The sequence below is a fragment of the Mesorhizobium sp. M0590 genome, assembly GCF_040320905.1.
GTDB lineage: Bacteria > Pseudomonadota > Alphaproteobacteria > Rhizobiales > Rhizobiaceae > Mesorhizobium.
This window is the reverse complement of the sequence record NZ_JAMYQN010000010.1, coordinates 110,002-165,414: the sequence shown is the minus strand read 5'-3', so window position 1 is coordinate 165,414 and position 55,413 is coordinate 110,002. Positions and strand designations below refer to the sequence as shown.

Annotated in this window: 56 protein-coding genes, 1 tRNA gene, 2 pseudogenes and 1 CRISPR repeat array (2 of these 60 cut by a window edge); of the genes and pseudogenes, 21 read left to right on the top strand and 38 right to left on the bottom strand. The window is 61.0% G+C overall.

Annotation, left to right across the window (positions count from 1 at the left end; all coding sequences use genetic code 11):
- Together NKI52_RS18505 and NKI52_RS18500 are read left to right on the top strand one after the other, a co-directional pair.
- Nucleotides 1-1,862: the final stretch of an eCIS core domain-containing protein gene (locus tag NKI52_RS18505; protein WP_352698940.1), read on the top strand. Its footprint begins 2,086 nt before the window's first position; the window shows 1,862 of its 3,948 coding nt (coding positions 2,087-3,948); the start codon falls outside the window, past its left edge; its stop codon occupies nt 1,860-1,862.
- A 4-nt stretch (nt 1,863-1,866) separates the two neighbouring features.
- Nucleotides 1,867-2,484, top strand: coding sequence for a DUF4241 domain-containing protein (locus NKI52_RS18500; RefSeq protein WP_352698938.1), 618 nt, complete (start codon nt 1,867-1,869; stop codon nt 2,482-2,484).
- Between the two features lie 18 nt (nt 2,485-2,502).
- Here the strand turns inward: NKI52_RS18500 and NKI52_RS18495 are convergent, their stop codons facing one another.
- On the bottom strand, nt 2,503-3,141 hold the full coding sequence (locus tag NKI52_RS18495; protein ID WP_352698936.1) for a LuxR C-terminal-related transcriptional regulator: 639 nt from the start codon (nt 3,139-3,141) through the stop codon (nt 2,503-2,505).
- A gap of 710 nt (nt 3,142-3,851) precedes the next feature.
- Here NKI52_RS18495 and NKI52_RS18490 point away from each other — a divergent pair.
- Nucleotides 3,852-5,063 (top strand): hypothetical protein, encoded by a 1,212-nt coding sequence (locus NKI52_RS18490; RefSeq protein WP_352698934.1) that lies wholly within the window; start codon nt 3,852-3,854, stop codon nt 5,061-5,063.
- A gap of 547 nt (nt 5,064-5,610) precedes the next feature.
- Here NKI52_RS18490 and NKI52_RS18485 read toward each other — a convergent pair.
- From NKI52_RS18485 to NKI52_RS18435, 11 genes are all read right to left on the bottom strand, one after another.
- Nucleotides 5,611-5,871: a pyocin activator PrtN family protein gene (locus tag NKI52_RS18485; protein ID WP_352698932.1), complete on the bottom strand. Its 261-nt coding sequence runs from the start codon at nt 5,869-5,871 to the stop codon at nt 5,611-5,613.
- Nucleotides 5,872-6,220: 349 nt separating this feature from the next.
- Nucleotides 6,221-6,496 (bottom strand): hypothetical protein, encoded by a 276-nt coding sequence (locus NKI52_RS18480; RefSeq protein WP_352698930.1) that lies wholly within the window; start codon nt 6,494-6,496, stop codon nt 6,221-6,223.
- A gap of 524 nt (nt 6,497-7,020) precedes the next feature.
- Nucleotides 7,021-8,768: direct repeats of the CRISPR family, unit length 32 nt; unit sequence GTTTCGATCCACGCCCCCGCGAGAGGGGCGAC.
- Nucleotides 8,769-8,971: 203 nt separating this feature from the next.
- Nucleotides 8,972-9,262 carry a CRISPR-associated endonuclease Cas2 gene (gene cas2 / locus NKI52_RS18475; protein ID WP_352699031.1) on the bottom strand — a complete coding sequence of 97 codons (291 nt, stop codon included), beginning with the start codon at nt 9,260-9,262 and terminating at the stop codon, nt 8,972-8,974.
- Between the two features lie 42 nt (nt 9,263-9,304).
- Nucleotides 9,305-10,303, bottom strand: coding sequence for a type I-C CRISPR-associated endonuclease Cas1c (gene cas1c / locus NKI52_RS18470; protein WP_352698928.1), 999 nt, complete (start codon nt 10,301-10,303; stop codon nt 9,305-9,307).
- Complete coding sequence (gene cas4, locus NKI52_RS18465) at nt 10,300-10,986, bottom strand: CRISPR-associated protein Cas4 (protein WP_352698926.1); 687 nt, start codon at nt 10,984-10,986, stop codon at nt 10,300-10,302. The genes cas1c and cas4 overlap by 4 nt, the downstream gene beginning before the upstream one ends.
- 2 nt (nt 10,987-10,988) lie before the next feature.
- Complete coding sequence (gene cas7c, locus NKI52_RS18460; protein WP_352698924.1) at nt 10,989-11,945, bottom strand: type I-C CRISPR-associated protein Cas7/Csd2; 957 nt, start codon at nt 11,943-11,945, stop codon at nt 10,989-10,991.
- Entirely contained in the window at nt 11,942-13,693 is a 1,752-nt protein-coding gene (gene cas8c / locus NKI52_RS18455; protein WP_352698922.1) for a type I-C CRISPR-associated protein Cas8c/Csd1, read from the bottom strand. Before cas8c ends, cas7c begins: the two co-directional genes overlap by 4 nt.
- Nucleotides 13,690-14,358 carry a type I-C CRISPR-associated protein Cas5c gene (gene cas5c, locus NKI52_RS18450; protein ID WP_352698920.1) on the bottom strand — a complete coding sequence of 223 codons (669 nt, stop codon included), beginning with the start codon at nt 14,356-14,358 and terminating at the stop codon, nt 13,690-13,692. The genes cas8c and cas5c overlap by 4 nt, the downstream gene beginning before the upstream one ends.
- A gap of 46 nt (nt 14,359-14,404) precedes the next feature.
- Nucleotides 14,405-16,657, bottom strand: coding sequence for a CRISPR-associated helicase Cas3' (cas3, locus tag NKI52_RS18445; protein WP_352698918.1), 2,253 nt, complete (start codon nt 16,655-16,657; stop codon nt 14,405-14,407).
- A 317-nt stretch (nt 16,658-16,974) separates the two neighbouring features.
- Entirely contained in the window at nt 16,975-17,346 is a 372-nt protein-coding gene (locus NKI52_RS18440) for a hypothetical protein (RefSeq protein ID WP_352698916.1), read from the bottom strand.
- Between the two features lie 168 nt (nt 17,347-17,514).
- A complete protein-coding gene (locus NKI52_RS18435) occupies nt 17,515-17,679 on the bottom strand; it encodes a hypothetical protein (protein WP_352698914.1) in 165 nt (54 codons plus the stop codon).
- A 671-nt stretch (nt 17,680-18,350) separates the two neighbouring features.
- On the opposite strand from NKI52_RS18435, the gene NKI52_RS18430 reads away from it, so the two are divergent.
- Nucleotides 18,351-20,462 carry a DUF3363 domain-containing protein gene (locus tag NKI52_RS18430; protein WP_352698913.1) on the top strand — a complete coding sequence of 704 codons (2,112 nt, stop codon included), beginning with the start codon at nt 18,351-18,353 and terminating at the stop codon, nt 20,460-20,462.
- A 78-nt stretch (nt 20,463-20,540) separates the two neighbouring features.
- Here the strand turns inward: NKI52_RS18430 and NKI52_RS18425 are convergent, their stop codons facing one another.
- Complete coding sequence (locus NKI52_RS18425; protein ID WP_352699029.1) at nt 20,541-20,726, bottom strand: helix-turn-helix transcriptional regulator; 186 nt, start codon at nt 20,724-20,726, stop codon at nt 20,541-20,543.
- Nucleotides 20,727-20,890: 164 nt separating this feature from the next.
- On the opposite strand from NKI52_RS18425, the gene NKI52_RS18420 reads away from it, so the two are divergent.
- On the top strand, nt 20,891-21,610 hold the full coding sequence (locus tag NKI52_RS18420) for a hypothetical protein (protein ID WP_352698911.1): 720 nt from the start codon (nt 20,891-20,893) through the stop codon (nt 21,608-21,610).
- 118 nt (nt 21,611-21,728) lie between these two features.
- On the opposite strand, the gene NKI52_RS18415 is transcribed toward NKI52_RS18420, so the two are convergent.
- On the bottom strand, nt 21,729-22,838 hold the full coding sequence (locus NKI52_RS18415; protein WP_352698909.1) for an integrase: 1,110 nt from the start codon (nt 22,836-22,838) through the stop codon (nt 21,729-21,731).
- A gap of 148 nt (nt 22,839-22,986) precedes the next feature.
- On the opposite strand from NKI52_RS18415, the gene dusA reads away from it, so the two are divergent.
- The gene (gene dusA / locus NKI52_RS18410) at nt 22,987-23,982 is read left to right on the top strand and encodes a tRNA dihydrouridine(20/20a) synthase DusA (protein WP_352698907.1); all 996 of its coding nucleotides are present in this window, start codon (nt 22,987-22,989) and stop codon (nt 23,980-23,982) included.
- 8 nt (nt 23,983-23,990) lie between these two features.
- Here the strand turns inward: dusA and NKI52_RS18405 are convergent, their stop codons facing one another.
- Nucleotides 23,991-24,695 (bottom strand): TIGR02281 family clan AA aspartic protease, encoded by a 705-nt coding sequence (locus NKI52_RS18405; RefSeq protein WP_352698905.1) that lies wholly within the window; start codon nt 24,693-24,695, stop codon nt 23,991-23,993.
- Between the two features lie 13 nt (nt 24,696-24,708).
- Nucleotides 24,709-24,942 (bottom strand): DUF1289 domain-containing protein, encoded by a 234-nt coding sequence (locus NKI52_RS18400; protein WP_031193575.1) that lies wholly within the window; start codon nt 24,940-24,942, stop codon nt 24,709-24,711.
- Nucleotides 24,943-25,139: 197 nt separating this feature from the next.
- Between NKI52_RS18400 and NKI52_RS18395 the strand changes: the two genes are divergently transcribed.
- Complete coding sequence (locus NKI52_RS18395; protein WP_023675001.1) at nt 25,140-26,138, top strand: nicotinate-nucleotide--dimethylbenzimidazole phosphoribosyltransferase; 999 nt, start codon at nt 25,140-25,142, stop codon at nt 26,136-26,138.
- Nucleotides 26,139-26,142: 4 nt separating this feature from the next.
- On the opposite strand, the gene NKI52_RS18390 is transcribed toward NKI52_RS18395, so the two are convergent.
- Nucleotides 26,143-27,657: a sensor histidine kinase gene (locus NKI52_RS18390; protein WP_352698903.1), complete on the bottom strand. Its 1,515-nt coding sequence runs from the start codon at nt 27,655-27,657 to the stop codon at nt 26,143-26,145.
- 75 nt (nt 27,658-27,732) lie between these two features.
- On the opposite strand from NKI52_RS18390, the gene NKI52_RS18385 reads away from it, so the two are divergent.
- From NKI52_RS18385 to NKI52_RS18370, 4 genes are all read left to right on the top strand, one after another.
- Nucleotides 27,733-28,356: a thermonuclease family protein gene (locus NKI52_RS18385; protein WP_352698901.1), complete on the top strand. Its 624-nt coding sequence runs from the start codon at nt 27,733-27,735 to the stop codon at nt 28,354-28,356.
- A 41-nt stretch (nt 28,357-28,397) separates the two neighbouring features.
- A complete protein-coding gene (locus tag NKI52_RS18380; RefSeq protein ID WP_352698899.1) occupies nt 28,398-29,009 on the top strand; it encodes a glutathione S-transferase in 612 nt (203 codons plus the stop codon).
- 13 nt (nt 29,010-29,022) lie between these two features.
- On the top strand, nt 29,023-29,640 hold the full coding sequence (locus NKI52_RS18375) for a uracil-DNA glycosylase family protein (protein ID WP_502894617.1): 618 nt from the start codon (nt 29,023-29,025) through the stop codon (nt 29,638-29,640).
- Between the two features lie 201 nt (nt 29,641-29,841).
- A complete protein-coding gene (locus NKI52_RS18370) occupies nt 29,842-30,333 on the top strand; it encodes an Lrp/AsnC family transcriptional regulator (RefSeq protein WP_023675006.1) in 492 nt (163 codons plus the stop codon).
- 11 nt (nt 30,334-30,344) lie between these two features.
- Here the strand turns inward: NKI52_RS18370 and NKI52_RS18365 are convergent, their stop codons facing one another.
- From NKI52_RS18365 to NKI52_RS18315, 11 genes and pseudogenes are all read right to left on the bottom strand, one after another.
- Complete coding sequence (locus tag NKI52_RS18365) at nt 30,345-30,917, bottom strand: DUF3299 domain-containing protein (protein ID WP_352568651.1); 573 nt, start codon at nt 30,915-30,917, stop codon at nt 30,345-30,347.
- Nucleotides 30,918-30,985: 68 nt separating this feature from the next.
- Nucleotides 30,986-31,567: a GNAT family N-acetyltransferase gene (locus NKI52_RS18360; RefSeq protein WP_352568650.1), complete on the bottom strand. Its 582-nt coding sequence runs from the start codon at nt 31,565-31,567 to the stop codon at nt 30,986-30,988.
- Complete coding sequence (locus NKI52_RS18355; protein ID WP_254817259.1) at nt 31,527-32,231, bottom strand: DNA alkylation repair protein; 705 nt, start codon at nt 32,229-32,231, stop codon at nt 31,527-31,529. Before NKI52_RS18355 ends, NKI52_RS18360 begins: the two co-directional genes overlap by 41 nt.
- Nucleotides 32,232-32,240: 9 nt before the next feature.
- A pseudogene (locus NKI52_RS18350) lies at nt 32,241-33,116 on the bottom strand (NAD(P)-dependent oxidoreductase); the annotation flags it as partial.
- A gap of 58 nt (nt 33,117-33,174) precedes the next feature.
- Nucleotides 33,175-34,002: an ABC transporter permease gene (locus NKI52_RS18345; protein ID WP_023675012.1), complete on the bottom strand. Its 828-nt coding sequence runs from the start codon at nt 34,000-34,002 to the stop codon at nt 33,175-33,177.
- Nucleotides 33,999-34,712: an ABC transporter permease gene (locus tag NKI52_RS18340; protein ID WP_352568649.1), complete on the bottom strand. Its 714-nt coding sequence runs from the start codon at nt 34,710-34,712 to the stop codon at nt 33,999-34,001. Before NKI52_RS18340 ends, NKI52_RS18345 begins: the two co-directional genes overlap by 4 nt.
- Before the next feature lie 118 nt (nt 34,713-34,830).
- Complete coding sequence (locus tag NKI52_RS18335; protein ID WP_023717637.1) at nt 34,831-35,613, bottom strand: ABC transporter substrate-binding protein; 783 nt, start codon at nt 35,611-35,613, stop codon at nt 34,831-34,833.
- Between the two features lie 213 nt (nt 35,614-35,826).
- A complete protein-coding gene (gene mobB / locus NKI52_RS18330) occupies nt 35,827-36,336 on the bottom strand; it encodes a molybdopterin-guanine dinucleotide biosynthesis protein B (protein ID WP_023675015.1) in 510 nt (169 codons plus the stop codon).
- Nucleotides 36,333-36,962, bottom strand: a complete 630-nt coding sequence (gene mobA, locus NKI52_RS18325) for a molybdenum cofactor guanylyltransferase MobA (protein WP_023675016.1) — start codon at nt 36,960-36,962, stop codon at nt 36,333-36,335. The genes mobB and mobA overlap by 4 nt, the downstream gene beginning before the upstream one ends.
- A 58-nt stretch (nt 36,963-37,020) precedes the next feature.
- On the bottom strand, nt 37,021-37,941 hold the full coding sequence (locus NKI52_RS18320) for a DMT family transporter (RefSeq protein ID WP_352698895.1): 921 nt from the start codon (nt 37,939-37,941) through the stop codon (nt 37,021-37,023).
- Nucleotides 37,942-38,063: 122 nt separating this feature from the next.
- Nucleotides 38,064-38,421 (bottom strand): annotated as a pseudogene (locus tag NKI52_RS18315) (hypothetical protein).
- 198 nt (nt 38,422-38,619) lie between these two features.
- Between NKI52_RS18315 and NKI52_RS18310 the strand changes: the two are divergent.
- Complete coding sequence (locus NKI52_RS18310; protein ID WP_198023531.1) at nt 38,620-39,348, top strand: DUF1579 family protein; 729 nt, start codon at nt 38,620-38,622, stop codon at nt 39,346-39,348.
- A 51-nt stretch (nt 39,349-39,399) separates the two neighbouring features.
- Here NKI52_RS18310 and NKI52_RS18305 read toward each other — a convergent pair whose 3' ends face one another.
- Both NKI52_RS18305 and moaA read right to left on the bottom strand, forming a co-directional pair.
- On the bottom strand, nt 39,400-39,873 hold the full coding sequence (locus tag NKI52_RS18305) for a hypothetical protein (RefSeq protein WP_023675020.1): 474 nt from the start codon (nt 39,871-39,873) through the stop codon (nt 39,400-39,402).
- A gap of 55 nt (nt 39,874-39,928) precedes the next feature.
- Complete coding sequence (moaA, locus tag NKI52_RS18300; protein ID WP_031211306.1) at nt 39,929-40,924, bottom strand: GTP 3',8-cyclase MoaA; 996 nt, start codon at nt 40,922-40,924, stop codon at nt 39,929-39,931.
- 199 nt (nt 40,925-41,123) lie between these two features.
- Between moaA and NKI52_RS18295 the strand changes: the two genes are divergently transcribed.
- The gene (locus NKI52_RS18295) at nt 41,124-41,477 is read left to right on the top strand and encodes a gamma-butyrobetaine hydroxylase family protein (protein ID WP_352456745.1); all 354 of its coding nucleotides are present in this window, start codon (nt 41,124-41,126) and stop codon (nt 41,475-41,477) included.
- A 24-nt stretch (nt 41,478-41,501) separates the two neighbouring features.
- Here NKI52_RS18295 and NKI52_RS18290 read toward each other — a convergent pair whose 3' ends face one another.
- Entirely contained in the window at nt 41,502-41,930 is a 429-nt protein-coding gene (locus tag NKI52_RS18290; protein ID WP_352698893.1) for a nuclear transport factor 2 family protein, read from the bottom strand.
- Between the two features lie 159 nt (nt 41,931-42,089).
- On the opposite strand from NKI52_RS18290, the gene NKI52_RS18285 reads away from it, so the two are divergent.
- Complete coding sequence (locus NKI52_RS18285) at nt 42,090-42,701, top strand: pyridoxamine 5'-phosphate oxidase family protein (protein WP_023675024.1); 612 nt, start codon at nt 42,090-42,092, stop codon at nt 42,699-42,701.
- 27 nt (nt 42,702-42,728) lie between these two features.
- Here NKI52_RS18285 and NKI52_RS18280 read toward each other — a convergent pair whose 3' ends face one another.
- On the bottom strand, nt 42,729-43,181 hold the full coding sequence (locus NKI52_RS18280; RefSeq protein ID WP_352698891.1) for a MarR family winged helix-turn-helix transcriptional regulator: 453 nt from the start codon (nt 43,179-43,181) through the stop codon (nt 42,729-42,731).
- Between the two features lie 47 nt (nt 43,182-43,228).
- On the opposite strand from NKI52_RS18280, the gene NKI52_RS18275 reads away from it, so the two are divergent.
- A complete protein-coding gene (locus NKI52_RS18275; RefSeq protein WP_352568641.1) occupies nt 43,229-44,137 on the top strand; it encodes an alpha/beta hydrolase in 909 nt (302 codons plus the stop codon).
- A 34-nt stretch (nt 44,138-44,171) separates the two neighbouring features.
- On the opposite strand, the gene NKI52_RS18270 is transcribed toward NKI52_RS18275, so the two are convergent.
- Nucleotides 44,172-44,786: a TetR/AcrR family transcriptional regulator gene (locus tag NKI52_RS18270; protein WP_352568640.1), complete on the bottom strand. Its 615-nt coding sequence runs from the start codon at nt 44,784-44,786 to the stop codon at nt 44,172-44,174.
- Nucleotides 44,787-44,884: 98 nt separating this feature from the next.
- On the opposite strand from NKI52_RS18270, the gene NKI52_RS18265 reads away from it, so the two are divergent.
- Nucleotides 44,885-45,631 carry a 3-oxoacyl-ACP reductase family protein gene (locus tag NKI52_RS18265; protein WP_352698888.1) on the top strand — a complete coding sequence of 249 codons (747 nt, stop codon included), beginning with the start codon at nt 44,885-44,887 and terminating at the stop codon, nt 45,629-45,631.
- Between the two features lie 220 nt (nt 45,632-45,851).
- Nucleotides 45,852-47,756, top strand: coding sequence for a L,D-transpeptidase family protein (locus NKI52_RS18260; RefSeq protein ID WP_352698886.1), 1,905 nt, complete (start codon nt 45,852-45,854; stop codon nt 47,754-47,756).
- An 11-nt stretch (nt 47,757-47,767) separates the two neighbouring features.
- Here the strand turns inward: NKI52_RS18260 and NKI52_RS18255 are convergent, their stop codons facing one another.
- Together NKI52_RS18255 and NKI52_RS18250 are read right to left on the bottom strand one after the other, a co-directional pair.
- Nucleotides 47,768-48,244, bottom strand: a complete 477-nt coding sequence (locus NKI52_RS18255; protein WP_352568637.1) for a hypothetical protein — start codon at nt 48,242-48,244, stop codon at nt 47,768-47,770.
- Nucleotides 48,245-48,369: 125 nt separating this feature from the next.
- Complete coding sequence (locus tag NKI52_RS18250) at nt 48,370-48,621, bottom strand: PepSY domain-containing protein (RefSeq protein WP_023675031.1); 252 nt, start codon at nt 48,619-48,621, stop codon at nt 48,370-48,372.
- Between the two features lie 643 nt (nt 48,622-49,264).
- Between NKI52_RS18250 and NKI52_RS18245 the strand changes: the two genes are divergently transcribed.
- Nucleotides 49,265-49,930 (top strand): hypothetical protein, encoded by a 666-nt coding sequence (locus tag NKI52_RS18245; RefSeq protein WP_156948025.1) that lies wholly within the window; start codon nt 49,265-49,267, stop codon nt 49,928-49,930.
- A gap of 277 nt (nt 49,931-50,207) precedes the next feature.
- On the opposite strand, the gene NKI52_RS18240 is transcribed toward NKI52_RS18245, so the two are convergent.
- Nucleotides 50,208-50,282, bottom strand: a tRNA-Val gene (locus tag NKI52_RS18240).
- 100 nt (nt 50,283-50,382) lie between these two features.
- On the bottom strand, nt 50,383-51,066 hold the full coding sequence (locus NKI52_RS18235) for a phosphoglycolate phosphatase (RefSeq protein WP_352568636.1): 684 nt from the start codon (nt 51,064-51,066) through the stop codon (nt 50,383-50,385).
- A gap of 144 nt (nt 51,067-51,210) precedes the next feature.
- Between NKI52_RS18235 and rpiA the strand changes: the two genes are divergently transcribed.
- The 3 genes from rpiA to gor all read left to right on the top strand — a co-directional run bounded on the left by rpiA (nt 51,211) and on the right by gor (nt 54,013).
- Nucleotides 51,211-51,942 carry a ribose-5-phosphate isomerase RpiA gene (gene rpiA, locus NKI52_RS18230; RefSeq protein WP_352456755.1) on the top strand — a complete coding sequence of 244 codons (732 nt, stop codon included), beginning with the start codon at nt 51,211-51,213 and terminating at the stop codon, nt 51,940-51,942.
- Entirely contained in the window at nt 51,929-52,507 is a 579-nt protein-coding gene (locus NKI52_RS18225; RefSeq protein WP_352568635.1) for a DUF2059 domain-containing protein, read from the top strand. The genes rpiA and NKI52_RS18225 overlap by 14 nt, the downstream gene beginning before the upstream one ends.
- 117 nt (nt 52,508-52,624) lie before the next feature.
- A complete protein-coding gene (gor, locus tag NKI52_RS18220) occupies nt 52,625-54,013 on the top strand; it encodes a glutathione-disulfide reductase (protein WP_352698883.1) in 1,389 nt (462 codons plus the stop codon).
- A 57-nt stretch (nt 54,014-54,070) separates the two neighbouring features.
- Here the strand turns inward: gor and mgtE are convergent, their stop codons facing one another.
- Nucleotides 54,071-55,413, bottom strand: the 3' portion of a protein-coding gene (gene mgtE / locus NKI52_RS18215) for a magnesium transporter (protein ID WP_023675037.1). Its footprint extends 22 nt past the window's final position; 1,343 of the gene's 1,365 nt are visible here — the last part of the coding sequence; the start codon falls outside the window, past its right edge; it ends in the stop codon at nt 54,071-54,073.

Below are 55,413 nucleotides of genomic sequence, written 5' to 3'. Positions count from 1 at the left end.
ACCTGATGGGGGCGGTGAAGGCGACGTTCTTCCTGATCCTGCGGGTCTTCAATCTGCCGCCGGATCTCCTGTTGACGGTCGCCAACAAGGCGGTTGCCGCCTGGGATATCGTTGTCAAGAAGCCGCTCGACTTCATCAAGAACGTCATTCGCTCGGTCGGCCACGGTTTCAGGATGCTCTGGGACAACAAGATCGAGAACCTGAAGATTGGCCTGCAAGGCTGGCTGCTCGGCGAGATCAAGGAAAAGAATATCGTCATTCCGACCAACTGGAGCGAACCGCGCCAGCTTTTCGACTTTGCTCTCAGCGTGCTCGGCATCTCCTCCGATCACATCTTCGAGCTGATGAAGAAGCGTTTCCCTGACCAGACCATCGACAAGATACGTGCCGCCGTGGGTAAGATCGCGGGCGTCGTTGCCTGGGTCGACAAGGCGATCGACACAACCAAGTCGCCCGCCGAGAACGCGCGCGGCATGATCAACCAGGCCAAGGAATTCGGCGTCACCATCCTGACCGGACTTGCCGAATGGGTCGCTGCGAAGGTCGCCGAGGAGATCGCTATCATGCTCGCCGCGGCGGCGGCTTCAGCTGGGCTTTCCGAGATCGTCGACATCGCGCGCCGCATCTATCGTGCCATTCTCACGGCGGTGCGCTGGGCACGTCGTATCCTGGACATGGCAAACCAGGCGCTCGACAATGTGCTTGATATCGCCAACGGCGCGGTCGAGAAGGTCGGCGCGACTTTTTACAAGATCATGCAGGGCGGCCTGCCAGTGGTCGTCGGGTTCCTGGCCGATCAGGTCGGCCTCGGTGGCGTCGGTGCCGCGATCCGCGGCATTATCGACAAACTGCGCGAGAAGGTCGACAACGCCATCCTCTGGGTGATCGACAAGATCAAGCTCGCGCTAGAAAGGCTGGTCGGGGCTGTCAAGGCGGGCGTGGCGGCGGTCACGGAATGGTGGACAGAGAGTGTCTCTTTCCGTGACCAGAAAGGCCAACCGCACCGTCTTTTCTATTCCGGAACCCAAGACAATGCTCGTCTCAAGATCGCCAGCAAGGAAGTCTTCACGGACGAATTCATTGTGAGGGTCGAGACGGCAATACGGGCAAGCCCGCAGCTCCGCGACTTTGCTCAGTCGAAGCTGTCCTCGTGCCGGACGTCGATGACGAATTTGGCACGCTTGAAACAGCAGCTCGCATTTGCAACTCGAACGAAGGATCCATCCCTGCAGCGGCTTGAACGCGACCACAAAGAAGAGATGATGCGACTGTCGACATTTGTCGGCTTCCTAATGGATGTTCTTCCCGAGAACGCCGTCGCGTTGGCAATGAAGGCGGGCGACAAGGTCACTATTCCGTACAAGGGAACCGAGCGTATGGGCCAAATCATCGTCATCAGCGCGGACCGGGTGCATTATTCTGTCGACGCCATTGCCGGACAGCTTCAGATGCCGACTAAGGAATTCCAAGAAAAATGGGCCGCCGGCATCATTCGCGAATACGTCGAAGAGGGCCTACGCGAAAAGTATCTTGGCAGTACGCCCAGCAAGGCCGACAAGACGGGCCGCGATCTCATCGAGTTCAAATACAAAGGCAAAATTGAAATGCGCGGCGGTGTTGCCTTTGTCGAATGGAAAAAGGGTAGCTGGCATCCACTCGCCGACTGCGACATGAGCCACGAGCCGTTGGATGCCGTCGATTACTGGAACAACATCGGTCGGGATACCGGTCCTCCGGCACCAAAATCGGGCGCCGTAAGAGGCTGGATGCTAGACTATAGAAACTACATTCTCGAGCCATCCGCAGTGAACAGGAGCAGGGGATCGCGGGCCAACAGCAAATACTTGCCCCCAAGGAGATAAATGGATGAGCGTTTGCCTGAACTGGGCGAAGGGCGGATACCAGCGTAACCGATTGATCAAGGAAATCGACATGGGGAGACTTTACCTTCCCACGGGTCGGCTGGTGTGCTGCGATCCGTTTTCCGTAGGGGAAGCCGGACCATTGGACCTGGAATTGACGCCGGGACACTACGCAGTTCGACTGGTGCAGGCGCCCATGGACATATGGGGCGAGCGTGTTGCTCTTGCGGCAGTTATCTTCAACGAGGACGAACCGGATAGCGCCACACCGGCGCAGCGGCAGAACACGACCGACAAGGCCGGAATACACGTGGAGTCGGGTTTGGCTTGCTTCACCGACGAAGATACCAGACGGTTGTTCGCCAACAGGCTGATGGCTTTTCAGCATGAGCGTAAGGACACCAGCTATTATGAAGCAGTGCTGGAAAAAGAATTTGCAGCCAGCGCCAGTCCCGACGGCCTACAGACCGGAAACCGGAATATGCATTTCCCTGTCAGGGGTGATCAACGCAATATCGCGATGTTTGCGAGTGGACTCGGCGATGGAATGTATCAAGCCGAATGGCTGATGGCAGGGACTTCGCCATGCCGGCTCGTAGTCGACTTCGGGGTGTTGAAATAGACGATAGGATCACGGTTCCTACGACGCTATCCACGGGCGCTCGCGCACCCTGCGCATGGCGTGGGCGCGACGCGGCAGTTTGAGTTTCTCAAGCACGTTGTGGACATGGTGCTTCACCGTTGCGACGCTGAGATTGAGTTCGCGCGCAATCTCCTTGTTGGTGAGACCGCGGCCGATGAGCTGCAGGACATTGCCCTCGCGATTGGTCAGCGGGGTGTCCTCGTCCGGATCGACGGAACGAACCTCGGCTCGAAACAGCGCCCGGAGCAGCCCGCTCGATATTTCCGCCGGGCATGCCAGGCGCCCCGATATGGCGTCTCGCATTGCCTTGGCAACGGCTTCTACGCTCGCGTCGCGCGCGACGTATGCCGAGAAACCGGCCCTGCCGCAGCGGATTACATCTTGGCGCTGCTCTTTCAATCCGAGCGCGATCAACACCACTTCCGGCGCCGAGACGGCGAGGGCGCGGACATCATCGAGATCCATGTTTTGCGTCATATCGATCAATATTATGTCGACAGCTTGAGAAGCTAATATTTCATTCAATTGAGATATTTCGCCTGTGACCGAGACAACAGAAATATCCACGGTATCCCTCAGGCACCGAGCCAAACTATCCCCAAGCAATTTTATTGCGGTGAGAATAACCGCTTGCATGAGCGCTGCCCCCTCAAGGCGCTGCCAAGCTTATATGTAAGCACGTTCTTTGATGCTAACACAGTGTTTTTTTGATCCAACAGAACCGGTGAGTCAGACATGCTATCGATAGGCACAAGCATTCCTTGAGGTGTCGGCAACCAGAAGCCTGACAAAAGAATAAGCCTTGCCAAGTGCATATGGCCATTTCTGAGTGAAGAAAGGCACCTGTTAATTTATCGCTCTCGTCCTGATCAGCCCCTGATGCGAAACATCCGTTCCACGGTGGCAGCCGTAGCCAAAGCATCCATGCTTCCCGGCCGGGGCGAGCAATGCCATTGCGATTGTGGACGCCATCACGTTTCTACACGACTCCTCAAGATCAGATAGCTGTTGCCCCAATTACGCGGGCCGCGTAGTTTAATTAAGTGAATCGTGGCGGGCTATTCCAAACAAAGTCGAGATCGATGGGATGACTACGCCGTCCTGGACGGATCACGAGTGTGCCCGTCGGCGGGCTCAACTTGTCGATGTTCGAGATTTTGCCGGCCATGTCTCAAAGACTGAAATCCTCGTCTTTCTGTCGAGGTGCGCAGCAATTTGCGAAACAGACCGAATGAGTCTTCGATGAACGCAATCGTCACGCCCAATCAACGACGTCAAACCCAAGCAGGTCGACATCGATAGCGTCATCTACGCCGTACGAGCCGTCTGACCAAGGAGGAGAAGTAATGAAGCCGGCTCTGTACTATCCCTACATCCATATCAGAGACGTTGACTGGCTAAAGGGCGCTCTCCTGATCTTTCCAAAGGTCTATCGCTTCGTGCCGCCAGGTTTCCAACGTTGGGATGATCCCGCGTCTTCCGAGTTCGCTTACAAAGGAGGGGAAGAGGGGCCTCTGCTCGATAGAGCATTCACTTCTGAACCGCCGGTGGAGAGGGCCGCTCAAGCGCTTCTCGCAAGGCTGAAGGAGGACTCCGGCGATCCTAAATTCCTGAAGAGCTTACGCAAGTCCAGTGCCTTGAAGCAGCGTGAAAAGCGTCGCCAGCGGCTTGAAACTATCCGGCCCGGCCTTGGCGATTCAGACGACACGGTGGTCTACGGCGCCCAGCTCCATCGCGAGAAGTTTTGTGAGGACCTGATGCGGTTTCTCGAGAGTAACGAGCTTTGCTGGAAACCGAATAAGGCTGAGCCAGACGATCCGGACCTGTATATTGAGGTGCACGAACATCTCGCCGAAGTCATCATGTCGACCGTATCGATTGCTTTCGCACAATATCGCGGAGCCGATATCGTCTCGGACGACAAGAACGAACGTCTGCATCGCTTCCTCGTCGAAAAGCGGTACCAAGACCTCTACAACGCGTGGCTGCATCCCGAATGGCCCGTCGGCCCGCAACCGCAAACTGGTCGCCGCGCCTTTGAATTCATGCTTGAATGGCAAGGCGATGTAAGATCCCTCACTGCGGACAAGATCATCGAGCTTGGTGAAGAAAAGGCGGCAATTACAGACCTACTCGCCGATCTCGACAGGCGCGCCGCCAAAATCCAAGCCGATGATCCGCGGACCATCGACGACCAGATGAAGCAGATGATCAGCGAAGTGCTTGGCAAATGGGATGCAGGCAAACCGCTAGGATCGCGATGGTGGAAGGAATTCGCTGGAGCAGAGGCGGTTCCTTTGGGAGCCGATTTTCTCAAAAGCATCGGCGAAAAAGCGGCTACGCCTGCCGCCGCGGGCCTCGCCGCCGGTGCATATGCCGGAAGTCTTGACGCCGGCGGTTTGATCGTCGCGGGAATTGGACTTGCGATAGGCGTCGTGGCTCACGGAGTCACATCGCTGAGAAAAGCTATGGGGGCAGGCGTCACGGATCCGCACCGGTATCTCACGTCCTTGACCAAGGCAGGCATTAAAATCAATGTTCCATGCAAAACATCCTGAAACCGCGACGTGAACTAATGACAAATCATGCAGCGATAGCGCTGGCCCAAGTTGACTTTCGACTGCATTAAGTGGCCGTAGAGAACTCAATCACGCCAAGACACCAGTCGTTCCCAAGGTATTGGGCAGACTGAGGCGGAAAAAAGATAATGAAATGAATAAGATAGAGCGACATCTTGCTATTGCACCTATGATGGATGGAAGGGACTGAGACGAAAAAGACAAGAAATTTCAAAGCTTAGGATAAAGTCTCTTGGGTCATGCTGTACCGAATGCCGTACCGTGCAGGCGATCAATTGGCGAACTTAGAAATTTAACCTGGCCGCTATTGCTTCGAACCGGAAGATTTTGACACATCGGTGACATCCACAGTCCGCGCTGCGAATGACCGCATTGCGCCCCATTGTCGCCGCCCAGCCATCAGTTCGCGTCTTTGTTGAAGTCGTGCCGTACCGAACGCATTACCGGAAACTCTCACAAGATTCATCGGGTTGGAAAGTCCGGGCGGCTTTCTGCGGGCGCGATCGAAACTCTTCACCTTTGCTACCTACTCCGTGAGCCCCTTCATCTCTTTTCTTGCGGCCTCTGTACGGAACTCCAGGTATTTGGCTAGGTCGGCGAGATGAACGCCCTTCGCACACTTCTGGCTGTTCTCGATCCGCACCAGCGGAATGGCAATTTCACCGGTGGAAATCTTTCGGACCAGCTTCGTTGGCGTCAGGTGAGAGAAATAGTCTCGGCAGACGTCATCGATCGGGATGATGGCCTTGCCTCCATACTGAGCCATCAAAAGCAGTGCCGTGTTCATTCCAGGTTGCTATCCCGTGTTAGGAGCTTAGGAGACTAGCAAGCCGCCCAACGGGTTCAACGGCCGGGCAGGGGCGCGCGTGCAAAAGGGTGGGCGCGACCTAAGCAACGGTCGGGGGTTCAAGTCGCCAGAGGGATACCGCCAATATAGTGCGGCCACTGAATTCGTTTGCTAACTCGACTCCTTTGCAAGTTATAGGGCGGTGTGCAGCCTTAAATCGTGTCCCCGCAACCACTTCTGTCATAGTACGCTAACCGTCTCGGTCTAACCGAGGCGGTTTTTGCGTTCGTGGATTCGGAAACGTCAGGATCGCGCCAAAACGGCAACCATTCGGCCAGAGCAGCGCTGGCTACGATTTCGGGCGACGGTTTTCTGCGGTGGGTTTCGGCGGTGCGTGACCCGCAGCCCTGCGCTCGTCTGCGATATGCCGAAGGTTGTCGATGCCGTCTTCGGTGAAGACGACGATAGTTTCGCTTAATTCGGTCGCGGGATAGTCGTCGTAGGCGCTCAGGCAACCGTCTTCAGAGAACATCTCGATCAAGCAATCACGCAGCAACTCTTCTTCCTCGCCGAGCATCTCGGCGACATATTTGAGAGTGTAAAGAGCGGAGTTGCGATATCCCATCTGACGGCCTCACCCACGCCCCTGCGAGAGAGGCGACGCGCTCTCCTGCCCCGCCAGGATGATCGCCTCTCTGGTTTCGATCCACGCCCCCCGCGATAGGGGCGACGCACGTTTTTCAGCGCGGCCGAGAGCGCGGTCTTGTTTCGATCCACGCCCCCGCGAGAGGGCGACCCGAATACTGGCACGAATTCTACTGGCAGGCATGGGTTTCGATCCACGCCCCCCCCGCGAGGGGGGCGACTGTATCGGAGCGGGCCGATCGGCACACCCTCGTAGTTTCGATCCACGCGCCCGCCCGACCGCTCCGGTGTGCTTTTGGTAATAGCGCCAGTTTCGATTCACGCCCCCCGCGAGAGGGGCGACCATACGCCGCGGCCGCCCGGGCCGGGCGAGAAGGAGTTTCGATCCACGCCGCCGCGAGAGGGGCGACCTTGGCGGCGATGATGCAACGCGCCAGTTCCCGGTTCCACGCCCCCGCGATAGGGGCGACGGGAGGGCGCGCACCCTGACATACTCGAGTTCGAGTTTCGATCCACGCCCCCGCGAGAGGGGCGACCTCCCCAAGGCACCGATAGACGCGGGGGTGGCGGTTTCGATCCACGCCCCCGCGAGAGGGGCGACTCGGTTTGTGCGCGATGCCGCCGATCAGGCAGATGTTTCGATCCACGCCCCCGCGAGAGGGGCGACGGCCAGCCAGCGCGCGTTACAGCCATCATTCGAGAGTTTCGATCCACGCCCCCGCGAGAGGGGCGACACGTAAGCGTTTCCCATCAACGGTGTGTCGCCGGGGTTTCGATCCACGCCCCCGCGAGAGGGGCGACTGCCGAAGTTGGCCTTTCCAGTCGTCTCAGTGTCGTTTCGATCCACGCCCCCGCGAGAGGGGCGACCCTACACCGGATCCAACAATAATCACTGGTATGGTTTCGATCCACGCCCCCGCGAGAGGGGCGACTTACCGCCTGATCGAAGTCGGGAACGATATGCTTGTTTCGATCCACGCCCCCGCGAGAGGGGCGACACAAACCTGACGCGCAGGCTGTTGCGTTTTGGGAGTTTCGATCCACGCCCCCGCGAGAGGGGCGACCCTATACGAATTTCAAAAACTACTGCCTTGCGCGGTTTCGATCCACGCCCCCGCGAGAGGGGCGACAGCGGCCTTTTCGGTGGGGACGCTGGCCGCCGCAGTTTCGATCCACGCCCCCGCGAGAGGGGCGACAGCCATGAGAATGGCTTTGTCGTAGGGTGCGGGGGTTTCGATCCACGCCCCCGCGAGAGGGGCGACGCTGAAACCACTGGCTGAACGACTGTCCGCTCTGGTTTCGATCCACGCCCCCGCGAGAGGGGCGACCGCGACATGGAACGCCCGTTGCGGCGATCTATGCCGTTTCGATCCACGCCCCCGCGAGAGGGGCGACTTGCCGCAGCACTGCAATGCACGACTGCCGAACTGTTTCGATCCACGCCCCCGCGAGAGGGGCGACAAGGGCTGTATCCGATGGAGCGGCCGCTGTGGTGTTTCGATCCACGCCCCCGCGAGAGGGGCGACTGGACACCATGCCGGATGTGCGCGGCAAGGACCTGTTTCGATCCACGCCCCCGCGAGAGGGGCGACTCCTCGTCGAAGGGCGCAGCCGGGTCCGGATTGTAGTTTCGATCCACGCCCCCGCGAGAGGGGCGACCCGTTCAGTGTCGCGGGCAAGCAAAAAGGGTTTGTTTCGATCCACGCCCCCGCGAGAGGGGCGACCAGTCGGTTGCGTCGGAGGCGCGCAGATCAAGGCGTTTCGATCCACGCCCGCGCGAGAGGGGCGACTCTGGCAGCATGGGCGGTCTTTGTGCCGCTAGGGTTTCGATCCACGCCCCCGCGAGAGGGGCGACTTTTGCGGCATGACCGACTGCATGAGTTGAACCATGTTTCGATCCACGCCCCCGCGAGAGGGGCGACCTGAGACGGATACCCCGCTCAGTGTTGCGATATGCGTTTCGATCCACGCCCCCGCGAGAGGGGCGACGCATTTGTTGCGAGGCGTAGCGTTCCGACATCAAGTTTCGATCCACGCCCCCGCGAGAGGGGCGACTTCCGGGTCGAGAGTATCGCGCAGGTAGTGCGGGTTTCGATCCACGCCCCCGCGAGAGGGGCGACTGGTGCCCAGCGCATTGTCTCAACAAGGCCTCCGTTTCGATCCACGCCCCCGCGAGAGGGGCGACGATCCGAACACTCCGGACGCCGTAAGGGCCAAGGCGTTTCGATCCACGCCCCCGCGAGAGGGGCGACAGTGCATCAGCTAACAGATTGCGAAAATTGAGGAAAGACGAGTTAAAAGGCGAACATAATCCTTCAGCCGACGGAGGGTCGACCGACAACCCAGCTTGGCGTAGATAGTTTCACGATTTCAAAGAACTAGCGCCGGTGCGAACCCGTCGGGATTTTCCGGCACGCTTTATGTTCGCGCTGTCTCGCGCTGTCATACAATGGATTCAGACGATGAGGGCACCGCCGAGGTCGACCGCAGGCTTAGCGCCGACATGCTCCACCCGCCGCTGCCAACTGGCGCCCAGATAATAGTAGCGCAGGCTGTCGTGCTGACGATCGATAATTCGCTCCAGCCTGGCCTTCACCTTGGTCCACTGGGCAGGGTCGACCTCGATCTCGAACACTGAAAACTGAACTCTCTGACCGAAATCCTGGCACGCTTTGGCTACTCTGCGGAGCCTGCGGGCACCGTCGCCTTCCATAGTTTTCACATCATAGGTCACTAGTACCATCATCATACGAACTACTTCCAGAACCAAGGCGGATAGGCGTCAAGGTCACCGTAGATGACGGGCCAGAAGCTGCGCTTGAAGGTGTGGCACCAGGCCAAGCGGAGCATTTTCCTCGATGAATGGATGATGGCGTCCCTGTTTCTTGCGTTCCTGCCAGGCAGCAAGCACGGTCTTGCGGCCATCGTCGGTAAGCCAGACCGCGCCGCCGTCGCGGACCTCGAAGTCGGCGGCGCGTAGCTGGCGCCGGTTGATCAACGACAAGGCAAGACGATCAGCCAAGACCGGGCGCAATTCTTCCATCAGATCGAGTGCCAGGCTCGGCCGCCCTGGCCTATCACGGTGTAAGAACCCGACTGCAGGGTCGAGGCCGACACCTTCTGCCGCACTACGGCAGTCGTGAGTCAGAAGTGTGTAAAGGAATGAGAGCAGCGCATTGACTGGGTCGAGCGGCGGTCGGCGCGAGCGGCCGCGAAAACGCATTTGCGCATCAGGCGAACGGATCAGAGTATCGAAAACGCTGAAATAGTGCGCGGCAGCTTCGCCTTCGGCACCGCGCAACTGATCCAGGTCGAGCCCGGCGAGGCTTACCCTGCGCAAAATATGCACCTGACGCCTCGTTGCATCAGCGACACGGTCGCGCTCTCCCGGTGCCAGCTCCTCGCCATAATCGCGAAGCCCGCGCATCAGCACCGCCCGCTGGTTGGATATCTTGCCGGCGACCATGCCGCGCACAATATCTTCCGGCGCCTCAGACGCGCGATACTGCGCCCGCCGCAACAGCACATTGCCGGCCACAGGTCCGTCGACCCTGGCTTGAAACCGGCCGGCACGGTCGAGCATCACCAATGTGATGCCAGCGCCGGCACAGGCGCCAATGAGCGCCGGCGAGACGTAGATCGCCCCGAAGACAACGACGGAGCCGAGCATGTGCAACGGAACGCGGGCGCGTTCGACACCCTCGATCTCGGCCACCAGATTCTCGCCGTCCTTCTTCAGGCCGGCGCCTTCCGACGTGACATACACCGTGTTGAGAAATTTTTTCACGACGCGGCGTCTTCCTCCAAAAGCAAAACCAGCGTTCGGTTGCGCCAGTCACGCGCCGATTTCGCCATGGTCTTTGGACGGCAGAGATCGATGAGTGAGCAGGCTCGGCAGCGGTCGGCACGGTAGATCGCCTTCGGCGTCTGGCGCGTCGTGAAGATTTCGCGCAACCGGGCGACTGTTTCCTCCGTGAGCAGACGCAGTTCCGCATCGAACGGCACCGTGACCCTGCGCTTTGTCTCGCCATAGAACAGCGCACCCTCCGGCACCCGCCTTCCGGTCATCTCCTCGAGGCAGAGCCCTTGAGCGCAGAGCTGCACCTCGTCGGCGCGGTGCAGCTTCGGCTTTCCTCGCTTGAACTCGACAGGGTAAGGCGTTTCGCCATTGATGCCCGTATGAAATTCCACCACGTCTGCGACGCCGGCAATGCCGAGACGTTTCGACGCAATCGAAAGCGCAGATTCGCGACGCACGCCGCGCACGCGCCGCATGCCCGGCCTGTCGGCGGCGATGTGCAGGACATGGCCTTCCGCCGTAAACCGGTTCTCTTCCCACATTCGCTCGATGTGGATGAGTGCGGCCTGCCGCAGACAATAGACAGCGTGCTGCAGCGCCGAGAGCGGAATGGGATCGGCATCCCGTTCGTCGGGCTGGACGGCCAGAGTTTCGCCCGCGCCCGTCGCCATGGTCACAGACGCTCGATGATCTCCACGCCGTCAGGTAGCCCTTCACGATCGATCTCGATTTTATAATCGCTGAATTTCCGGGCCGGCGGATAGTTGTCGATGCCCGAATCGTCGACATCGCGGAACGCACCGTCAATGTTGCGGCCAACCCTTACGCGATCAAAGAGCGCATGGGCCGGTGCGTTGCCGAGCGTATTGGCGTGTTTGAAGACGACGAGCTTGCGGCTTGCCATTTCTCCGCGCGCGGCGGACCGGTCGTGCTCGAACATCGTTGACAAGGCCTCGAAGAGTAAGTCCAGGTCCGTATCGGAAAAGCCTGTGCGTTCGGCGAGTTTCGCCGAGACGAAACCGTGGGCGCGGTAAAGACCATAGGGCACGATGTGCTTGCGGCCCATGGTGCGGTTGTCGACGCGGTCGTTACCTTCCTCACTGCCTTCTACCCGTTGCTTCTTCTCGGCATCGTTGGTTGCCGCCATGCGGGTGATGGAGATTTCCTGGGGCACGATCGGCTCGATGGAGCCCGCGAAGGTCATCTGCACCGGTCCGCGCACCTGACCCGCATTGATGCCGGTCGACATGACCGCGCCGAAGGTACGAACGTCGAAGAAATTCGCACACATGAACTTTGTGAGCGCCCGCGCCTCATCGTCGCTCTTAGGATTGAGCTTGGCGTCCTTGGCGACTTTCCCGTCATCTGGGCGCAGCGCGACGTAGGCCTTGCGATGCTGCTCGTTCAGGATCGCGCCTTCCTTGACGTAGATGTTGTAGCTCTGATGTTCGCCTTTGGCGAACTCGACATAGTTGCGCACCTTGCGCTTGAGGCTGACGTCCGAAACCAGACCATGATTGGTCTCGGGATCGAGCCGCGGCATGTTGCCGGCATCCGGGTCGCCGTTCGGGTTGCCCTTGGATACATCAAACAGCAGGACGAAATCATAGCGGTTGGAAAGGGCGTTCATGATGCGGCATCCTGTGTGTCGACGGTTTCGGGTTTGCGGAAGAATTCGCCGCGCTGATGGTAGTAGCCGAGGCCGAACAGTGCCTGCTCTTGGGCGGAAAGGGAGGCCGGGAAGGGATCGCTGTCGGGCGACATGCGTTCGAGGATAGCGCCGATGGTCTTTTCGAGATTGATCCTGTGTCCAGGCCTTTGCTTGCCGACCTTCGAAAGATGGTTGGCTGATCCCCGGTCGAGCAGGGCGAACACCTTGCGAGGTTGGGCGGATGCCGAACCGTAGAATTTGTCCTTGATGGTGGCGTTGACGTTGCGACCGAGCGCGGCCGTTTGTATTTGTTCATAGGCAGCAAACAGCCGCCCGAGCAGATAGCCCTTGTTTCTATTCTCCGGTTCGAACGACACGGGAGCCTCCCCATTTGTTTTGTTGAAATTTCGAACGAGCAGTGCTTTCAGGATGCCAACCCTAAGAGCGCTTACCTCTCCGTCCGCTCGAATGCGCATCAGCACAGTCGAGAGCAACGTCAGCGGATAGCGGGTGCCGGTCAGGATCGACCGCATCCATTCGCCGGCGAGATTCGGCGGCACGTTTTCGCGCTTGCCCAGCACCGCGGTTTCGGCGAGATATTTCCATAGCGCTGGGTGCGCGTCGCGCGGCGGCGGATCGATGTCCATTTCGGCAACGAAGCGCTGGTAGTTTTTCGCCAGCACGCCGAAATCGTTTTCGAACCAGAACCGGATCGAAAGCCGCGCGGCATTCGGAGCAAGACCAAGGACATAGAAGCGGACGCCGTTTTCAAGTTCGGGGGCTATCTCCTTGAGTGGCAGACCGTTGCGAATACGAGCTAGGATATCGCCGACCTTGCCGGCTTGGGTGACTTCATCGACGTCCGAAAACATCGCACCGAAGGTGCCTTCGGCGGTGCGCGCCACTTCGGCGTCGGACGCATCAGCCCAGAAAACGGTGGAGGTGTCGCCGACCTGGATGCGGTTGGTCTTGCCAGCAAGGAATGTGTTGAGCGCGGTGGAATATTTGAAGGCGGCAGCTTCCGAGACAGGAGCATTGTCGCCCTGCTCGTGCTCATAGGACGTGAAGGCATCGAGATTGAACGATACGATGGAAGCGCCGGAGGATTGCGCACCCCACACGCCTTTGATTGCCGGATGAAGGCGCGCGACCGCTCCATTCGAGCCGGTGACGAGGCAGAGCGACACGGCATCCCCGCCACCGCCGCTTCGGTCCGCCCACAAAGCCTTGGCGGCTGGCCGATCGTGAAGATAGCCACCTTGCCGCCGCTCTGTTTCGAGCGCAAATACGACGTTCTGGTCCTTCAAATCCGACGGCCATCCTGATGTTTCAAATTGCTCAGGAACCCATTTTTCAATGAAGGATCGAAGTGCCAACAATCCAAAATCGTTCGTTTCGGCAAGGCTGGCCAAATGCGTGTCTCGGAAAACTTGCCAGCGTGACAAAGCGTCCTTGCCGTCCGTTGCAGTGACGCCAAGTGCAAACGCCGAATTATCCCAGAGGAAAAATGGTTTAGGGTTTATCCCAGGCCGTTTAAACGACGCCGGCACCTGCATCATGCGTGGCAGTTTCTTCTTGCCCGTGCCATCTCGTAGATCGGTAACGCTGGCCACGGTCCCATCTTGGTTGAGCGAGATGACGAAACCGATCTTTTCCGTGGAATAGCCGAACGGTGGCGCGTCGGGCAGGCGGTCGTAGGCCTTGGCAAGCGAAGCCAAAATGCTCATCGCCGAATCTCCGCGGAATCGGGAGCCGGAACGCGCATCACGCCGTTGTCGAGACCGGCCCGAAAGAACAGCGAAGGCTTGTCCGGTGCCGCGTGGTCGATGTCCCAAAGCATGAAGCCGAGGTCGCGCGTTTCCTTGATCGCTCCCGGCAATGGTTCGCCAGGCGGCAGCAGTTCGAAGGCTGCCGCGAATTCGCGTGTGCCCAAGCAGGGCTGGTGGAAGCATTGCCCGCGCGCCGCGCGACGGTTGAACGTGTCGAGATGCTTGCCTTCGTTGTCGTCGGGTCCCGCCTTGTCGGTCATCTCGAAATGCGCTTCGATGACATAGGCGACGTCGACGAGCACGGTGGCGGCTCGCTGCTGGCGGTCCTCGTCGACGAGCAGATGCAGGCCTTCCAGGCTGCCGCGGTTCATCGCCGTCTTGACGTTGCGGACGGAAACCTTGCTGCCAACCTCGTTGCGGCGGATGGATTGGAAACGAATGGGATTGAGGACATGAATGCTGTCCACTACCCATTTGATGGCCGGCTTCCAGTGAACGGCTTCCAATATTCCCCGGGCAGCGGAGGGCGTCATCACATCGTAGGAGACACGCTCAACTTTCATCTCCAGTCGCGTGAAGCACGCATAATTCCCCGATACCTTCAACCTGACGCCAAAAGACATTCGCCCCTCCCCAGAGACATTTAATACGCAAGGAACATATCAAGAACTAAATGACAATAGCCTCTTGCGATAAATATTCGGCGTCCTCCCAAACGAGGCCAACTTCCGGGTCATAGAGACCAAGCGTCATGAGCACCGCAAACTGGTCAGCGCGCAGCCTCTCGTCGGCAAATTTCACATGGCCGCAGGCGATAAGCCGTGCCCGTGCCTTCGGCGGCACCTGTACGACATAGGTCTGCAAGTCACGGGCAATCGCGCCGGACGGAATCGTCTCGATCCTCAGCTTTGCAATCGCCGCTTTCGCTTGTTCGTCTCGGGCGACAATCACCGGAACCATGCCGCTCTCGATCATGCGAAAATTCTCGGCGACCGAGCGATATGAAAAGTTCGTGACGCCGCCGCTGCCGATCCGAAACTTATCCACTATGGGCAGTCTGTCGTTGCGTCCACGATCCAGCCCTTCGGGGCCGATGCGCCAATAGACTTCGCCGAAGAAATCCTCGATCGCGGCGGGCGACAGAAGCTTTTCGTGCCTTGCCATCATCCGGGCCATGTCGCCCGATAGCCCCGCGATCTCGGGCGGTGGCGGGTTTTCCGGTGCCTCGAAGACAATGACAATGCTGTCCTCCACTGGTCGCCGCCCCTCGCGATTGCAGCGCCCAGCCGCCTGCGCTATTTGATCCAACCCTGCTTCCGCGCGCAACACCTTCGGGAAATCGAGATCCACGCCGGCCTCCACCAGCGAGGTTGCGATCACGCGACAGGGTTCGCCGTTCATCAGTCTTTGCCTGACCGCAGCCAGAATCTCGCGCCGGTGCGCTGCATATTGACGTGTCGTCAGATGGACGAGGCCATCGAGTCCCGCTTCCTTCGCCTGCCGATAGAGCGCCAGCGCATGCTTGCGGCTGTTGACGATGACGAGGCCCTGATCGGTCTTGCTGAACTCGGCCAGCAGGGCCATGTCGTCCATCACCCCGCCATGCTCCAACCTGACACGTTCCAGCCTCTTCGCCATGTCGTCGGGATCCGGCGCCAGTTCGCGACCCTCCAGCGGCAGCCCGGCCGGATGCCTTGCCGGAAATTTCCGTTGGTCGAGCGCCGGTTGGGTCGCGGTGCACAGCACAATGCTGCAATTGTAGTTCTCGGCAAGTTCGCGCAGCGCCCAAACGGCTGGGATGAGAAGTGGACGCGGCAAGGTCTGCGCTTCGTCGAGAATAATGACGCTGTTCGCAATATTGTGCAGTTTGCGGCAGCGCGAGGTTCGCGCGGCAAACAGGCTCTCGAACAGTTGCACATTGGTTGTCACCACGATGGGCGCCGCCCAATCTTCCATGGCGAGCTTGAGCTTGTCTCTGTCGGCTTTCGTGCTGTCGGCATCCCGTGGTTCACGTGGGCGACGTTCTTCGTCCTCAATGGCCGAATGGTGTTCCAGCACGACATCGTTGCCAAGTATTTCGCGAAAGATCGCCGCCGTCTGGTCGATGATCGAGGTAAAAGGGATGGCGTATATGAGGCGACCGAGCCCATGCGCTCTGGCGTGCTCAAGTGCGAAGCCGAGCGACGCAAGCGTCTTGCCACCGCCGGTCGGCACAGTCAGCGTGAAGAGGCCTGGCTTTTCGGAAGCACGCGAACGCACATGGTCGAGAATGTTCGCTCGCAAGACGTTCACCGGCGTGTCCGACTTGCGCTTCTGGCCCATATGGGTGTCGAAGGCCTTGATCAGGCTGGGCAGGACTGATTGCAGCTCCGGCCAGGTGCGGCCGATCTGCCGCCCCTCCGTGCACGCATAGAATTGTTCGGTATCCTTGAAATCGGCGTCGACAAGGCAGGAAAAAATCATCCGCCCGAGGAAACCGAGTTGGAAGGCGGCCCTTGTCCTGTCCGTCTTCTCCCAGTTGGGGAACGACGGCAAGAGATCGGCAACCTCGGGCGCGATTTCGGACTTCCAGATAGGATCGAGCCCCGCAGCCGAAAAGCCATTGAGACGTTCGGACAGTGTGGAAAAAGTCTCTCCCTGCTTGTCCGGCAGACCAGCATGGTGCCCGGCAATGCAATAGGCAATCAGTTCGGCAACGATCCTGTCGTCCGCTTTAACAGCTCGCGCCAGTTGCACGACGATGGCAGCGCCTGCAGTGGAGTGGTCGACCCGTTCCTGCGCGCCGGACAGTCGCGCCTGGAATTGTGGCGTATATTTCCCGAGATCGTGAAGCAAGCCGGCAAGTCGAGCTGCACGTCCGATGCCGATCCGCGCGCCAAACTGCTGCGCAACTTCGGCGACGGCGATGAGGTGGCTATTCAACGGTTGCCAATTGGAGCGAACGGGTTCGGCGGTCGAATGCGCGTAGTACATTGTGCCCTTTATGAGATTGAACGCCGTGCGGCTGGGGAATCTGACGCAAAGCTGAGCTCGCCTGGCTACAATTTCCCTTCGAAGAGCTCTCTTACAACTGGACTTCATGCGCAAAGGAAGCACGTCTGCGATTGGCTTGGTGGCGAGCAAACAAATGACGAAAAAAGAGCAGCGCAACGTGCATTTTTGGAAAATGGCCTGGATCACGGCCGATGCCAAAGGCAGCTAGTTCGATACAAAATCCGCTTTGATATTCTCCGAAACGCTCATGCCCGGCTGTCCAGCCGCAACCGAATACGCGGCATCGATACCAGAGCCGTAGCGAAAGTTTGCGCGCTAGCCGTCAGTTCAGTATCAGGATCGACGACCGTAAACCAGCGCTGGCGGTGCGATCCCGCCGTGCGGGGCACGGAAACATTTGTCCGCAGAGTGGTAATATTTCCAGTATCCGCCTCGACCATCAATCGCTCGTGCAACCGCCGCAGCAGCGCGTCGCGCGTCATGCTTCCGCCTGGGAACATGATAAAGACGATGGCGCATTCGCGTTTGCGGAGCAGTCGAATTTCCGAGAAGGTCGCATGCTTCTCCGTCTCCGCTGACGCCATTGTCCTGGTCGAGAAATATGATGTCCGCGCCATTGAGAGCGCTCCGCTAGCGTGTTCCAGACGCGATCCGCTCGACACGCGGCGGCATCGGCCCACGATGAAACAGTGCTCCTTTGGGCCAGATCGCCTTCTGTTCAAGAGCGGCAATGTGCGTTCCGGCGGCGTGGCGAGCCCTGTGTGAAGCTCTTCATTGAGTAGACGCTACGCCGCCCTGTCGTGCCATTCGAGATGCCGTCCATCCGGGCGTCCGTCATCTCCCGGCGCGTAGTTCCATGCGATGCTGAGCGTCCGGTCTGCTCCCGCGACCGCGCGCTGGAACGCGGATTTGAGATCGTCGCTGACATCGCCGGCATACCGATCGCGCATTCGGTCCCCATATTCGTCGCCGTTAAATATCCGCCCGATTGCACGGGTGCTGCAAAGTCTCACGGCGCCATGTCACCACAGAATTCCCGCCGGAATGAGAGCGATGTGGATCACGTCGAGCACATGGACAAGCCGCCATGTCGTTTTGTCCGTGTCTTCTGCATGACGGCAATCGACATGGTGACAGCCGAGCGACTGTGAGCTTTTGACATGCAATCCGCTGTCGGCGACAGGTTGCCGGTAGGGCGGACGGCTCAGGGAATGGGACTGCAAGGTGGCTTGGCTGCAAGTTCTGAGTCGGCATTCGCATCATTATTTTCAGAGTGATTCGCACTCAGGACTTACCCTTGGTGATACTACGAGGGTCAGAATGGCAGAAAGGCAGAAAGAAGAGTGATGGCAAGATAAAGCGAGCTGACGCTCGCACTCGCTTTGCTCGTAAGTGTTTGTCTGCACATTGTTTTTTCCGATGCGTCCGGGTTCTAGCCGGTACAACGCGAGGTGCGAACGGTGCTGGTTGTCTGTTATCCCATTGATCTGAACAGCAAAGTTTAGGTGCCGCAGCGATGTGCGATCCGCTGGTCTACGCCACAGCAAGTCTTTGCGCGCCGTAGCATTCTCGGCGCTCCGACTATCTTGAAGCGCGAAATCCGACTGCCGATGCTGTCGTTATGGCAGATCGTGACAGCGACAGGTTCCAGGTTCGCACCGGCCGGACGCGGCGCGGCGGCGCGCCGGTCAATTCGCGGGCGCTGCCCTTCGTCCGCCAGGTCGAGATCGCCATCCGCAAGCAAGGCGGCAATCCCAATCGCCTTGGCGCAAGCAGCGGTGCCGGGAAGGGGACTGGCCGCTTCAATGCCCGTGGCCGCGGCGGCAAGATGGCGGCAGGGTTGCCAAAGGATGGTGGCGGATGGCGGCAGGACTCCAATGGCATCCGCTTTCGCTCCCGCCGCGTCGTGGTAAAGGCACGCGTCGTCAAGCTGCCGGGGCGAGGGAAGGCGAGCGGGCGCGGCCAAAAGTTCGTTACAACGAGCAAGGCGGTTGATGCGCATCTGCGCTATATCCAGCGCGACGGCGTGACCAGGGACGGCGAGAAGGGGAGAGTGTACTCTGCCGCCGACGACGAGGCCGATGGCAAGGCCTTCGTCGAGCGCGGCCGCGGCGACCGGCATCAGTTCCGCTTCATCGTTGCGCCGGAGGATGCCGCGGAGATGGAAGACCTGCGGTCCTTCACGCGCGATCTCATGCGCCAGATGGAAGTCGATCTCGACACGCGCCTCGATTGGATTGCTGTCGACCACCACAACACCGGCCATCCGCACAGCCACATCCTGGTGCGCGGCGTCACCGACGACGGCAAAATCCTGAACATCGCTGGCGGCTACATCGCCCATGGCATCCGCCACCGGGCAGGCGAGCTGGTGGAACGGGAGCTTGGGCTGCAAAGCGAGGTCGAGGTCGCCCGCAAGCTGGCCAACGAGGTGGACGCCGAACGGCTGACCCGGCTCGACCGCATGCTGATCGCCGAACAGCAGGCGCACGATCTTATCGACCTCCGGCCCCATGCCAGCGACAGCTACACCATTTCCAGCAATCGCTATCTGCTGATCGATCGGGCAAAGAGGCTGGAGCACTTCGGCCTGGCGAGCGAGATCGAGCCCGGCCGGTGGGTCGTTTCCGACAGAGCCGAAAGCACGCTGCGGGCACTTGGCGAACGCAACGACATCATCAAGACCATGCATCGGGCGTTGGAAGAGCACGGCCTCGCCGACGAGCGGGGCGCGGCGCAATATGTCATGCACCGGCGGACCATCACCGAGCCGGTCGTCGGCCGTGTGCTCGCCAAGGGTCTCGCCGGTGACGAAATGAGCGACCGGCTGTCGCTCGTCATCGATGGCGTCGACGGGCGCACCCACTACGTCGAGACCGCGGATGCGGCAAAGTTCGACGACATTCAGCGCGGCCATATCGTGGCGCTCGATCCCATCCGGCCGAAGGAGGAGCCGCGTGCGGCCGACCGCAACATCGGCGTCGTAGCCGGCGAGGATGGCATCTATCGATCAAGCCAACACCTGGAGGCGATCCGCGAGACGTTTTTCGAAGAGGGCAAGGACCCGGACGCCTTTGTCCGTTTCCATGTCCGCCGTCTCGAAGCGCTGCGCCGGGCCGGCCATGTCGAACGCATCGACGACGACCACTGGCGCGTTCCAAATGACCTGTCCGAGCGCGGCATCGCTTACGATGGCCACAACCGCGGCAAGGACTTCTCCGTCCGCGTGCTCTCGACGCTCGATCTCGACGCGCAGGTCGGCAGCGACGGCGCCACCTGGCTCGACCGGGAGCTGACGGCCAAGAACCCTGTGCCGCTGGTCCGGTCAGGTTTTGGTCTCGACGTCGACAACGCCCTCGACAGACGGGCTGCCCAGCTCGTCAGCATGGGGCATGCCGAACGCGACGCGACCAGCGGCACCATCACCTTCTCGCGCGACCTTGTAGCCACGCTGGAGCGCCAGGAAGTCACGAGGGTCGGCAAGGAAATGGCCGCTGCGCGCGGCCTCACCTTCGCGCCCGTACAGCCCGGCAACCATGTCGGCGGCACGCTCCTTGGCTCCGTCCGTCTTGCCAGCGGGCGCTTCGCCGTACTGGACGATGGCATCGGGTTTCGGCTTGTGCCCTGGCAGCCGATGCTCGACAAGCGCATCGGCCAACACATCGCCGGCGTCGTGCAAAGCAGCGGCAGCATCGAATGGAGCTTCGGCAGAAAGCGCGGGCTGGGGCTGTGAGAGCGCTCATCGGCGCGGCAGTTTTGGCTCGTAACTATCGCCGGCAACGATTAGCCAAGCCTATTAGCAGACAGTTTGTCAGATGCGGGGTCTTAAACGAATACCATTCTCGGACAAGAACTCGATTCCGGCCCTCTCAAGCGTTTGCCTTATACTTATAAGGTTGTTGGCGATTGGAATGCGCGCCCCACGCTCAAAATCCGCAATCGTCTGCCGAGCCACATTTGCGGCTCTAGCTAGTTCGTCTTGGCTCCACCCAAGCATCGCCCGAGCGCCGCGACACTGCTCTATCGTTAGCGCATTTTCCACGGGTTTCAATCCGATTGACGTCAATCAATTTGTATGATGAGATTCCCTAAAACGGCCGAGCTGAGCGCTGACACGCTTAGCCCGACCTAACCACAACCAAGCTGTTAGGAGCTCGGATCATGGCTGATTCCGACAATACCACGACTCTGCCTCTCGTCACCCGTAGGCAAGTGCTTGCAGGAGGAATGATCACGTCCACCGCTTTAGTGCTTGAGAAAAGTACCTTTACCAGCAACGCTGCCGCGACGAACTTGTCCCCCTCCGACCCAGCGCTGGCGCTTTGGCGGGAATGGCAGACCGCCCACAGGCTGAGCGAGCGGCTTTGCCGCAGGCAACAGCGCCTGGAGACGAGACTTGTCGAGAGCGTCGGCTTTCCATGTGTGACCGTCCGCCTTCCCGAGCGGGAGAACGTAACTGCCTACTCAATCGAGGCGCTCAATGAAGTATTCGGCAAAAGTTCGAGTATGGCGGCTCTCCGCGAGAAGGCTGAAGCTGATTTCGCGGCTCATCAGGCACGCTGGGATTCAGCTGCCGAGGAGAGCGGGTACACCGCAGCGCTCACGGCGGAGCGCAAGGCCAGCGACCGGGCACAGGACCTGCTCGAAGCGTTCTCGATGACCCCCGCCACGACGCTCGACGGTGTGGCGGCCAAGCTCAATGCCATATTGCGGGAGGGCGAAGCGTGGGCAGAAGGCTCCGAATTTCCTTGGCCGCAAATCCACTCGGCCCTCAGCGATCTGGTGCGCGTCGGGAAGCAGATGATGCCGGAACAGGTTTTTCAGGGCGAGCGGCGTCCCAAGCTCCACAAGCGGCGAGCTGGCTGCTGTTTCCGCGCCTGAAACACGAAGATGGAGGCGAGACATGAAAATCCGTCCACCCAACTTCCGCGCTGTGTGACTCGGCAGAAGGCACAGAAAAAGTTGGACCTGCGCAACACAGTTCAGCGCGGCGGGTGGCTTACCCTCGCGCGTCGCGGCCTACACGTGGCTTCCAGGTTGCGGTCGCCAGATTTAGCCACTTCCATTTTGCGAACTTGTCGCCCGTCTGCCGAAGATGCGTGTATCGCTTCAAGCTGGACCAGGATTTATGCCCTGAGACGGACGCAACTTGAGGGATATTCAGTCCAATTTCGAACAGCCGTGAGACGCCGTCATGGCGCAGATCATGAAAATGCAGATCCACGATACCTAGCAATTGGCAGGCCCTCGTAAACGAGGCCCCGATTGCATCGGTCCCGAAGGGAAATATCTCATCGGCGATTCGCGGCATTGATTTGATAACCTGCAGTGCCTCACGTGGAAGATCGACCCATATGTTGTTGCCAATCTTCTCGCCGGGATTCTTCATGTCGCGAACCATCACACGGCGGCCTTTAATATCAAGATCATCCCATCGAAGTCGGGTAATCTCCTCAAGCCGACGCGTTGAGAAGATCGCAAAGGCTATGATCTTCTGCATCGGATTGGATCTGGGTCGCCGATGCTGGCGTTCACCAAAATGGGCCATGAGCTTGTCCAGCTCTTGGAGTGTTGGCCGGCGGCTTCGCTCTTTGCTCTTACTCGAAACTCCGAGTCTCCGAGTTACGAGGAAGGCGTCCTTCATAGCCGTTGGGTCGAGCGCGTAACCCCACGCAGGCCTTGCGATCGCGAACACCGACCCCAAGTGGGACATGTAATTGCCAACGGTCTGAGGGGTGACACTTGCGACGAGTTGGTTCGCAAACGACACGATGTCGGCGCTCGTGATTTCGGAGCATGGCTTGTTGGCAATGTCATAGGTTTTGATCGCGCGAAGCACCTGCGCCTTCGTCCGGCCGATCTGCTTGATTGACTCTTCCGTGTACTGATCAATGACGGAAGCAAGGGTGGGGTCTGTAGCCTTAATCCGCTCAAGAGCACTGGGCTTCGCAAGCTCAATCTCGCGCTTTTCCAGCCATGCCGCTGCGGCCTGCTTGCGGTCGAACGTGCGACCCTCTCGATGGAGGATCTTGCCGGCACGCTTTATTAGGAGTTGTGCCTGATACGCAGTCGACCCATCTCTACGCTTCCGTGGTATGATTGTCCCCATGCCGATGTAGACTCCTTATCGGTACTGCACGAGCGACATCGGTACTGCATTGCAGTATCTTGGCGCCCAAAATGAGCCTAAATCGGCGAAAACGGGCCGAAAACGGTACTGCATCGATCCGACGCAAGTGCTTATGGTAGAAGGAAAAATGAGCAATTACAAGAACTTCCGCCTAGCAATCGCACCGATGATGGACTGGACGGACCGGCACTGCCGGTTCTTCCATCGCCAGCTGACGCGCGAGGCGCTGCTCTACACCGAGATGGTGGTGGCCGATGCGGTCATCCACGGCGCACGCGAGCGGCTGCTCGGCTTCGTCGACAGCGAACATCCGGTGGCGCTGCAACTCGGCGGCGCCGATCCGGGAAAGCTGGCCGAGGCGGCGCGCATCGGCGAAACCTTCGGCTATGATGAAATCAACCTCAATGTCGGCTGCCCGTCCGACCGCGTCCAGTCGGGCACCTTCGGCGCCTGCCTGATGAAGACGCCCGTGCTCGTCGCGGATTGCGTCGCGGCAATGAAGGCGGCGGTGAAAATACCGGTTACCGTCAAGTGCCGCATCGGCGTCGATGAGCAGGATCCGGAACCGGCACTCGATGCGTTGGCCGATGCTGTTTTCGCGGCCGGCGCCGACGCGCTGTGGGTGCACGCCCGCAAGGCCTGGCTGGAAGGACTGAGCCCAAAGGAAAATCGTGACATCCCACCGCTCGACTATGACCGCGTCTATCGGCTGAAAGCCAGAAAACAAAACAAATTCATCGGCATCAACGGTGGCATTCAATCTCGCGCAGAGGCGCTGACGCATCTCGACCATGTCGATGGCGCCATGCTCGGCCGCGCCGCCTATCACACGCCAGGGATACTGACCGGCATCGATGCCGCGTTTTACGGCAGCACTGCTGAGTCGTTCGATTTTGCCGCACTGATCGATGCCATGGCGGATTACGCGTCACGCCATATCGAGCAGGGCGGACGCCTCGGGCATGTCACCCGGCACATGGTCGGGCTGTTTCACGGCCTGCCCGGTGCACGCCGCTACCGGCAGATCCTCTCCACCGATGCGACACGGCCGGGTGCCGGACCGGAGGTGCTGAAGTCAGCCTTCGCAGAGGTCGATTTCGGCCGGACCGCGGAGGCGGCCTGAGGAAAAACTTAATCCCGCAAAATCATGCGATCGCCACGGACGTCGAAGCCCGATAGCGAGCCGATGAAATTCATGCCGAGAAGGCTCTGGCCGAGCGTGCCTGGTGCGGCGATCATGATGGGCATGTCCTTGCGCACGATGCCGCCGATCGACAGTTCGTCGGTTCGCACCGCCGCCGCGCGTGTCATGCCGTTGGCGGTAGAGATCGGTATGGTGAAGCGGAGAGCCGCCGAATTGAACCCGACCGCCAGAGCGTCCTCGGCGGTCAGCACGGTGCTGGTCGCGCCGGTATCGACAACCGTCAGGATCGGCGTGCCGTTGATCTTGACGCGCGCTTCGAAATGGCCGCTGCCGGCCTTGTCCAGGGTGACGGTGGCATGGCCTTCTTCCACGCCCAGCGCCAGCGGACTGCCGGGAACAAGGCCGGCGGTGACGCGGCTGGCGAAATCCTGCAACTCATAGCGGTACTGATAGCCGGCGATCAGCGCCAGCACGATGGCACCCCAGGCGCCGAGGCTGCGGGCCATGGTGCCTAACGGCCTGCCCGATCTGAGCAGGCCGGCGCCGACGAGCGCCGCTAAAGCGCCAAGCCAGATCAGCTGGCTGAAATCGTAATTCTCAATGCCGAACGTACTGCCGGCGGAATCGTTGAGCATGAGCAGGAGCACACCCACCCCGATCGCGACGATCAGAATCCACAACAGTCGGTTCATCTCTGCGGCCGGTTCACGAGAGGGCGTCGCGTTCGCGTGCCATGCGGCTGCGACGGGTTTCCCGGCGGGGGCGTCGCTCGACCGTTTCCAGCCTTGCCGGCAGCTCGGCCATGACGCTGCGGCGGGTTTGCGGGGTCATGTCGATCCAGGCGGCGATTTCCTCGCGCGTGCGCCCGCAACCGAAACAGAAGCCGGTTTTCATATCGATCGAGCAGACCAGGATGCACGGGGATTCAATGGCCGTCATAAGGATTTCCTTGGCTAGCCTCCACATGGTGCAACGACAAAGTCAATGCAAGCCCTCCGGGAAGCGCCGCCAACGAATGCTTTCGCGTCAATACCGCCAAGTTGTACCGGGCCTGGAGGTTGTGCCGGCTTGAGGTTGTGCCGGCTGGCCAAGGCGGCTATGCCGCTCACCAATTCACACGGACGATCGCCATCGACATGACCAGCGCGCTGCCTTTCGACGATTTTCGCGACCTCCTGGTGAGCCTGCCGCCGGGAGATATGGCGGCCAAGGCCCGCGTGCGTCAGTTGTTTGCCAAGGCAGACAAGCCCAAAGGCTCGCTTGGCCGCATCGAGGACATCGCCGCCTGGCTTGCCGGGTGGAGCGGCCGCGCGCCGCCGGCGGTGACGCGGCCATTGGTGGCGATCTTTGCCGGCAATCATGGCGTCACCCGCCACGGCATTTCGCCGCGCCCCGCCGCCGCCACGGCAAATGCAGTCGAGCTCTGCGCCGCCGGCGGTGCAGCAATCAACCAGATCTGCATCGCCAACGATCTCGGCTTGAAGGTGTTCGATCTGGCCCTGCACATTCCGACAGCCGACATTACGGAGGATGCGGCACTGGACGAGCGCGGTTGTGCCGCTACCATGGCCTTCGGCATGGAAGCGATTGCCGGCGGTACCGACCTGCTTTGCCTTGGCGACCTCGGCGTCGGCAATTCGACTGTCGCCGCGGCCCTTTGCACGGCACTGTTCGGCGGCACCAGCGCCGACTGGGTCGGCCCTGGATCAGGGGCGGACGCGGCGATGCAGAGGCGCAAGGCGGAGGTGGTCGATGCCGCGGTCGCGTTTCACGGCGCGAGCCTCAAGGACCCGCTGGAAGCGCTGCGCCGGGTCGGCGGGCGGGAATTCGCCGCGATCTGCGGCGCCATTCTGGCGGCGCGGATGCAGAAGATCCCGGTGCTGCTCGATGGGTTTGCGGTGACTGCGGCCGCTGGTGTCCTACATACCGCCAACCCCGCCGCGCTCGATCATTGTCTCCTCGCAAGCCTGTCGCCAGAGTCTGGTCATGCCAAGGCCGCCGAGCGCCTCGGCCTTCGCCCGCTGCTCGATCTGGGCGTCAGTCAAGGCGAGGGGGTAGGGGCGGCGCTTGCCGCCGGCTTGGTCAAGGCGGCCGCGCTGACCAGCTCCGGCATGGCAGCCGCGGTCCGCGGTTAAGCATTCAGCGCCGGCGCGAGGCAACCGCCTTGGTCGGCAGCGCCGGCAGTTCCTCCATCACCCGGCTCAGCGGGAAGATGGCGATCGCCTCGGTGCCTTCGCGCAGCCTGGAATGGAGCTGGAATTCGCCGCCATGCATGGCCAGCAGGCCTTGCACGATCGGCAGGCCAAGCCCGGTGCCCTGTTCGGCGCTCTTGATGGCGATCGAGCCCTGGCCGAAGGCCGAAAGCACGATCGGAATCTCGTCTTCCGGTATGCCCGGCCCATTGTCCTTGACGGAGAGATATTGCCCGCCGCCCGCCGTCCAGCCGACGCGCACGCGGATTTCGCCGCCGGTGGCGGTGAACTTGATGGCATTGGACAACAGGTTGAGCGCAATCTGCCGCACCGCGCGTTCGTCGGCGAACAAGCGCGGCAAGGCGTTTTCGAAATCCTGGACGATGCGGATGTCCTTGTTGCGCGCCTTCAGCTCCATCATGTGGCAGCAATCCTCGACGACGGAGAGCAGCATCATCGGCTCCTCGTTGAGCTGGTAGCGGCCCGCTTCGATGCGCGACAAATCGAGAATTTCGTTGATCAGGTCGAGCAGATGCTGTCCGGAGTCGTGCACGTCACGGGCATAGTCGCGATAGGTCGGGTTGCTCATCGGGCCGAGCACCTCGTTGGCCATCACTTCGGAAAAGCCGAGAATGGCGTTGAGCGGCGTGCGCAGTTCGTGGCTCATCGAGGCCAGGAAACGCGATTTCGCCAGATTGGCGTCTTCCGCCCGCCGCCGTGCCTCGTCCGACATCGATTTCGCCGTCTCCAGTTCGGCGATCAGCGCATCCTTTTCGGAGCGGAACGACAGCAGCATCAGCGAGGAACGGTTGAGCTGGCGCGCTACATAGGCGAAGAAAGGCAACGAGGCGATCAGCAAGCCTGCCATGATCACTTCGACCGGCATCCATAATTTCGCACTGGCATAAGCATAGATGGCGACCGGGAGGGCGAAGGTCGCCAACAGCGCACCGCGCAGGGACGAGGCCAGGATCGCGGTTGCCGACATGGCGAGCAGCAGCACCACCGCCTTGGCGACCTGGAACTGATCCATTTGGCAAGTTTCGCAGCCGAGCCATGCGAACCAAGCCCAGCCAAGCCCGCACAGAAAATGGCCGATCAGGAAATCCCTATGCGTTTCCAGCGGGTTGAGTTCGGACGCTTGAGTGACGCGTCTGGCCATGAATGCAACGATGGTATAGCAGATGAATGTGAACAGCGCCCAGACGCCGATCTCCTTGCCGATGCCCGCGAACAGGCCTGCCGCGGCCGTTGCCAGAACGAGCAGCGGAATGACGATCACGCCGCCGGTCATCGAAAGCGCGTGGAGCTTCAACAGCTCGCGGTCGAAGTCGGGATTTCCGGCTTGCTGCGAAAGACGGTCGCGCGTCTTGCGCACCGCGCGCGCGACATCGCTGTTGCGATGGCGTTTCCTGCGGTCCACAATAAACTTGTCCGCCGTGGTCGAGCGTTGCAGGGGCATGAAGTCTTCAATTTACGCGGGCAGCAATTTCAAATCGTTAAGCTACGTTCGAATGATTAACCAACGGTTTGCCATATGAGCCGTTCGTGGTCGCGATGGCCGCGCCAGCGATACTATGCGCCACGTCCGCGAAGCCTGTGGCGCCGAGTAATGGACTATGGGCTGACACTCATCGTGCTCGGCCTGGCGATCCTCCTGGCGGCGCGCCTCGACCGGATCGAGACGCGCAAGACGGAGGGCGCGGCCACCGTCAATGACGGCGATAGCATCACCCTCGGCAGCGAGCGTGTCCGCATGCGTGGCATCGACGCGCCGGAATATTCGCAGATCTGTCGCAAGGACGGTGCCGACTATCCTTGCGGCAAGCTCGCGCGGCAGTCCCTGGTGCGGTTGATCGGCGGCAAAGCCGTCTCCTGCAGCGGCTGGCAGCGCGACCGCTACGGCAGGCTGCTCGGCGACTGCAAGGCCGGCGGCAAGGATCTCAACCGCGCGCAGGTCGAGGCCGGCTGGGCGGTCGCCTTTGGCGATTTCGAGACCGAGGAAGCTGCTGCGCGCGCGGGCAAAGCCGGCATCTGGGGCGGAACTTTCGACGAGCCGAAGAACTGGCGCGAGAGCCACGGCCACGAGCTGGTCGAAAGAAAGCACGGCACCTTGGCGTCGATCGGCGATGCCTTGCGTGAAATTATTCGCTTCTGGTGAGTTGTGCCTATAGTTCGTCGGGACGGACGAGGAGGATAGAGATGAAGCTGTTCGACGGCGGGCGCGCGCCCAATCCACGCCGGGTTCGGATTTTTCTGGCCGAAAAGGGACTTCAGGTTCCGCTGGTGCCCGTCGACATGGGCGCGCTGGAGCACAAAGAGCAGCCGGTCAGCTCGCGCAATCCGCTGAAGCGTCTGCCGGTGCTCGAGCTCGATGACGGCACCATCATCACCGAATCCGTCGCAATCTGTCGTTACTTCGAGGAACTGCACCCCAAGCCGGCTTTGTTCGGGGATGGGCCGCTCGGCAAGGCAATCGTCGAGATGTGGCAAAGACGTGTGGAGTTCAATCTGTTCGGCTGCGTCGCCGCGGCGTTCCGGCATATCCACCCCGCAATGAGGGAATGGGAGATCCCGCAAATCCCCGAATGGGGCGAGGCCAACAAGCCGAAGGCGATCGAATTCCTGAGGTTTCTGGACGCTGAGCTCACCGGCAGGGAATTCGTCGCCGGCGATGCCTATTCGATCGCCGACATCACCGGGCTGGTCGCCATCGACTTCATGAAGCCGGCTCGCATCAAGGTACCTGAAGAGTGCACCAACGTGCTGCGCTGGTATCGAGAAATCTCCAGCCGGCCGAGTGCCGCCGCCTGACAATGAATTCCGAATGAGCGAAGAGTTGGAAGCCTTGACGGCGCGAGTACGCGCTTGCCGCATCTGCGTCGATAACCCGGCCGGCAGGCCGTTGCCGCACCAGCCGCGTCCGGTGCTCAGGCCATCGTCGAGTGCGCGTATCCTGATCGCCAGCCAGGCGCCGGGTACCAAGGTTCACATTACAGGGATGCCGTTCACCGACGCCTCCGGCGACCGGCTGCGAAGCTGGCTGGGCGTCGGCAGCGAGGAATTTTACGACACGGACAAATTCGCCATCGTGCCGATGGGCTTTTGCTTTCCCGGCCAGGACGCCAAGGGCGCCGACCTGCCGCCGCGCCGCGAATGTGCGCCGGCCTGGCGCACATCGCTGATGGCGCTGATGCCGCAAGTCGATATGGTGCTGACGATCGGCATCTACGCGCAAAGCTGGCATATGGGCGCGGCGCGCCGTCCCTCGCTGACGGAAACGGTCATGGATTGGCGTGCCATCTGGGCGGCGGCAATCGACCCGAAAGTCCTGCCGCTGCCGCACCCGTCCTGGCGCAACACCGGTTGGCTGAAGCGCAATCCATGGTTTGAAATGGATTTGCTGCCCTTCCTGAGATCGGAAATCCGCTATCGCCTCGGCTAGGCATTCAGCAAGAAATCACTCGCTTTCGCACTATGCGGCAGAATTTCTTTCTTGTAATAGGCTCGAGCAAGAGGGATTATGGTAATCCATTCCTCGAAGCGCGTCGCGCATGAGGGGACGCGCGTTAAATTCTTGTTTTTATGCATGTCGTTGTGCCAAGGCCGCTGCGCACTTGGACGACTTGCATCAGGGGAGCACCCAATGGACCGCCTTGATAGAAAAATTCTCCGCCTCCTGCAGGAGGATGCGACGCTTGCAGTCGCCGACGTCGCCAAGAAGGTCGGCCTGTCGACGACGCCGTGCTGGCGGCGCATCCAGAAGCTCGAGGAAGAGGGCGTCATCAAGCGGCGCGTCGCCATCCTCGATCATGAAAAGGTCAATGTGCGGGTCACGGTGTTCGTCTCGATCCGCACCAATTCGCACAGCCATGAATGGCTGCGGCGCTTTTCGGAGGTCATCCAGGAATTCCCGGAAGTGGTCGAATTCTATCGCATGAGCGGCGACGTCGACTATCTCTTGCGCGTCGTGGTGCCCGATATCGCCGCCTACGACGCCTTCTACAAGCGGCTGATCGCCAAGATCGAGATCCGCGACGTGTCGTCTTCCTTCGCCATGGAGCAGATCAAATACACGACCGAGATGCCGCTGGATTACATGATGCTCGACAAGGAATCCGGCGCCAACGCCGCCTGAGATTCGTCTGTTTAGTTCTTCTTTTTGTTCAGGAAAGTCCATGGCGAGTTGACCGGCAGCGTGATCGTGTCCGGCACCGTATCGACGTTGACCACCTCGGCCTTGTGCACGGTGTAACCCGACTGGATGACGCTGACGCCGTCAAGAATGAAAAGCTGGCTCTTCTCCATACCCGGTTGCAAGGCGCCGGTCACCGAAACCGGCTGGTAGGCCTCGGACATCCTGTAAGGGTGTGCAGGCGTGACGAGGACGATCTGGTTGGGCGGCGGCGTCGGCATGTGGCTGCAGGCTCCCGTCCACGGCACCAGCAGGAACTGGTAGACGAGATCGCCGTCGCGATCGACTGGCAGCGCATAGCCCGCGAGCTGCACGATCTTGTCCTGCAGATTGAGAGACAGCGTCTCGCCATGATCGGGCATTTTGGCCGCGATCATCGGCAGTCCGACGCTTTCGGCGGCTGCCTGGGTCGCCGGGCGCAGATCCTTCCAGAAAATATGCATCGTCCCGGCGCAAGCACTGTCTGCCACAATGGACACGAACACCGCGGCCGCCAGGATCGCTCCTGATTTGAGACGGTTGCTCATTGCTGCTCCATTGTTGAGCCTTGATCTGCGGCCTATGCCAGCAAGTAAAGCTGCCGCTGCCCCACAGGTCAACGCTCAAGCCGCATCACATGCCGGCGCGAGCCGGTCATGCCGATCTCGCGAAAGCCGCGGGCGACGAACATGTCGCGAAAACCCATGAAGCTGTAGCTCGGCGAAGCCTGGTCGACGGGATAGGCTTCGATCGTCCTGGCGCCTTTGGCAAAGGCGTGATCGATGGCCGCGTCGAGCAATGCGCTTGCCAGCCCGCCGCCGCGCAGCGCTTTCGGTACATAGAAGCAGACGATCGACCAGATGCCCATCTCGCTATCGTCCTGCTGCCGTGACAGCTTGCGGTAGGTCTCGCGCGGCGCAATCGAGCACCAGCCGACGGTCCGGCCATCGATCTGGGCGACAATGCCGACCGGCGTGCCGGCGTCGATCAGCGTCATCATCGCGCGTTTCTTCTCGTCGTTCTCGACATGCTCGCGGCGGTCGAGATTGCGCCAAGCCATACACCAGCAGTATTTCGGCCCGCCGGGTTGCTCGAACAGGTTTTCGAAATCGGCGCGCGTCGATTGCGTCACCTCCGTGAAGCGCACTTCGCTCAGGTCAAGCTTTTCTGGCGGCGAGCCGCTCGAGCGTCTTGGCATCGGAAAGTTCCTTCACGGCGTCCTTGCCGATCCAGCGTGCGGTCCTGTCTGTCGAGGCCGCCAGTTTTAGCGCCACGGCAAGGGCAGGGCCGTGCAAATTCATCGATCGCTTGCCGATCGAACGAAGCGCCCAGTTCACGGCCTTCTTCACAAAATTGCGGCCGTCGGTCGCATGCGCTTCGATGATCGGCAGGAATTCGAGGAAGGTCGTCTCGGGTTCCTTCTTCCGGTGGACCACCGACCAGGCCATCATCGCAAAAGCCGTGCGTCGAACGAATTCCCGTTCGTCGACCGCGAATTCGGCGATCAATTCCTTCCAGCAATCCGTATCGACAAAGAGATCGGAGACCCCGTCGACGATATCCCACGAGTCGAAAGTCGCCGCCCATCGTCTTGCATCCGCGGCGGAGAACCGCTCCGGATCGGCTGTCACGGAAGCGATGAACTGCGCCTCCATGATGCCTGTCTGCCAAAGCTCGAAGGCACGCTCATGGTTGCGCTTGATTTTCTTGGCAATCTGCCGCTGCACGCCATGCGAGATACCGAGCGCACGTTCGATCTTGATACCGTAGCGCAGCATGCCAAGTCGATTTTCCTCTGAGGCGATCGAGCGCAGATGAGCGACGATTTCATCGGCGCTGGATTGAGGCGAAAGCTCGGCCACAGTGAAATCCTATTTCTCCAGCCGCGCCAGCAGCGAGGACGTGTCCCAGCGCTTGCCGCCCATCGCCTGCACGTCCTTGTAGAACTGGTCGACAAGCGCCGTCACCGGCAGTTTGGCGCCGTTGCGGTCGGCCTCGGCGAGGCAGATGCCAAGATCCTTGCGCATCCAGTCGACGGCGAAGCCGAAATCATATTTGCCGGCATTCATCGTCTTGTGGCGGTTCTCCATCTGCCAGGAACCGGCGGCGCCCTTGGAGATAACCTCGATTACCTTTTCGATGTCGAGCCCAGCCTTCTTGCCGAAATGGATGCCCTCCGCCAGGCCCTGAACGAGGCCGGCGATGCAGATCTGGTTGATCATCTTGGTGAGTTGGCCAGCCCCGGCCGATCCCATCAATCCGACCATGCGGGCATAAGCATCTATGACTGGCCTGGCCCTGTCGAAGGCGTCGGGCTCGCCGCCGACCATCACGGTCAGCATGCCGTTCTCGGCGCCTGCCTGACCGCCGGAGACCGGGGCGTCGAGGAACGCAAACCCGAGCGCTTGCGACTGCTGCGCCAGTTCGCGCGCGACCTCCGCCGATGCCGTGGTGTTGTCGATGAAGATGGCGCCTTTCTTCATGGAATTGAAGGCGCCTCCGGCACCGGTCGTCACCGAGCGCAGATCGTCGTCATTGCCGACGCAGGAAAAGACGAAGTCCTTGCCCGCGGCCGCCTCTGCTGGTGTCGCGGCGAAGCTGCCGCCATGCTGGGCAACCCACTGCTCGGCCTTGGCCCTGGTGCGGTTGTAGACGGTGACGTCGTGACCGCCCTTGTTCTTGAGATGTCCGGCCATCGAATAGCCCATGACGCCAAGACCAAGAAATGCCACCGAAGCCATGTTTTCGAATCCCTTAGAAGCCTGCTTTGCGGTCTTCTTACCGGATCAGGCAAGGCGATGGGAGTCAGCGGTGCAGATGGATGGTGATGCGCCGTTCGATCCACTCGACGCCGTGGCGCAATGTTTCCACGATGATCAGATAGATGATCGCCGCCCAGATATACGACTGGAAGTCGAAGGTGCGCGCATAGGTGAGCCGGGTGATGCCCATCAAATCGTAGACCGTGATGATGGCGACGATTGCCGAGCCCTTGATCATCAGGATGATCTCGTTGCCATACGGGCGCAACGCGACGATCAGCGCCTGCGGCAGGATGATCTTCCACATCGTCTGCAGTTTGTGCAGGCCGAGCGAGGCGGCACCTTCCCACTGGCCCCTTGGCACGCTCTCGATCGCGCCACGCAAAATCTCGGCCTGGTACGCGGCCGTATTCAGCGAAAAGGCGAAGATCGCGCAGTTGAACGCTTCGCGGAAGAAGCCCCACAGTCCGACCATCTCGAGCTCCGGCCGGAAGGAGCCGACCCCATAGTAGACCAGGAAGGTCTGCGCCAACAGCGGCGTGCCGCGAAAGAAATAGACATAGGCATAGGCGAACCCCGAAAGGATCGGGTTCTTCGACATGCGTGCATAGGCGATCGGCACGGACAGGATCGCGCCAAGCACAATCGAGATGGCAACCAGCAACAGGGTGATGCCGAGGCCGGATATGTAGCCGGGTGCATATTTCTGGAAGAACTCCGGGTTCCACGCAGCGACCAGGTAGACGACCATGCCAATGCCGAGAGCGATCCACAGGCCGACTAGGACATGGCCGAGGATGCGTTGGCGCGACCAGCCGCGTGCGGGCGGCGGCGGCCGGTCGACTTTCAGCGTGTCGGTGGCAAGGCTCATCTCTTGACCTCGCTGCCGCCGACCGCTCGTTCGATCGCGTTGATGCCGAAGGAGGAGACGATCGCCAGCAGGAGATAGATGAGGCCGGCGAAACCGTAAAACAGGAACGCGTGCTTGGTGACGCGAGCGGCAACCCCGCTCTGCCGGAGGATCTCGTTGAGGCCGACGGCCGAGACGAGCGCGGTGTCCTTGAGCAGGATAAGCCAGAGATTGGCAAGTCCGGGCAACGCGATGCGGATCAACTGCGGCAGCACGATCAGCCGCATCGTCTGGCCGCTGGACAGGCCAACCGAATAGCCTCCCTCATATTGCCCTTTTGGAATCGCGCGGAAGGCGGATAAAAACACCTCGCTGGAATAAGAGGAGAAAATGAAGCACAGCGCGATCATGCCGGCGACGAAGCTGTTGACGTCGGCGGACGTTCCGGGGCTCACCAGCCGGACAATGTACTGCAGGATCAATGGGACGCCGAAGAAGATCAGAAACAGCGTGAGCAGCTCGGGTATTCCGCGAAAAATCGTGGTGTAGATGTTCCCGGCCAGTCTCAGCGACGGCTCTTCCGATTGTTTGGCCAGCGCCACGAAAAAGCCGAGCGTCAGCCCGAAGGGCAGAGTGGCCAGCGCAAGACATACCGTGACAAACACACCCGCGGCGATGTCGTCGAGCCAGCCTTCGGGTCCCCAACTGAGAAGCGTCAGTGCGCTCTGCATCCGCCTGCCTGTTCTCCTTGAGGCTCTTTGAGACCCGTGCCGCGTCACCCCTCGTGCGCGGCATCCTTATAAGAACGGCGGGAATCTCCCGCCGTTCAAGTCCTCGTATGTCGGTCGATCAGGACTCGCCGCCATAAACATCATATTTGAAGTATTTGTCGTTGATTTCCTTGTACTTTCCGTTTGCTCGGATGGCGTCGATCGCCGCATTGAACTGGTTGACCAGATCGGTCTCGCCCTTGCGCACGGCAATGCCGGCGCCCGGACCGTGGATTTCGATGACCGGCTTGATTGTGCCGACCAGCTTGCAGCAGGCGCCGTCCGGCGAATCCAGCCATTGCTGCAGCACGACGATGTCGTCATTGGCGGCATCGAGCCGGCCATTGGCCAGATCGAGCTGGTATTCCTGTGCGGTCGGGTACGGCTTGACGGTGCTGTCGGTATAAGTCTTGGTCGAATAGTTGAAATGCGTGGTGGACGCCTGCACGCCGATCGTCTTGCCGGCCAAATCTTCCTTGGTGACACCCTTGATGTCGGTGTCCTTGGGCGCGGCAATCGCCGGCGGCGTATTGTAATATTTGTGGGTGAAGTCGACCTTCTCGGCGCGTTCCGGCGTGATCGACATCGACGCGACGATGGCGTCGAACTTGCCTGCCTGAAGGGCGGGAATGATGCCGTCCCAGTCCTGCGCGACAAAGGTGCACTTCACCTTCATCTCGTCGCAGAGCGCCTTGGCAATGTCGATATCGAAGCCTACGAGCTGGCCGTCGGCTGTCAGATTGTTGAATGGGGGATAGGCTCCCTCGGTGCCGATCCTCAAGGTCTTTTCCTGGGCCTGGGCAACGCCAAGCGTCAGCAGCGCAGCCGAAGCGGCAAGCGCGATACGCAGTGCAATACGCATAATGGTCCTCTCTGTTGGTCCCGGCCGTCGTTCCCGAACGGCTCTGTGGGCGGTGCTTTTGACCGCCCGCTGATGCGATATTCCCATTCTTTCCCAAGAAAAAGCAACTGCAAAACCGTCGCTTGAGGGAAGGTCATGTTCAGAAAGCGATGACGCTGGGTCAGACGCCTAAATTGGAAAGCAAGTGGGCGGAAACTGTCTTCTGCCGCATTTTCAGCGCGACAGGCTTGTGGCGCGCTCGATGAAGTCAGCTATCGAATTCGTGTCGTCGAGATCGAAGGCCGGCAGGTCTTCGCCGACAATGGGGAAGTCGGAGGCGATGGCGACAATGTGTGGATCGCCTGCCGAGAGCGGTGTCCGGTCCTTGGCCTCGAGCCGTCTCGTCTCGATTTTCTTGTGCGCTTCGCGCTTGTAACCCTCGACCAACACGATGTCGCACGGTGCCAGCCGTGACAGGATCGCGTCTAGCGTCGGCTCGTCCTCGCCGCGCAATTCGTGCATCAGCGCCCAGCGCCTGCCCGACACGACCGCGACCTCCATCGCTCCCGCCTGCCGGTGGCGAAAGCTGTCCGCTCCGGGTTTGTCGATGTCGAAATCATGATGGGCGTGTTTTACCGTCGACACTTTCCAGCCGCGCCGGACGAGTTCGGCTACCAGCTTTTCGGTCAATGTCGTCTTGCCGGAGTTCTTCCAGCCGGTGATGCCGAAAATACGTCTTTTCATGGCTCGATGCTCTGCAACAGATGCACGGCCTGGGCAAGGTCGTCGGGAGTGTTGATGTTGAAGAACGGATCGATCTCGGCCCCGCCGGATTTCAGGATGGGAAATTCCACCTCGACAAAACCGTGCCGGTCGATGAACGCCGCAACGCGCCGGTTGTCTTCCTCGACGAGAAATTGTCGCAAGACCTGATCTAACCCTAGCGGCCAGAGTGCAAAGGTCGGATGCCGTTTGCCGCCGGAACAGGCGACCGCAATCGAGCCGGGGCGTTCGTCGGCTGCCGCGAGCAGCCGCTCGACCATATCCCTGGGCAGGAAAGGCGTATCGCCGGCAGCCGTGACCAGCGCCTGGCAGGTCGTGTCGGAAGCCCATTCGAGGCCGGTCAGGATCCCGGCAAGCGGCCCGGCATAACCTTTGACAGTGTCGGCAAGCACCGGAAGCCCCGTCGCGGCAAACCGTGTCGGATCGCCATTGGCGTTTAGCGCGAGCGGTCCGACCTGCGGGCCAAGGCGCGAAACGACACGGTCGAGCAGGGTACCGTCGCCAAGCGCAAGCAGCGTCTTGTCGCCGCCACCCATCCGGCTCGATCGGCCGCCGGCCAGAATGATCCCTGCGATATGTCGGCCCATCGTTTGCTGCCTAGACCCAAAATCCAGTTTTCAAATCAGACAGTCGTCGACAGTCACTCTATATGCCGTCCAGCGCCATGTCCGGTCCAGTGCTTTCGGCGGCTGTTTTTCGCCGTCCGACGATCCGTTCGCGGTAGAGTGCATAGAGGCCTGACGCGATGATGATCGTGGCACCGAGGATCGTCGGCAGATCGGGGACATCGCCGAAGATCGTGAAGCCAAGCAAGATCGACCAGAGCAGGGCGGTGTAGCGAAACGGCGCGATGAAGGAGATATCGCCCACCCGCATCGCCGTGATGATGAAGTGATAGCCGATGAGCACGAGCACCGCCGCCAGCGCCAGGAACGCCGTGCTTTGTCCTGTCATCGGTGTCCAGCCGCCCATCGGCGAAAGCAGTGCCGCGCCCAGAACTGTCATGGCAAGTGCGGTGGCGGTCGACACCAGCAATGTTGGAATTGCCTGCGGGATCCGCTTGGTAGCGAGATCGCGCACCGCGCAGCATGCGACGCTGGCCAGCGCCAGCAGAGAAAAGACGCTGAACCCTTCGAAGCCGGGCCGCACGATGATCAGCACGCCGGCAAAACCGGCGGCAATGGCCAGCCAGCGCCGCCAGCCGACGCCCTCGTTGAACACAAGCGCGGCGCCCATCGTCACCGCCAGCGGCAGCGCCTGCAGTACGGCGGAGACATTGGCGATCGGAAGATGTGCCAGAGCAACCAGGAACGACACGGTGGCGCCGGCCTCGCCGGCGACGCGCAGCGCAACGGTCGGCTGCAGCATCGAACCTGGCCGGGCAAGCGCGCCCCGTTGCCACGCAAGCAGGCCAACGAACAGCGAAGCGAAGGCGCCGCGGATCAGCATGACCTGCGCCATGTTCATCGATTCCGATGAGAATTTGGTGATCGCATCGTTGAGAGTGAAACCAGCCATGGCCACCATCATGAACAACGCGCCGCGGAGGTTTGGCGAAAGAGGCAAGGCGATTACCGGGTGAGTCCTGCAGCGAGCGTCTAGCAGGCACCCACAAGACAGCAACGTCAAAGGGCTGGGCCACAGCCTTTCTGTGGCCCGTGACATCTGCCGCGCAAGAGCGGCAGGGCTTATTTGGGCGTCAGTACCTCGGTGCCGTTGCCTTCCTTGCCGGCAATCGTCCACAGGCCATGCAGCGAGCCGTCTTCCTGCACCTTGTAGACGACTAGACCGACCGCCTTGCCCATGACATAGCCGGCGGAGAAGGCATCGTCGTTGCGCATGCAGATACCGTCCGAGGACGAGCCGCCTGTCTCCCAATGGATCGTGCAGGTCGTCTCGCTGGTCAGCGTGATCGTCGCGTCGCCACCATAGGGACGACCCATCGAAATTGGTGCCGGCCACGGCATAGGTGCCGCCGATCGACTGAGCCGCCGCGGGCAGGGCCGCGAGGCTGAGCAATGCAAGAGAAAGAATGAGTTTGCGCATATCGTATTCCCCCACTGGGCGAAGAACCGCTCCAGAGCAGAGGCTAGGCCCGAATGGGCTTGCGGTAAATCCGGTGACCGTTTGCGGACAAGACCTTTTCTGGGTGTGACCCCAAAAAAGGTGCCGTTCTAAAGGATGGGTTCGGAGGGCAAATTTGTCACACTGCGGCTCGAGGAGAATTTTTCGACGAGATCAAATTTGCTCGGCAAGATTCACCAAATTGGTCATTGTAAGCTTCTGATCGTGTTGGGGAGATGGTCCATGATGAATGCACGAGGCAATGCGGACTGGCTTGGCACAGGCAGCAGGCGGCATGTTTCGTCGGCTTTCCGGTTCTCCTCTGCCCTGGCGGTTATCCTCATGGCGATAGCGCCTGCGTTCGCCGAGAACGGCGCTTCGGCGTCGGCAGTCGAACGGATGTCCACGCCGGGTCACGAAGCGGATGAGCTCGCTCGCCGCGTCGGGAAATGGTCCGTCGTCAACACGATCTGGCCAACGCCCGGCGCCCAGCCGATCGTGATGACGGGGCTGGTGGCCGAGCGCACGATGATCGGTCCCTTCATGCAGGAGGTGATGCGCCCGGCGCCCGGGTCGAAAATGCCGGACTTCCAGCGGATAGCCTATTTGAGCTATGACCGGGTGGAGGGCCGCTGGAAGTATGTCTCCATGGACACCCGTTTCCCGGCAGGGATCATGCCCGCCTGGAGTTTTGGTGGCGAGGAGGACGGCAAGATTTCACTGCTGTTCCAGCCGCTTGGTTTCGTCGGCTTCGGCCCGGAGGTCGAAGGGCGGTTCACGGCCTCCGATTTCGTCATTTCCAGGGACGGCGACAATCACGAAGTGGCCGAGCAACATTTCCTCCAGGCCAATGGCAGCGGCAAAAAATGGCTTGCCGTACGATATGACTACACGCGCCAACAACCGTGACTCGCTAGCAAAAACAATAGGCTGCCAATAAGTTCTGACGTCGCCGGATGCTCACGGTCCCCTGAGGCTGCCGGCGATCGCATCGACGAGCGGGTCGTATTTCGATTTCAGGGCTGGCGGGTAGTCGATCCAGACCGTGCGGATGACACCGTCTTTTCCGAACAGGCGGCGTTCATAGAAGATGTTCCCGCCTTTGATGCCCGACAGCACCGCCCAGTCCTTGCCGGTCTTGCTGTAGGTGATCCTGTAGCCAGGTTCCTTGCTGGCCCTCTCGGCGGAGACGAAGGCTGTCGGGGTGTCATCATCGATGTTGAGGATACCCGAACAGATCAGGCTGGCGCCATCGGCAGTGAGCCATTGTTGTCCATCGCCATTGTCCGGCTCAGGCTGGCGAAGAGTGAAGATTTCATCCGGAAAGGTGCAGATGGTACCGAAGCGCTCGTTCGTGTAGGTAAATGGCGCGGCAACTGCCGTGGTCCCCGCCATCACTCCGAAAAACGTCAGGACTGCAAAAAACCGCTGCACGCTTTGCCTCGCGCCGATACCAAGGCGATTATTCTTGCACGAAATCGGCGAAAAATCAGCCGCCGGTGACGCTCATATGCCGCGACACCGACGGACGGTTGGTGCGGCGATCGATGATGAAGTCGTGGCCTTTGGGCTTGCGGCCGATTGCTTCGTCGATGGCATCGGCGACCAGCTCGTTGCCTTCCGACGCACGCAGCGGCGCGCGCAGGTCGGCGGCATCTTCCTGGCCGAGGCACATGTAAAGGGTGCCGGTGCAGGTCAGCCGGACCCGGTTGCAGCTTTCGCAGAAATTATGCGTCATCGGCGTGATGAAGCCCAGCCGTCCGCCGGTCTCGGCGACTTGGACATAGCGGGCCGGGCCACCGGTCTTGTAGGGAATGTCGCTTAGCGTGAACTGGCGTTCGAGAGCCGCGCGCAGCAGCGACAGCGGCAAATACTGGTCGGTGCGGTCGGCGTCGATCTCGCCCATCGGCATGGTTTCGATGACCGTCAGATCCATGCCGCGGCCATGCGCCCAGCGCAGCATTTCCGGCAATTCGGCGTCATTGAAGTCCTTCAACGCCACGGCGTTGAGCTTTACCTTCAGCCCGGCCGCCTGCGCGGCGTCGATGCCGTCCATGACCTTGTCCAGATTGCCCCAGCGGGTGATCTGGCGGAATTTGTCGGCATCGAGGGTATCGAGCGAGACGTTAATGCGCTTGACGCCGCAGTCGGCGAGCTCGGTGGCAAAGCGGGAAAGCTGCGATCCGTTGGTGGTCAGCGTCAGCTCTTCCAGTGCACCACTCTCGAGATGCCGCGAAAGCTGGCGTACCAGGTGCATGATGTTCTTGCGCACAAGCGGCTCACCGCCGGTGAGGCGGAGCTTGCGCACACCCTTTTCGATGAAGACCGTGCAGAGCCGGTCGAGCTCTTCCAGCGACAGCAGGTCCTTCTTCGGCAGGAACGTCATGTCCTCGGCCATGCAATAGGTGCAGCGGAAATCGCAGCGGTCGGTGACCGACACGCGCAGGTAGGTGATCGTGCGACCGAAAGGATCGATCATATCCATGCTTGTGCGCTTCCCGTGGGCGTGAACGGCTTCGTTATATATGGCTATGTGATACGAGCCAACTTGGCATTCAAGATAGAAGCTCGCGATCATCGGTAACATTCCGACGCCGACAGATCATGTCGGAAGTTCTGAAACGGCCTGTTCCCTCGACGCGAAGCGGCGTAGGGAAGGGTGGTATTCCGCAGGATCCATCAGCATGACAGCGCCAAAAGAACTCAGGGTCTCGAAGGACCGCAAGCTGCTTTCCGTCACCTTTCCGGGCCATCAGCCGTTCGAATTGTCGGCCGAGCTGCTGCGCGTCGCCTCGCCATCGGCCGAGGTGCAGGGCCATTCGCCCGAACAGCGCGTCACCGTTCCCGGCAAGCGCAATGTAGCGATTCTGAAGATCGAGCCGGTCGGCAACTATGCCGTGCGCATCACCTTCGACGATTTCCACGACACCGGTATCTTCACCTGGAACTACCTGCATACGCTGGGTCATGAGAAGGATGCACGCTGGGCCGCCTATCTCGCCGAACTGGAAGAGAAGGGGCTGAGCCGCGACCGTTGAAATGCATCCCGCAGGACTCTCAGGTCAACGCAAGATCGCCAGTATCTCGCTGGTGTCGTAATAAAACGGCGTGCCTTCGATCAGCCGGTCATCCTTGAAGCGCAAGACTTCGGCAAACGGCTGTTTGATGGTTGCACCATTGGCCCGCGATGTCAGCGAAAGCGAGCAGCTCATGAACACCGTGTCATCGTTTTGGGCGACCTGAAGGTCCTCCACCGCCACGTCGCTCCAGATTTCCCGCATTTTGCGGAAAAGGGCGCCAACGCCGTCGAGGCCGTTCCAGTCACCGGCATAGGGCAGGGAGCGCGGCTCATGCACGACAATGTCGGCATGAAATGCGCCGGCAAGCACATCGAGGCTCTCCGAGCCTGATTGCAGGAAACGCATTTCAACATTGAACATGTTTTCAATAAGTTCCATGGCGGTGCGTCGCCGGTCGAGCGGTTTATCCATTTTTGACCTCCGTATCCGTTGGCACGATCATGCAGGTAAAGCGGTTTGCCCTTGTTTGCGTTGCCTCGACACCCGTTTCCTGATGACCGGCAAACGGGCACTTGTCGTGAAAACGTCATCCATCTGGAGTAGCGCCGGCAAAGCTTTGGAGACGAAACCATGTCCATGATCACCAGCATCGAACAGCTTGAAGCGCTCTATGGCCTGCCCGGCGAGGCGTCGGTGGTCAAGGAACTCGACCAGCTGATTCGCGAATACGCAGCTATCATCGAGGCTTCGCCGTTTGCCGCGCTCGCAACCTGCGGGCCAGAAGGGCTGGACTGCTCGCCGCGCGGCGATCTCGCCGGCTTCGTCCGCATCCACGATCCGAAAACGCTGATGATGCCGGACCGGCGCGGCAACAACCGTGCCGATTCGCTAAGGAACATCCTTCGCGATCCGCGCGTCGCGCTCCTGTTCCTGGTGCCGGGTTCCGGCACGACGCTGCGCGTCAATGGCCGCGCCCACATCACCACCGATACCGGGCTCTGCGCCTCGTTCGCCGTCGAGGGCAAGCCGGCGCGCTCGGTGACGATCATCGAGATCGATGCGGTTTATTTCCAGTGCGCCCGCGCCATCCACCGATCGGAACTGTGGAATCCGGCAAGGCATGTCGACCCGAGATCGCTGCCGACTCCCGGCCAAATCCTGGAAATCACCAGCCGCAAGAACATTGACGGCGAAGTCTACGACAAGGAATGGCCCGAGCGCGCGAAAAAATCGATGTGGTGAAGCATTTGGTGGTGGAGCACTGGGCTGTCAGGCGGTCTTCAAAACCTCGGCAACCCTACGCATCTGTTCGCCGATCATGTCACATTGTTCCGGCGTCGACTGGCTCATCGCCTTCTCGATCAGCGCCATATGGACCTTCAGCGCCTGCATCAGCAGTGCCTCGCCGGCCTCTGTCAACGTCAGCCTCAGCACGCGCTTGTCCTTCTCGTCGCCCTCGCGGCGCAGCAGGCCACGGGTCTCCAGCTGAGGCAAAAGCATGGTGATGTTGGAGCGGCCGACCAGCAGCCGACGAGCAAGGTCGTGCTGCGACATGCCGGGATGACGGTAGAGGTTCATCAGCACGTCGAGCTGCGCCGGCTTCAGGTCGAGCGGCGCAAGCTTCACCGCCAGGGTGCGTTCCACCACATGGCAGGCGCGCGCCACCGCGACCCAGTTGCGAAAACGCGGGTTGTCCCAGGGCAGTTCTTGCTTAATGTTCATGTTTGAACTATTATGTTCATGCTTGAACCAATGAATGGATCGCCACTATGGCATCATTTGGACTGAAGGTCATCCGCGGCACGTTCGGCGTGGCTGAGCATGTGGCACCGCGACTCACCGGGCGTGCTGCATTCGAGCTGTTCTGCCGCACGCCGCACGAGAAGAGCTTGAGCGAAGGCGAGCGCCGCGCAATCGATCGCGCCGCCGATTTCATGACCCAGGCACGCCATCACCGGCTAAAGACCAGAACCGGCTGCGTCATGGTGCATGAATTCCGGCCCGAGCCGGGCAGGGCGACTGCCGGCACCGTGCTCGTCATCCATGGTTGGCGTTCGCGCACCGAATACATGCGCGCGCTGATCGAAGCCTATCGCGATGCCGGCTACAAGGTGGTCTCGCTCGATCTGCCGGGCCACGGCCAGTCGCAGGGCCGCCGGCTTACCCTGGTCAGTGCGGTCGATGCGGCACGGGTTGCCGGCGAATGGTTCGGCCCGTTCGCGGCCATTGTCGGCCATTCCTTCGGTGGTGCCGTTGCCGCCAACGCCGTCGCCGGTTCGATCAGGAACATCCCGCGATTGGCGGCCGGGCGGCTGGTGCTTATCGCCGCGCCGAGCTCGCTGCCGGCGATCTTCGCTGATTTCAGCCGCATGCTGAATGTCGGCTCGCGCTCGCAGGCCGCCATGGCCGACCGGGTCGAGCGCATCGCCGGCCGGCCGTTGCACGAGTTCACCGGTGACCGCCAGCTCGCAAGCACGCCGCTGCCGACGCTGGTGATCCACGCGCCGGACGACCGCGAAGTGTCCGCCGAGCATGCAAGGCTCTACACGCGCGCCGGAGACCATGTGCGGCTTTACTGGGCCGACGGGCTCGGCCACCGCCGCATTCTCGCCGACAGGGGTGTGGTGGAGCGTGCCGTTGGCTTCGTTGCCGGCAGGCTGGAGCCGTCTCTGCAGTGACCTGAATATCGTTCTTGTCAGCCGGTTTCGACCGTCATGCCGCCCCGGTGCTGGCCATCGCTATCCAAGCCGCCATTGCCCCGTCCACCGTCGCCAGAAGAGCCGAGCGCGACGCGCCGTCGCGCGCCTGGATCGACATGCCGTGCTGCACGGTCGCGTAGAAGGTCGCGGCCGTACCGCAGTCGAAATCGGCCGGCAACTCTCCCTCGGCCACGCCACGCTCAAGGCGTCTCAGCAAGGCTTCGCGGTTTTCGGCGCGGCGACGGCGCAGATCATCGCAGATGGCGCCGCGGCTTGAGTCTTGGTGCAATGCGCCGAGCGCGATCAGGCAGCCTTGCGGGCGACCGGTCTGTGAATAGGCCCTGGCCGTCTGCCGCAGGAACCGCTCGACCGCCTGACGCGCGGTCGGCGCCTTTTCCAGCGCGGACCAGATCTCGGTTCCCTCGACCCGCGTGTAAAGCTCGGTTGCCTCGAGAAACAGCGCTTCCTTGCTGCCGAAGGCGGCATAGAGGCTGGGTGAGTTGATGCACATTGCAGCGGTCAGGTCGCTTATCGACGCGCCCTCATAACCCTTGGCCCAAAACACTTCCATTGCGCGCCGCAAGGCGGCGGCTCGATCGAAGGTGCGGGGGCGGCCTCGTTCCGGCATGGCATCCTTTCTGTATTGATCGATACATAATTCCGTTGACGTGGTTCAGCAAGACTGGCAGATATTTATGTATCAATCACTACAAAATGGAGAAGCAGATGTCATCCAGAAGCTTGAACGGCAAGGCCGCCCTCGTCACCGGCGGCAGCCGCGGCATTGGTGCGGCGATCGCAAGAAGGCTCGCGGCCGACGGCGCAGGCGTGGCGATCACCTATGTGAATGGCGAGAAAGGGGCGCGTGCGGTGGTCAGGGAAATCGAGGCGGCCGGCGGCCGGGCCTTTGCCATCAAGGCCGACAATCGCGATGCTGGGGCGATCGAGGCGGCAGTCGATGAGGCAGCAAAAGCCTTCGAACGGCTCGACATCCTGGTCAATAGCGCCGGCGTCTGGCGCGCTGCGCCGATCGATGTCCTGTCGCTTGCCGATTTCGATGAGACAATGGAGGTCAACCTCAGGGCCCCGTTCGTCGCCGCCAAGGCGGCAGCAGCGCATATGGGCGAGGGTGGCCGGATCATCTCGATCGGCAGCAATCTGGCCGAGCGTGCCACGGACGCCGGCCTGAGCGCCTATTCGGCCAGCAAGGCTGCCTTGGTTGGCCTGACCAAGGCCTTTGCACGCGATCTCGGTCCGCGCGGCATCACCGCCAATGTCGTCCATCCGGGGTCGACGGATACCGACATGAATCCGGCAGGCGGCCCGCACGCCGAGCATCAGCGTCAGAAGATGGCGATGCCTCGCTTCGGCACGGCCGACGAGATCGCCGGCATGGTTGCGTGGCTTGCCGGCCCCGAAGGGCGCTTCGTGACAGGCGCGGCATTGACCATCGACGGCGGCGCCAACGCTTGAGGTTTGGCTCACGGGCACTACCATTGGTCGGGAGCGACGGCGGATTCGCTCCCCCCGTCACGACGTTGTGAAACCGTTCTGCAACAGACGTTCCGAAATTTATGAAAGCTTAACGAAATCAGTATGAATCAGTGTAGTCACGCCTTACATCCGCCATGGGGTGGGCGAGACCGTGAAAGCGGTGCGGAACGGGATCCGGTTCAACCGGAGCGGGTGATCCATGAAATTCCTTGGAAACAAAGCAACCGTGCTGCCGTTTGCGCTGGCCGCGGCAATGCTGGCCTTCGCGGCGCCGAAGGCTGAAGCGCAAGGGTTCTTCGACATGCTTTTCGGCGGCGGCGTCAAACACGCACCGCCGAAAGGTAACTTTCCGCCGCCACCGTCAAAATACAAGCCGAAGCCCAGGGCGCCGGCCGCTTCCGATGGTGGGGGCGGTGGTGGTGCGCAAATCAGCGGCCCGTCCTATTATACCTACAAGAGCGATCCGCTGGTGCGCGTCGATTTTTCGGCACTGTCGGCAGCGCCTGAACCGGCAACGCCTCAGGACGCTGCTTTCGAGCCGGCGGCCACCGGGGCTGCATTCCGCGAAGCCATTGCCGGCCTCGACGGCTATGACCTCTACGCCGAGAAGGACATCGCCAAGGCGCTGATCGCCTATTACTCGGCCAATCCGGATTTCATCTGGGTGACGGGAATCAGTCCCAGCAGCCGCGCCCAGGATGCGGTGCGGGTGCTGGGCGAGGCCGCGAGCTACGGCCTGACGCCCGCCGACTACACCGTCGAAGTTCCGGCAGCAGGCACATCGGTGGGCAATGCCGATGAACGCCTGAAAGAGCTGGTCCGCTTCGAGATGGCGCTGTCGGCGCGTGTCCTGCGCTACGCCCGTGACGCACAAAGCGGCCGCGTCGATCCCAACCGCATGACCGGCTACTACGATTTTCCGCCGAAGCCGCTCGACATGGAAGGGGTGCTGAAGACGCTGGCCCATACCCAGCAAGTGCGCACTTATCTCCAGTCACGGCATCCACAGAATTCCGAGTATCAGGCGCTGCGCGTCGAACTGGAAGCGCTCCAGGCCAGCGCCGAAGACGAAATCACCATCGATCCCAATCTGCTGTTGAAGCCGGGGCAGACCAGCCCCGAGCTGCCGAAGCTTTTGACAAAGATCGCGCGCAATCTCGATGACGAGATGGGCGGCGCCTATGGCGAGGTCCTGGCGAGGCTCGCTACCAGCGAGGTCTACGATCCGGAGCTGGTGCCGGTGATCAAGGCGGTGCAGAAACGGGCCGGCATGAAAGGCGACGGCGTCATCGGCCCGCGTACCGTTGCATCGTTGGCCGGAACGTCCAAGGCCGACAAAATTCAGAAGGTTCGGGTTGCGCTCGAAGAGTTGCGCTGGTTGCCTTCCGACCTTGGCAGCCCGCGCGTCTTCATCAACCAGCCGGCTTTCACCGCGAGCTATATCGATGATGGCGAGGAGAAGCTGAAGACCCGCGCCGTGGTTGGCAGGCCCACCAACCAGACTGCTTTCTTCTATGACCAGATAGAGCAGGTCGACTTCCATCCCTACTGGGGCGTGCCGCAGTCGATCCTGGTCAACGAGATGCTGCCGCGGCTGCGCCGGGATCCTGGCTATCTCGATCGCGCCGGCTACGAGGTGGTCAATGCCCGCGGCAAGCGCATTCCCTCGTCCTCGGTCAATTGGGGCGCCTACGGCGCAAAGATACCCTACGGCGTGCGCCAGCTGCCGAGCGAGGCCAATGCGCTGGGCGAGCTGAAGATACTGTTCCCCAACAAGCATGCCATCTACATGCACGATACGCCGCAGAAGTCGTTTTTCCAGCGCGACATGCGCGCGCTCAGCCATGGCTGCGTTCGCTTGCAGGATCCGCGCGGCATGGCCGCTGCCGTGCTCGGCACCTCGGTCGACTACATCGAGGACAAACTGAAACACGGCCATTCGACCGAAGACGTGACACGCAATATCCCGGTCTATGTCGCCTATTTCACCGCATGGCCGGACCTGTCAGGCAAGGTCGAATACTTCAACGACGTCTACGGCCGCGATACAAGGCTGCAGCAGGCGCTCGACAGCACGGAAGCGGTGCGTTCGCCGGCAAGCTGACGAATGCGGTTCTAGCGCTGAAACAGTGGACGCCGGAAACCGGCATCGCGTCCGGCGATGAGCCAATAGACCAGGCCCGCGACAACGCCTGCGGCGGCAATGATGCCGATATCGGCCCAGCGCTCCGGGTTCGTGTCATCCGGTACATTGGGCCAGATCAAGGCGAAGCCGCCAACCGCGGCCGCCGCGCCGAAGACCATGTGCAGCCAAAAACTGCGCAGCGAGAAAAACTCGGCAATCAGTGCGAAGATCAGCGTCTGCAGGCCGGTCAGCACGATCGTCAGAAAATAGATGAACATGCCGAGCGGCGGCAACAGCAGCACCGCAACGGGGGTGACACCCATGACGTCGAAATAATTCGGCGCATTTGGCAGCGAACTCAGCCCGCCATAGATCGCCGCCACCGCGATCAGCCCAACCAGTACCGCTATGAAATAACCCGCGAGCATCATCAGAAAGCGCTTCAATACGTGCTTTACCGTCGCCATGCCCACCCCCGCGCGCAATGATAGCACCGCAGTCAGCCATCAAAGTCATATCTGCGCAAGTGCATGCCCAAGGCCGGGTGCCTCCGGGCGCGCCTTTTTCGAATGCTAACCTTTGCAGGCAGCGACTATTTCGGCGCGGCTGTCACCGGATCGTAGGTGATTTCGACTTTCGCCTTGTCGCTCGTGTAATAAATGACGGTGTAGCCATCGCTGTCCCAATCGATTTCCTTGATGTAGCGGAAGTCGTCGCGCTGCTCGACCTTGGCGATGATTTCCGACAGCTTCTTGGCATTCTGCGGCGGCACCGGATTTTCGTCCGCGGCAAAGGCCGATCCGCCGACAAGCAGCACGGCGGCCGCCAAAACAAGTCTGGACATGGCTTTCCCTCACATCTCGATCAGCAGAAACTCGTTTCTATGTAGGTTTGTTCCGGGATAGCGGACCGTTGCGCTACAAGGAGGCGCCGGCCGTGCCTGACTTATGGCTGCCGAAAGAACACGGCGAATGCTTAAAATCATGATGCGTCGCCTCAACATCGCGGCCGTAATAGTGCCGGTGGTCATTCGGGTTTTACATGCAAATGCGTCATGCCATCATATTTGTACTTTTCATATTTTCCATTCCGGCCATTTCGATGCCTGTCCAGAAAGCCGAGGCGCCAGAACCTGAACGCTATACGGTCTATTGCGCCGACGACCGCATCGAGGTTTCGTTCTGGGATATCGAGCAGATGAGGTGCGGGCCGGCTCCAACGTTTGCCAGTTCCAAAGCTATACGAGCTACAGCAGCGCCTTGAATTTCGCCCAAAGAATTTTGGCGGCGAGGGGGCGACCTGCAGCTGCTAGTGGTAAAAATCTGACGCTTGGTGCCCGATGCGGATTATCTGTTCCGACCCTTTCCGGTCGTACAGACGTGGCAATGCTACGGCGTCAGTTGACCCGTTCCGATCATTGGCCATCTTGCAACCGTTTGAAATCTGGCGCTAGATGGGACATGGGACCATTACTGTGCGAGGTCTCTATGGCAAACACAGAAGAAGGAACGCGCGTAGCAGGAGTTTGGCTTGCGATCGCCTCTATCCTGCTGGCAGGCGCGCTGGTCGGCCATGGTCCGATCGATCCCGATATGGGTCGCCAGATGGGAGTCATCACCGACGACCCTGTCCGATGGGCGATCATCCATTGGGTTTCCGCGGTAGCGCTATCACTGTTCGTCCTGACAGGTCTGATCGTGCTGGCGGCCAGATCGCGCCTCACCGAGGCGTGGTGGACGTTGTCTGCCTGGGGTGTGCTGACTGTCGGCGCGCTCTGGACCATGACGACCGCGGTGGCCGAGGCCACAGTGGTCTCCGCCGCTGCTGCCGCCGGGGACACGGCAACTTTCGAGGCCTGGTGGGCATTTTCCGAAGGAAAGGCTAACGGCTTCATGTTTTTGGCGTTGGCCGTTGCCGTGATCGCTGGCAACGAGGCGCAGACCACTCACCGAGCCACGCCGGTCTGGGCATCGTACATCGCAGTCGTGGCCGGAATTGGAGCCTTCCTCGGTTGGCCCCTGGGCATGTGGCTCGGAGTCACCCTGGGCAGCTTCGTCTGGGTCGTGGCATCACTGGTGATGTCCCTGTGGACACTTTGGTTCGGGTTGGGTTTAGCGCGGACCGTGATCGGGCTGCGGCCTCACAATGGGTGACATCGAGTCCGTAGCGGGAGCGTAGCGAGCGACCGCTTGATGACCGCGACGGGCGCTCCAGCCGCTCCGAGGCGGCGGGGATTGCTTCGCGCCGCTGAAAACGGCCTCGACGCGCGAGTTTGCCGAATGGGCAATATGCTTGCAGTAGGCGCGATAAAGCCGCTTCAGCAGCCGGAGCGAAAGGCAGGTTTACCCAGAGCGGGCCTACTGCTTCGGCACCAAGCGTCAGATTTTGACCACTAGCCGCTCTGACTTGGAATTGATTCAGGAAAGCAGATGGTGGGCGATGCAGGGATTGAACCTGCGACCCCACCCGTGTGAAGGGTGTGCTCTCCCGCTGAGCTAATCGCCCGCTCGTTGCCCGAAGGCCAAGCGCGCCGCGATATAAGGGAGGCCGGCCTGCGAAGTCAACCACTTGTCGATCGGCATCTGCGGCCGCCTGAGGTCCGGCTTCAGCCTTCTGCCGCGGCCATCAGCCCTTGGACCAGATCAAGCGTCAGCGAATCGAAATGCGAGATCACCGCCGACGGTTCGAACTCTCGCACATGGCGGTCGGTGTAGCCGAAATCGACTGCCACCACCGGAATGCCGGCGGCCTTTGCCGTGTCGATGTCGGTCTGCGAATCACCGACCATCAGCGCACGATGCGGGTCGCCGCCGGCGCGCGCGATGGTCTGCGTGAGATGGCGCGGGTCGGGCTTGCGGAACGGAAAACTGTCCTGGCCGCAGATCGCCGCGAAATGCCTGGTCATGCCGAGCGCCTCGATCAGCGCCACCGAATTGGCCTCGTATTTATTGGTGCAGATGGCCAGCAGGTAGCCGGCCGCCTCGAACCGCGCGATCGCCCCGGGGACGCCGGGATAGGGGCGCGATTTGCCGGGGATGTTAACGGTGTAATGGTCCAGAAACAGCTTGAGCAGGCGATCGTGCTCCTCCACTGCCAGCGACCTGTGCTGCGCTGCGTGGGCGCGCTCGATCATCACCCGGCCGCCATGGCCAACGAAGCGCCTGAAGCCGGCTTCGTCGACGGCCGCGAGCTGGCTGGCGGCAAGGCTGTGGTTGAGACTGTCGAGCAGGTCCGGCGCCGTGTCGATCAGCGTCCCGTCGAGGTCGAACACGATGATCGGTCGGGTCATGGCCTGTCCTGTGACGATTTGATTGCCGGCAGGCGATAACCGCTGCGGCCCGTTCAGGCAAGCCGGCTTATCCACCGCGGGCAAGGTCCTTTGACCAGCCCGGCAAAAATGCTACGAGCGCCGAAACAAATCTCGGGACCCGGTATGGATGCGAGGCAATTGAAGGTTGAGGCCGCGCGGGCAGCGCTTGCCCATGTCACGGATGGCATGCGGCTCGGCATCGGCACCGGCACGACGGCGGACGAGTTCGTGCGGCTGCTCGCCGACAAGGTCGCCACCGGCCTGACTGTCATCGGCGTGCCGACCTCGGAGCGCACCGCCGTCCTTTGCACCGAGCTTGGTGTGCCGCTGTCTACCCTCGAGGAAACCCCCGAGCTAGACCTCACCATCGACGGCGCCGACGAGATCGATCCGGCGCTGACGTTGGTCAAAGGCGGCGGCGGCGCGCTGCTGCGCGAAAAGATCGTCGCGGCGGCCTCCGCCCGCATGATCGTCATCGCCGACAGCTCCAAGATGGTCGAGATGATCGGCCGTTTTCCGCTGCCCATCGAAGTCAACCGGTTTGGCCTGCGCGCCACCGAAATTGCGGTCGGCGCGGCGGCTGCAAACCTTGGCCTTTCCGGCCCTGTTACATTGAGGATGACGGGGAGCCAGCCATTTGTTACAGACGGCGGCCATTTTATCCTCGATGCATCTTTTGGCCGCATTCCGGATACAAGAGCGCTTTCGAATGCTCTCCACGCCATTCCGGGCGTGGTCGAGCATGGTCTTTTCATCGGGCTGGCATCAACGGCCATCATAGCCGGCGGCGACGGCATCCAAACCGTCCATGCCGCCCGAAAATCAGGGAGTTTTACCGATCATGATGTTGCATAACCGGGTTGGCCGCTTTTTTGCCATTCTGGCGGCCTCGGCCGTTTTCGCGTTTTCGTCGCCTGCGTCTTCGCAGGACGTCACCGATGCGCATCTGAAGGCGGCGCGCGCCGCCGTCGCGGCGATCCATGCGACGGATACGTTCGACAGCATCCTGCCGCAAGCGGCCGCGGCACTGGAGCAGCAGCTGATCCAGAAGAACCCGGACATGCAGGAACTGATCGCCAAGACGATCAACGAGAAGGCGATGGCCTTGGCATCGCGCCGCGCCGACCTGGAAAAGGAAGCGGCGCTCGCCTATGCAAAGGTGTTCTCGGAAAAGGAACTCAATGAAATCGCCGCCTTCTACAATTCCGATTCCGGCAAGAAGCTGCTCGACAACGGCCCGATCGTGACGCGCGAACTGGTGAAGGCTGCCGAGATCTGGCAGAACGGCCTGGCTCGCGATCTCGCCCAGCAGGTCGGCGAGACCCTGGGTGCAGCGGCGAATGCCAAGGCGCCGGCTGCACCTGCCGACGGTACCGCTCCGGCCGATGGCGCAGCTCCCGCGGACGCTACACCGAATTGATTGCGGACTTCCGAGCCGCCTGACCGCCACTGGACCAAAAGCCCGGCAAGTCCGGGCTTTTCTTTTGATAGTCGGCAGCCTACCTGTCTCGGGGTTTGAGGGGCAAGGAGTTCAGCCATGGCCGGTTACGACTACGATCTTTTCGTCATCGGCGGCGGCTCCGGCGGGGTGAGGGCGGCGCGCGTCGCGGCCGCACTCGGCAAGCGGGTCGGCATTGCCGAGGAATACCGCTATGGCGGCACATGCGTGATCCGTGGCTGCGTGCCGAAGAAGCTCTATGTCTACGCCTCGCAATTCCCCGAGCATTTCGCCGACGCCGCCGGTTATGGCTGGACGGTACCTGAGGCGCGTTTCGACTGGCAGACGCTGGTCGCCAACAAGGACCGCGAAATCAGCCGGCTGGAGGCCATCTACAAGAAGAACGTGCAGGGCGCCGGCGGCGAGGTCTTTCATTCGCGCGCCACCCTGGTCGATCGGCATGTGGTGCATCTTCTTGGTGAGGATCGCACCGTTACCGCCGACCAGATCCTGATCGCTACCGGCGGGCGGCCGGCGCCGCATCCGGCATTGCCCGGCCATGAGCACTGCATCTTTTCCAACGAGGCCTTCGACCTCAAGGAACTGCCGAAGGCAATCATGATCGAGGGCGGCGGCTATATCGCCGTCGAATTCGCCAACATCTTTCACGGCCTCGGCGTCGACACGACGCTGGTCTACCGCGGCAAGGAGATCCTCAGCCGTTTCGACATGGACCTCAGACGCATGCTGCACGAGACGATGGAAAAGAAGGGGATAAAAATCCTCTGCCACGCCGTGTCCGAGTGGGTCAGGAAGCGGCCTGACGACCGGCTCGACGCGCTTGTCACCGGCGGCACGGTGCTGACGGTCGACCAGGTCATGCTCGCCATCGGCCGCATTCCCAACACCGAGAACATGGGCCTGGAAGGCGTCGGCATCGAGATGACCAAAACCGGGGCAATCCACGTCGACGAATACTCCCGCACCAACATCGACAACATCTGGGCAATCGGTGACGTCACCCATCGCGTGCAATTGACGCCGGTGGCAATCCACGAGGCGATGTGCTTCGTCGAGACCGCCTTCAAGGACAAGCCGACGGCGCCCGACCATGACACGATCGCTACCGCAGTCTTTTCGCAGCCCGAGATCGGTACGGTCGGCCTGTCGGAGGATGAGGCGGCAAAGCGCTTTTCGGATGTTGAAATCTACCGCGCCACCTTCCGGCCGATGCGGCACACACTTTCCGGCCGCGACGAAAAGATGCTGATAAAGCTGGTCGTCGACGGCGCCTCGAAAAAGGTCCTCGGCGCCCACATCCTCGGGCCGGATGCCGGCGAAATGGCGCAGCTTCTCGGCATACCGCTGAAGGCCGGCCTGACCAAGGATGATTTCGATCGCACCATGGCGGTGCATCCGACCGCCGCGGAAGAACTCGTCACCATGTACAAGCCGGCTTACCGGGTGAGAGATGGTGAGCGCGTCTGACGCGACGACAACCCATCGCGGCAACGAAATTGCCGCGATGGAAGTGCGTGAGTTTTCTTACAGCAACGTTCCGCGCAGGATCACCAGCGCCACAGAAAAATAGATCACCAGCCCGGTGACGTCGACCAGCGTGGCGACGAACGGGGCCGAGGCGCTGGCCGGGTCGAAGCCCATGCGCTTCAGGGCGAACGGCAGCATCGATCCAGACAGCGAGCCGAAGGTGACGATGCCAACCAGCGTGGCGCCGATCGTAATTGCGATCAGCGGCCAGTGCGGGCCGTAGTCGTAGAAGCCGAGATACTGCCAGAGCGCGATGCGGCAGACGCCGACCACGCCAAGAATCGAGCCAAGCACCAAGCCGGTGGGCAGCTCGCGCAATGCCACCCGCCACCAGTCGCCAAGGCCGATCTCGCGCAGCGCCAGCGCCCGGATGACGAGCGAGGTCGCCTGCGAGCCGGAATTGCCGCCGGAGCTCATGATCAATGGAATAAATAGCGTCAGCACGATCGCCTTTTCCAGCTCGCCCTCGTAACTCTGCATCGCGTTGGCGGTCAGCATCTCGCTGATAAACAGCGCGCACAGCCAGCCGGCGCGTTTCTGGATCATCGCCAGAAAGCCCATCTTCATATAGGGCTCGTCGAGAGCCTCCATGCCGCCGAAACGATGCACATCCTCCGTCGTTTCCTCGATCATCGTGTCGATAATATCGTCGATGGTAACGATGCCGAGCAGTTTGCCGTTGTCCACGACCGGAACGGCGAGCAGATCATATTTCGAGATCAACTGAGCAACCTTTTCACTATGGGTCAGCGGTGAAACGGTGATAGGCGCACGATCCGGCGCTATTGCTATGATCAGCTGATCCGGCTCGCCAGCGATCAGTCGACGCAGGCTGGTCGAGCGCAACAGGACATGCGTTTGCGGATCGACGATGTAGATCGCGTAGACGGTTTCGCGCGTCCGCTCCACCTTGCGGATGTAATCCAGCGTGCGGGCCACGCTCCAGTCCGGCGGCACGCTGACATATTCGGTCGTCATGAGCGAGGCGGCGCTGCCTTCGGGATAGCCGAGAATGGCAAGCAGCGTCGCGCGCAGCGGTGGCGCCAGGCCACCGAGCAGTTCGGAACGAGCCGGCTCGTTCAGATCGCGCAGTATGTCGGCGGCGCGATCGACCGACATGGCGGCAAGCAGTCTGCCTGCCTTGATGCGGGGCAGCGCCTCGACCAGTTCGGATGCGCCGTCGAGTTCAGGCTGGTCGAAGATCTCGACCAGCCGCCCGAACGGCACTTCGCAAAGCAGCTCCGATGCCGTCTCGCGGGGCTCCTGGTTCAAGGCCTCGACGATGTCGGCGACGTGTTCGTTGGCAAGTACGCGAGCGATGGCGTTGGCATCGCCGCCCG

Excerpts from the sequence above, each read along its gene's own strand:
- NKI52_RS18500 (WP_352698938.1), top strand. The coding sequence starts at position 1,867 with ATGAGCGTTTGCCTGAACTGGGCGAAGGGCGGATACCAGCGTAACCGA.
- NKI52_RS18495 (WP_352698936.1), bottom strand. The coding sequence starts at position 3,141 with ATGCAAGCGGTTATTCTCACCGCAATAAAATTGCTTGGGGATAGTTTG.
- NKI52_RS18490 (WP_352698934.1), top strand. The coding sequence starts at position 3,852 with ATGAAGCCGGCTCTGTACTATCCCTACATCCATATCAGAGACGTTGAC.
- NKI52_RS18485 (WP_352698932.1), bottom strand. The coding sequence starts at position 5,871 with ATGAACACGGCACTGCTTTTGATGGCTCAGTATGGAGGCAAGGCCATC.
- NKI52_RS18480 (WP_352698930.1), bottom strand. The coding sequence starts at position 6,496 with ATGGGATATCGCAACTCCGCTCTTTACACTCTCAAATATGTCGCCGAG.
- cas2 (WP_352699031.1), bottom strand. The coding sequence starts at position 9,262 with ATGATGGTACTAGTGACCTATGATGTGAAAACTATGGAAGGCGACGGT.
- cas4 (WP_352698926.1), bottom strand. The coding sequence starts at position 10,986 with ATGGCGACGGGCGCGGGCGAAACTCTGGCCGTCCAGCCCGACGAACGG.
- cas7c (WP_352698924.1), bottom strand. The coding sequence starts at position 11,945 with ATGAACGCCCTTTCCAACCGCTATGATTTCGTCCTGCTGTTTGATGTA.
- cas8c (WP_352698922.1), bottom strand. The coding sequence starts at position 13,693 with ATGAGCATTTTGGCTTCGCTTGCCAAGGCCTACGACCGCCTGCCCGAC.
- cas5c (WP_352698920.1), bottom strand. The coding sequence starts at position 14,358 with ATGTCTTTTGGCGTCAGGTTGAAGGTATCGGGGAATTATGCGTGCTTC.
- NKI52_RS18440 (WP_352698916.1), bottom strand. The coding sequence starts at position 17,346 with ATGGCGCGGACATCATATTTCTCGACCAGGACAATGGCGTCAGCGGAG.
- NKI52_RS18435 (WP_352698914.1), bottom strand. The coding sequence starts at position 17,679 with ATGCGCGATCGGTATGCCGGCGATGTCAGCGACGATCTCAAATCCGCG.
- NKI52_RS18430 (WP_352698913.1), top strand. The coding sequence starts at position 18,351 with ATGGCAGATCGTGACAGCGACAGGTTCCAGGTTCGCACCGGCCGGACG.
- NKI52_RS18425 (WP_352699029.1), bottom strand. The coding sequence starts at position 20,726 with ATGCTTGGGTGGAGCCAAGACGAACTAGCTAGAGCCGCAAATGTGGCT.
- NKI52_RS18420 (WP_352698911.1), top strand. The coding sequence starts at position 20,891 with ATGGCTGATTCCGACAATACCACGACTCTGCCTCTCGTCACCCGTAGG.
- NKI52_RS18415 (WP_352698909.1), bottom strand. The coding sequence starts at position 22,838 with ATGGGGACAATCATACCACGGAAGCGTAGAGATGGGTCGACTGCGTAT.
- dusA (WP_352698907.1), top strand. The coding sequence starts at position 22,987 with ATGAGCAATTACAAGAACTTCCGCCTAGCAATCGCACCGATGATGGAC.
- NKI52_RS18405 (WP_352698905.1), bottom strand. The coding sequence starts at position 24,695 with ATGAACCGACTGTTGTGGATTCTGATCGTCGCGATCGGGGTGGGTGTG.
- NKI52_RS18400 (WP_031193575.1), bottom strand. The coding sequence starts at position 24,942 with ATGACGGCCATTGAATCCCCGTGCATCCTGGTCTGCTCGATCGATATG.
- NKI52_RS18395 (WP_023675001.1), top strand. The coding sequence starts at position 25,140 with ATGACCAGCGCGCTGCCTTTCGACGATTTTCGCGACCTCCTGGTGAGC.
- NKI52_RS18390 (WP_352698903.1), bottom strand. The coding sequence starts at position 27,657 with ATGCCCCTGCAACGCTCGACCACGGCGGACAAGTTTATTGTGGACCGC.
- NKI52_RS18385 (WP_352698901.1), top strand. The coding sequence starts at position 27,733 with ATGAGCCGTTCGTGGTCGCGATGGCCGCGCCAGCGATACTATGCGCCA.
- NKI52_RS18380 (WP_352698899.1), top strand. The coding sequence starts at position 28,398 with ATGAAGCTGTTCGACGGCGGGCGCGCGCCCAATCCACGCCGGGTTCGG.
- NKI52_RS18375 (WP_502894617.1), top strand. The coding sequence starts at position 29,023 with ATGAGCGAAGAGTTGGAAGCCTTGACGGCGCGAGTACGCGCTTGCCGC.
- NKI52_RS18370 (WP_023675006.1), top strand. The coding sequence starts at position 29,842 with ATGGACCGCCTTGATAGAAAAATTCTCCGCCTCCTGCAGGAGGATGCG.
- NKI52_RS18365 (WP_352568651.1), bottom strand. The coding sequence starts at position 30,917 with ATGAGCAACCGTCTCAAATCAGGAGCGATCCTGGCGGCCGCGGTGTTC.
- NKI52_RS18360 (WP_352568650.1), bottom strand. The coding sequence starts at position 31,567 with ATGCCAAGACGCTCGAGCGGCTCGCCGCCAGAAAAGCTTGACCTGAGC.
- NKI52_RS18345 (WP_023675012.1), bottom strand. The coding sequence starts at position 34,002 with ATGAGCCTTGCCACCGACACGCTGAAAGTCGACCGGCCGCCGCCGCCC.
- NKI52_RS18340 (WP_352568649.1), bottom strand. The coding sequence starts at position 34,712 with ATGCAGAGCGCACTGACGCTTCTCAGTTGGGGACCCGAAGGCTGGCTC.
- NKI52_RS18335 (WP_023717637.1), bottom strand. The coding sequence starts at position 35,613 with ATGCGTATTGCACTGCGTATCGCGCTTGCCGCTTCGGCTGCGCTGCTG.
- mobB (WP_023675015.1), bottom strand. The coding sequence starts at position 36,336 with ATGAAAAGACGTATTTTCGGCATCACCGGCTGGAAGAACTCCGGCAAG.
- mobA (WP_023675016.1), bottom strand. The coding sequence starts at position 36,962 with ATGGGCCGACATATCGCAGGGATCATTCTGGCCGGCGGCCGATCGAGC.
- moaA (WP_031211306.1), bottom strand. The coding sequence starts at position 40,924 with ATGGATATGATCGATCCTTTCGGTCGCACGATCACCTACCTGCGCGTG.
- NKI52_RS18295 (WP_352456745.1), top strand. The coding sequence starts at position 41,124 with ATGACAGCGCCAAAAGAACTCAGGGTCTCGAAGGACCGCAAGCTGCTT.
- NKI52_RS18290 (WP_352698893.1), bottom strand. The coding sequence starts at position 41,930 with ATGGATAAACCGCTCGACCGGCGACGCACCGCCATGGAACTTATTGAA.
- NKI52_RS18285 (WP_023675024.1), top strand. The coding sequence starts at position 42,090 with ATGTCCATGATCACCAGCATCGAACAGCTTGAAGCGCTCTATGGCCTG.
- NKI52_RS18280 (WP_352698891.1), bottom strand. The coding sequence starts at position 43,181 with ATGAACATTAAGCAAGAACTGCCCTGGGACAACCCGCGTTTTCGCAAC.
- NKI52_RS18275 (WP_352568641.1), top strand. The coding sequence starts at position 43,229 with ATGGCATCATTTGGACTGAAGGTCATCCGCGGCACGTTCGGCGTGGCT.
- NKI52_RS18270 (WP_352568640.1), bottom strand. The coding sequence starts at position 44,786 with ATGCCGGAACGAGGCCGCCCCCGCACCTTCGATCGAGCCGCCGCCTTG.
- NKI52_RS18265 (WP_352698888.1), top strand. The coding sequence starts at position 44,885 with ATGTCATCCAGAAGCTTGAACGGCAAGGCCGCCCTCGTCACCGGCGGC.
- NKI52_RS18260 (WP_352698886.1), top strand. The coding sequence starts at position 45,852 with ATGAAATTCCTTGGAAACAAAGCAACCGTGCTGCCGTTTGCGCTGGCC.
- NKI52_RS18255 (WP_352568637.1), bottom strand. The coding sequence starts at position 48,244 with ATGGCGACGGTAAAGCACGTATTGAAGCGCTTTCTGATGATGCTCGCG.
- NKI52_RS18250 (WP_023675031.1), bottom strand. The coding sequence starts at position 48,621 with ATGTCCAGACTTGTTTTGGCGGCCGCCGTGCTGCTTGTCGGCGGATCG.
- NKI52_RS18245 (WP_156948025.1), top strand. The coding sequence starts at position 49,265 with ATGGCAAACACAGAAGAAGGAACGCGCGTAGCAGGAGTTTGGCTTGCG.
- NKI52_RS18235 (WP_352568636.1), bottom strand. The coding sequence starts at position 51,066 with ATGACCCGACCGATCATCGTGTTCGACCTCGACGGGACGCTGATCGAC.
- rpiA (WP_352456755.1), top strand. The coding sequence starts at position 51,211 with ATGGATGCGAGGCAATTGAAGGTTGAGGCCGCGCGGGCAGCGCTTGCC.
- NKI52_RS18225 (WP_352568635.1), top strand. The coding sequence starts at position 51,929 with ATGATGTTGCATAACCGGGTTGGCCGCTTTTTTGCCATTCTGGCGGCC.
- gor (WP_352698883.1), top strand. The coding sequence starts at position 52,625 with ATGGCCGGTTACGACTACGATCTTTTCGTCATCGGCGGCGGCTCCGGC.